This window comes from Frankia torreyi, from assembly GCF_000948395.1.
Lineage (GTDB): Bacteria > Actinomycetota > Actinomycetes > Frankiales > Frankiaceae > Frankia > Frankia torreyi.
Map to the genome: position 1 here is coordinate 57,025 of NZ_JYFN01000010.1, position 57,671 is coordinate 114,695.

A 57,671-nucleotide genomic window follows, 5' to 3' on the forward strand; every position below is an offset into this window, starting at 1 on the left:
GACTACACCGGCAAGGGTCTGTCCGGCGGCAAGATCTTCGTGTTCCCGCCGAAGGAGTCGCCGCTGCGCGCCGAGGAGAACATCGTCGCCGGCAACGTCCTGCTCTACGGGGCGACGGCGGGAGAGGCGTTCTTCCGCGGGATCGTCGGCGAGCGGTTCTGCGTGCGCAACTCCGGGGCGACCGCGGTCGTCGAGGGCGTCGGCGACCATGGCTGCGAGTACATGACCGGTGGAACGGTGCTGGTCCTCGGCTCGATCGGGCGTAACTTCGCCGCCGGCATGAGCGGCGGCGTGGCGTACCTGTTCGACCCGGTCGAGGCCCGGATCAACACCGAGATGGTCGACGTCGAGGATCTGGAGGCCGCCGACGAGGCGGTCGTGCGCGACCTGCTCGTCCGCCATCGCCGGGAGACCGGCTCGACGGTGGCCGCGCGGCTCTACGCCGACTGGGAGAACGTGCGCGGCGCGTTCCGCAAGGTCATGCCGCGGGACTACAAGCGGGTGCTCACCGCGATCCGCCAGGCCGAGGAGCAGGGCCTCGTGGCCGAAGACGTGATCATGGCGGCGAGTCGTGTCTGAGCGGCGCGCGGTGCGCGGCGGCCGGCCGGCCGCGGAGACGCTGATCGCACCGAAGGTGATCTCGCCGAAGATGATCGCGCAGGGGGCCGGGCGGCCCGGACGGATCCGACAGGAGTGTCATGGCTGACCCGACAGGCTTCCTCAAGCACCGCCGGGAGCTGCCGAAGCGCCGGCCGGTCGACCTCCGCCTCCAGGACTGGCGGGAGGTCTACCAGCCCTTTCCCGAGGAGCACCTGCGCGAGCAGGCCAGCCGGTGCATGGACTGCGGCATCCCGTTCTGCCACAACGGCTGCCCGCTGGGGAACATCATCCCCGAGTGGAACGACCTGACCCGGCGCGGGGACTGGCCTGACGCCATCGAGCGGCTGCACGCGACGAACAACTTCCCCGAGTTCACCGGCCGGCTGTGTCCCGCGCCGTGCGAGGCGGCCTGCGTGTTGGGCATCGGGGACGACCCGGTGACCATCAAGCAGGTCGAGGTCAGCATCATCGACCGGGCCTGGGCGGACGGCACCGTCGTGCCGGTGCCGCCGACGGTGCGCACCGGGAAGCGGGTCGCGGTCGTCGGCTCCGGGCCGGCCGGGCTCGCCGCCGCCCAGCAGCTCACCCGCGCCGGGCACGACGTCGTCGTGTACGAGCGGGCGGACCGGGTCGGCGGGCTGCTGCGCTACGGCATTCCCGAGTTCAAGATGGAGAAGAAGGTCGTCGACCAGCGGCTCGCCCAGATGGAGGCCGAGGGCACCTCGTTCGTGACCTCCTGCAACGTCGGGGTCGACATCTCCGCCGACGAGCTGCGTTCCTCCTACGAGGCGGTCGTGCTGGCGGGTGGCTCGACGGTCGGTCGCGACCTGCCGGTCCCCGGCCGGGAGCTCGGCGGCATCCACCTCGCCATGGAGTTCCTGGTGCCGGCGAACCGGGTCGCCCAGGGTGACCTGGCGACCTCGCCGATCTCGGCGAAGGGCAAGCGGGTCGTCATCATCGGCGGCGGCGACACCGGCGCGGACTGCCTGGGCACCTCACATCGCCAGGGCGCGGCGTCGGTGCACCAGCTCGAGATCATGCCGCGACCGCCGGAGCTACGGGCGCCGGCCAACCCGTGGCCGTCCTACCCGATCGTCTACCGGGTCTCCAGCGCGCACGAGGAGGGCGGCGAGCGGGTGTTCGCCGTCAACACCGAGCGGTTCCTCGGCGACGACGAGGGCAACGTGCGGGCGCTGCGCATGCACGAGGTCCGCTTCGTCGCCGGGAAGTTCGAGAAGGTCGAGGGCACTGACGTCGAGCTGCCCTGCGAGCTGGTGCTGCTGGCCATGGGCTTCACCGGCCCGGAGAAGCCCGGCCTGCTGACCGATCTCGGCGTCGAGCTCGACCCCCGGGGCAACGTCGCCCGCGACGCCGGCTGGTCGTCGTCGGTGCCCGGCGTGTTCGTCGCCGGGGACATGGGCCGAGGCCAGTCGCTGATCGTCTGGGCGATCTCGGAGGGGCGCGCGGCGGCCGCCGCGGTCGACCGCTACCTCATGGGCCGCACCGACCTGCCCGAGCCGATCACCCCGACCCGTCGCTGACGGTGACGGCTGCCTCCCGCGGGGGGCGGCCGTCGCGGCCGGTCCCGGCCGACATCATCGGTGCGGCCGCGTAGGCCGGAGGTTCGCAGCGGGTGACATTTCGCTGTGATGTGCCTTGCTCCGTGCCGGATCTGCCCTGATTGACCGAGATCTGCTGGGGGCATCGGCGCTGGTGGCGGTACCGTCCTGTCATATGAGGCTCGTGCTGCTCGGCCCCCCGGGCTCCGGCAAGGGAACGCAGGGCGCGCGCATCAGCGCCCGCCACGGCATCCCCGCGATCTCCACCGGCCAGCTCTTCGACCGGCAGATCGCCGCGGGCACGCAGCTGGGCCGCCGCGCCGAGCGGTATGTCCGCGCCGGCGAGCTCGTGCCTGACGAGATCGTCCTGGACATGGTCGCCGAACGGCTCGACGGCAGCGTGGACTGCGCCGTCGGCTTCCTGCTCGACGGCTTCCCCCGCACCTACCCGCAGGCGGAGGCGCTGGACCGGATGCTCGCCGCGAGCTGCGGCCCCCTCGACGCGGTCGTCGACCTCGACGTCGACATCGACGAGGTGCTCGACCGCATCCGTCGCCGCGCGCACACCGAGGATCGCGTCGACGACGCCGACGACACCGCTCGCCGCCGGCTGAAGGTCTTCGCGGAGGAGACCGCGCCGCTGCGCCGCTACTACGGTCGCAGCGGCCTGCTACGCACCGTCGACGGCGCGGGCACTCCCGACGAGGTTGCCGCCCGCATCGAGCGCGTGCTGGAGGACACCGCCCACCCCGAGCTGCACCACCCCGGCTGACCGCTCCGGCGGGGGAGCTCCGATGAGCCCCCGGTTGCTGCCGCCCGCGATGACCGCGTCGGCGCGCGATATCTTGAACGCGGTGAGCCAGGGCGCGGATGAGCGGGAGCCGTCGGTACGGGCCGGGCGGGGCACGGGCGTCGCCGGGCCCTCGAACACGGGCCGCCGTCGCGCCGCGCACGTCGGTCTCGTCGCCCTCGTCGTGTTCTGCGGGCTGCCGCTGGTGGTCATCCTCACCGCGGCGCGGACCGTGCTGAACCCGGCCTTCTACTCCCAGTCGCTGGCCCGGGCGCACGCCTACGACCGCATCTACACCGAGGTCCTGCCCGACCCGGCGGTCGACACCCTGCTCGCCGGGCTGCCGATCGACAGCTCACTGGTCACCGCGAACCTGCGCACGGTGCTGCCGCCGGCGACGGTGCAGGAGATGACCGACGAGCAGATCACCCGGATCGTCGACTACCTGCGCGCCCGTACCGGCGACGTCGAGCTCGCGGTCGACCTGCGGCCGATCTTCGGGAACATCTCCGGCCTTGCCAACCGCTACATCGCCGGCGAGCTCGGCACCGGCACCAGCTACCGGGCCGCCTCCGTGCAGGACTTCACCCACGGCGTGCTGACCGCGCTGGACGACATCGCGGCGGGCCGCCCCCCGGCATCGCTGCCCAGCATCGAGCTGACCCCGCAGGACACCGACCGGATCCTGCCGCTCGTGCTCGACCGGGTGGACCCGGCGACCCGCGCGCGCGTCGGCCCCGAGCTGCGGGCGATGCTGCGCTCCGGTGACGTCGCCGGAGCGCTGGCGCTGATCGGACCGCAGGTCTTCCAGGGCGACGAGCGGGCCACCGCCCGGCTGCAGGCGTCGCTGCACGGCTCCACCCTCGACCTCGGCCTGCGCCTGTCGGACCTGCGCGACTCCCCGGCGATCACCGCGATCGACCGCCTGCACGACGTCGCCGCCACCCTGACCTGGGCGACCGCGCTACTCAGCCTGATCATGGCGGGCGCGCTGGCCGGCATCGTCGTGCTGGCCGGGCGGCGGGGGGTGTCGCGGGTCCGCGCGGCGGCCGGGGCGATGATCGCGGCCGGGCTCGGCGCGGCCCTGCTCGGGGCGGTGCTGCGCCTGACCCTGCCCAATCCGCTGACCTCGCTCGCCGGGCCGCGCTCGCCGCTGCCCCCCGGGGCGAGCAGGGTGCTCGTCGACTTCTCCCGGTACGCCTACGGGACGGTGGAGGGCGACTACCTGCGGGTCGTGGCCTGGACGCTCGTCGTCGGCCTCGCCGCCGCCGGACTGTCGTTGCTGGTCGCGGTGTCGGCCCGGTGGAGCCGGACCGGTCGCCGCCGCCGGGTCGCCACCGCGTTCGTCCTGGCCGTGCCCGTGATGGTCACCGTGACCTGGACCGCGTTCCCCGGCGCCGCCGCCGAGCCGCGCGAGCTGTGCGAGAGCAGCCCGTCGCTGTGCGACCGGCGTTACGACCAGGTGACCTACCTCGCGACCCACAACGCGATGGCGAACAGCGAGGACCGGTTCCTCGGTCCGTCCCAGGACCCGACGATCGTCCATCAGCTCGACTCCGGGGTGCGGACGTTGCTGCTCGACGTCCATCACTGGACGCCACCCGCGCAGGTCGAGACGTACCTGGCCACCCTGCCGCCGGCGACCCGCGCGGCGCTGGCACCGCTGAGCCGGGGCGCCGTGTCGACGCGGCCCGGCGTCTGGCTGTGCCACAACCTGTGTCAGCTCGGTTCGCTGGACTTCGTCGCGGAGCTCGGCCGGGTGCGGGACTGGATGGCCCGCAACCCGACCGAGGTGGTGACGTTGATCATCCAGGACGACGACGTCCCGGCCAGCGAGATCGCCGGCGGGGTCGCGGCGGCGGGGCTCGCCGGAATGGTCGCGACGCCGCCCGACGATCCCCACGGACGCTGGCCGACCCTGCGCACCATGATCGATTCGGGTCGGCGGCTGGTGGTCTTCACCGAGCGCCAGGACCTGCCGGGCACCTTCCTGCGCGGCTTCTACCGGTACGCCGCCGACACGCCGTTCGACGCGAAGCGGCCCGAGGACCTGCGCGACTGTGTGCGCAACCGGGGCGCGGCCGGCGCGGGGCTGCTGCTGATGAACCACTGGCTCACCGATGCCGCGCCCAGCCGGCGGGCCGCGCTGACCTCCAACGCCGCCGACACCATCGTCGGCAGAGCCGAGCGCTGCCGCGCGCAGCAGGGGCGGACGCCGACGTTCGTCGCGGTCGACTTCTCGACGATCGGCACGGCGCAGACCGCGGTGGACCGCCTCAATCGTCTCCCCGCTTCGGCCGCCTCCGCCGCCGGGGGCTGATACGGCGGCGGCGGTGATGGTGGGAGCATGGATCGGCCATCGTGCGTTGCAACCAGCGAGAAGACGCCTTCGTCGACCCACACCCGCGCAAGGGAGCTCAGGTGCCCATCTGGAACCAGCTTCGGCAGTCCGCCCAGACGATGCAGGGCCAGCTCGCCGCGAAGAAGAACGACCTGAAGAGCGGAGCCTTCCGCGATGCCAGTATGGCGATCTGCGCGCTGGTCGCGGCGGCGGACGGGACGATCGATCCGGCCGAGCGTCAGCGGGTCGCGTCGTTGATCATTTCCAACGACGTGCTCAACAACTTTCCGGCCGACGACCTCCAGCGACGCTTCAACGACTACGTCGGCAAGCTCCAGGCGGACTTCGAGTTCGGCAAGGTGTCCGTCCTGCAGGACATCGGCAAGACGAAGAAGAAGCCCGCCGAGGCGCGCGCCGTCATCCAGATCGGGATCGTCATCGGCGGGGCGGACGGCACGTTCGACAAGAGCGAGCAGGCCGTCGTGCGCGAGGCGTGCTACGCGGTCGGGATCAGCCCCGAGGAGTTCGATCTGTAGATCCGCTCCGGGGTGCGGCGGTCGCCGCGCGCCTATCTCGTCACACTTCCTCCCCTGCTCGCCGGCGGAGTTGGATGCTCGGGCACATCGCCCGAACGCGCTGACCTGCAAGTCAGCGGGTTGCCCGGGGAGCCGGCAGGCGGGCGCGGATGGCGGCGCCCACGTCCGCCCGGGTGCATCCCTGACGTGACGGCGCGTGACGAGGAGGATGCGTGGGTCCAGCCGATGCCCTGCTGGCGGCCGGGGCGGGTCTGCTGGCGGGAGCGGTCAACGCCGTCGCCGGCGGGGGTACGCTGATCGCCTTTCCGGCCCTGCTCACCACCGGGCTGCCGGCGCTGACCGCGAACATCACCTCCTCGGTGGGCCTGCTCACCGGCTATGCCGGCGGTGCGCTGGGCTATCGCCGCGAGCTCGCCGACCAGGTTGACCGGCTGCGGGCGCTCGGACCGCCCGCGATGCTCGGCGGGATCGTCGGCGCGGTCGTGCTGCTGGCCACCCCGTCGGACAGCTTTCGGGCCCTGGTCCCGTACCTCGTTCTGGTGTCCTGTCTGCTGCTGGCGGCGCAGACCCGGCTGGCCGCTGTCGTGGCGCGGCGGCGGGCCGCGGCCGCCCCGGCCACGACCGCCCCGCCGGTCCCGGCTGCCTCGGCGGCGGGAATCGGCGGGTCAGGGAACACGGTCACCTGGCCCACCCGGATCGGGATCTTCGTGGCCGGCGTGTACGGCTCCTATTTCGGCGCCGGGCTCGGGGTGCTGCTGCTCGGCGTGCTGGGGATCCTGCTCGTCGACGACCTCCAACGCACCAACGCGCTCAAGACGCTGCTCGCCTTCGGCGTGAACGCCGTGGGAGTCGCGGTCTTCCTCATCACCGCGAAGGTCGCCTGGGGATTCGCGGGCATCCTCGTCGTCGCCTCGCTGCTTGGCGGCCTGCTCGGCGCCCGGATCGCCCGGCGGCTGCGCCCGGCTCTCCTGCGTGCGGCGGTGATCACGCTGGGGGTCGGCGTGGCGATCGTGCTTATCATCCGGAACTGATCAGCGCCACGCGGGCCATCTCACCGCGGGCCATCTCACGGCCGGCCATCTCATCACGGGGCAACCGGCCGGACAACGTCCCGACCCGCGTCGGATAATCTTGCCGGTCCGCTCCTCGAATGACTCTCACGTCACTGTCACAATGGCAGCCCGACGAGCCGGGCCCGGCGGAGCCGTATTCGGCGCCCCCGCATAATCTGTGTACGCAGTGTTCCCGAGGAACGCTCACGTAACGGCAATCCTGTGCGGATGGCGCAACATTATCGCGCCGCTGAGCGTCTATCAGCGGGGCTGCTGCCAGGCGTGATCCGCGCGGGGTCGGTGGGTCCTGTCGCGCCAGGGGGTGGCGCGGTTTTGCGGTACGCCAGCGCGGTCGGTCTGAGTGCCGACGCGACGCGCGTGGCTGGTCCGCTGGGAGGGGTCTTGTGTTCGACGATGAACCGATTGCAGTCGGGCGGGCCGGCGCGGCGCGGCCGGGGGCGCCACGGGTGAGCGGCCGAGGCCCGAGCGGCCCGTCGGCCGGGGTCGCGCGCTGGTCGGACCGGGCGCTGGCGCTGTGCGCCCTCGCCGGGCTGATCGCCGCGGCTTCCGTGCCGCGCACCTGGGCGCGCGCGACCCTGTCGGACCGCGGCTCGGCGCTGCTCGTGGTCTCCAGATCGGGCTGGCAGTTGCGTCCGGCCGGGCCGCTGGTGGTCGCGTTCGGCCTGCTCACGGCCCTGGTCTGCGTGCTGGCGCACCGCCGCGGCCGGGCCGCGCTCGGTGCGCTGCTGGCCCTGCTCGGCGCCGCCGTCACGGGTCTCGCGCTGAGCCGGCTGCACGCCGCCGACCCGCTCGTGCACACGATCGGCCGACTGCGCATCGGTACGTTCCAGACCGACGAGCCGGTCGCGGCGGGCACCGCCGGCGCGGGTCTGTGGGTCGCGGCCGTCGCTGGCATCGTGGTGGTGCTGGCGGCCGCGGGCTGGCTGCAGCTCACCCGCCGGGCCGCGGCGGCGGCTCAGGCGTCGACGGCCGGCGGATGGGCAGGCTCCGTCGGAGCGACGCAGGCCGGCTTCGCCCCTGTCTCCGGGCCCGCGTCCGCAGAGGTGTCCGCCGAGGTGTCCGGTGTGGGTCCGGCGGCTCCCGGTGGGATCCCGGGCGGCAACGGTGCCGCGGAACGCGGGGTCGACCATGGCCTATGACTATGCGTCGTTCTCGACGCTCGCCGGACCGCTCCTGGAGCCCCCCGCCAGCGGGGAGTACCACGTCGCCTACCGCAAGATCATGGTGGGGCGCGCGCTCTACCAGGTGTTGCCGCAGCTCATCGCTACTGTGGGCCTGTCGTCGCTGTTCTTCGTCTGGCTGATCCAGCCGGAGCACTATCCGCACGCGAAGTACCTGCCGACCGCCGTGCAGGTCGGCAATGCCGTGATGTTCTGGCTGATCGTGGTCACGGAGGGTATTCGACTGCTGAACTCGATCACCCTGTGCTGGTCGGCGTACATCATGCGCAATCCGGTGCCCGTGCGACCGCCGCGGGGTCTGCGCGTCGCCTTCACGACGACGATCGTGCCGGCGAAGGAGCCCCTCGACGTCGTCCGGGACACCCTCATCGCGGCCCGCAACATCCGCCATGACTCGACGATCGACGTCTGGCTGCTCGATGAAGGCGACGACCCGGCCGTGCGCGCGATGTGCGCCGAGATCGGGGTCAACCACTTTTCCCGCAAGGGTGTGGAGCGCTGGAACACCGCTCGCGGCCGGTTCCGGGCGAAGACCAAGCACGGTAACCACAACTCCTGGCTCGACGCGCACGGCGACACCTACGACGTGGTGCTCTCCGTCGACCCGGACCATATTCCGTTGCCGAACTTCGCGGAACGCATGCTCGGCTATTTCCGGGATCCGAACGTCGCGTTCGTCGTCGGCCCGCAGGTCTACGGAAACTTCCGTCATTACCTGACCCGCGGGGCCGAGGCGCAGAACTACATGTTCCATTCCGTCGTCCAGCGGGCGGCAAACCGGTTCGCCGCCGGGATGTTCGTGGGCACGAACCATGCCTACCGGGTCGAGACCTGGCGGCAGATCGGCGGCTTTCAGGACTCGATCACCGAGGATCTCGCGACGTCCTTCGCCGTCCACGGCGCCCGCAACCCGCAGACGAACCACCGCTGGACCTCGGTCTACACCCCGGACGTCATCGCCGTGGGCGAGGGCCCGGCCACCTGGACGGACTTCTTCAGCCAGCAGCTGCGCTGGGCGCGCGGTGCCAACGAGGTCCTCGTCACCGAGGCCGCCGGTCGGATGCGCAAGCTTGCCTGGGGCCCGCGGCTGCACTACGCCACGCTCATGCTGCACTACCCGACGGTCGCTCTGACCTGGATCCTCGGCATGATCCTCACCACGACGTACATGGCGCTCGGCTCCACCGGGGTGGTCCTGCACGTCTCGGCGTGGCTGGCGCTCTACATCGACGTGTTCGCCGCCCGACTGCTGCTCTACTTCTGGCTGCGCCGGTTCAACACCAGCCCGCACGAGGAGGCGGGCAGCGCCGGGATGTCCGGCATCTTCGTGTCGGTGCTGTGCACGCCGTTCTACTCGACCGCGCTGGTCGGGGCCGTCTTCCGGCGCAAGCTCGGCTTCGTCGTGACGCCGAAGGGCGACCAGGCGAGCCCGGACCGGCTGCTGACCTTCCGCAAGCACCTGTTCTGGGCGGCCTGGTCGGCCGGGTCGATCGCGGCCGCCGCCTCGCTCGGCCACCTGTACCCGGCGAACATGGTCTGGGTCTCGCTGTCGCTGGTGATCTGCCTGCTGCCGATCGGGTTGTGGAGCCTCGAACCGATCCTCGCACCGCGCCGTGCGGCGGCGCCGAACCCGCTGCCCGCCGCGCACGTGCCGGCGCCGCGCCGCGCGCCGCAGACCGTCGGGTCGGCCCGGTCCGCGCCCGTCCGCGCGGCCGCGGCCGGGTACCCGTCGGCCCTCGATCCGATCACCGAGGAGGTGCCGGCCGCCGTCGTCGCGGCGTTCGCCGACCCGGCGACGGAGCACGTGCCGATCCCCGCGGGGCTGGCCGGCGCCGGCGCGGCGGGCATCGGCAACGAGACCCTGACGATCGTCGGGTCGAAGGCCGCGGCCGCCGCGCCGGCGAGGGCGGCCGGCCGGGCGGGCGATTCCACGGGCGTGGACGGTCCCACCATCCTGCTGTCCGCCCCCGCGGCGGCCGCCGCCGCGGCCCGGGTGGCGGCCGGTGCCGGTGCCGGTGCCGGTGGCGTCGGCCTGGGCGGCAGCGGCGGCGCCAGCGCTCGCGCCGGCGGCGTCGATCAGGACACCGTCATCACCCGCACGCTGCCCGCTGCTCCCGAGGAGCGGGCGCCGCGGGGCCAAGACCGGCCCGTGGACGGGCGCGAGCGGCGCCGAGAGCGCCGGGCGGCCGAACTGCCCGCCGACCTGCCCGCCTACGCCGACGACGAGCCCGTCTACGCCGAGCAGGAGACCATGCTGACCCCGCGCAAGGAGCTGGCCGGGGTGTCCGCCGCGGGCGAGCTGCCCGCCTACGTCGAGGACGTCACGATGAGGCTCACCCCGCGCCGCCGCCGCGTCACCCTGGACGGCACGCTTGAGGAGCTGGGCTGATGGCCGACCGTCCAAGGCGGTCCGGATCGTCGCCGGATCCCGACCCGCCGACCGTCTCCGACCTGCACGCGCTCGGCGCACCGGCGCCGGCCGACGATCCGCGGATGGCCCCCGTCGTCGCCCGGCCGACGACCTCCCGGCGGCGTCGGCGGCTCCTGCAGGCGACGATCATCGTGCTCGTCGTCCTCGCCGGCAACTTCCCGTACATGGACTCCTGGGCGTCCGACCGATACGACGAGTGGCGCTCCCATCAGCCCGCGTACATGCGGGACAACGGGCGCTGGGACATCGTCGCGGACAGCGGCTCGCGGTCCATCCATGCCGCACTGCTGCGCACCGGCAAGGTTCTGTTGATGGCCGGCTCCGGCAACGACAAGAACAACTTCGACGCCAAGCGGTTCGAGACCATCCTGTGGGATCCGACGGCGAACAGCTTCCAGAAGATCTACACGCCGTGGGACGTCTTCTGCGCCGGTCACGCGTTCCTGCCCAACGGCGACCTGCTCATCGCCGGCGGGACGAAGGCCTACGAGGTGCTGGCCCAGGACGCCCCCGACGGCAAGAAAAAGGAATACGAGGGGCTGAAGGACTCCTACGTGTTCGATCCGATCAGCCAGCGGTACGTCAAGACCGGATTCCTGCAGCATGCCCGCTGGTACCCGACGCTGGTCACGCTCGCCAACGGTGCCGTCGTCGCCGTCTCCGGACTCAACGAGAACGGCGACATCGACCCGGGCAACACCGAGTCCTTCGACATCGCGAGCTCGGCCTGGATCGAGCATCCGGAGCTGGTCAAGGAATTCCCGACCTACCCGTCGCTGCTGCTCACCGCGGACGGGCGGCTGTTCTTCTCCGGCGCCAACGCCGGCTACGGGCCGGCGTCGCTGGAGGCGCGCCAGTCGGGGCTGTGGAACCTGACGAACAACCAGTTCCAGGCCGTTCCCGGGCTGCCGCTGCCTGAGGTCAACGAGACGGCCGGCACCGTGCTGCTCGCCCCGGCGCAGGACCAGAAGGTGATGTTCATCGGCGGTGGGGGCGTCGGCGACACCCAGGTGGCGACCGATCGCACCGCCATCGTCGACCTGTCCGCGCCGCAACCTGCCTGGCAGCGCGGTCCGGACCTCAGCTCGCCGAAGCGGTACCCGGGCGCCGTGCTGCTTCCCGACGACACCGTGCTGGTCTCCGGCGGGTCGCGGCGCTACCGGGCGAAGGACACCCTCACCGCCGAGATCTACGACCCGGCGACGAAGGCGTTCCGCCCGGTGGCCGACCCGCACGTCGGCCGCGACTACCACTCCGAGTACCTGCTGCTGCCCGACGGCCGGGTCGCGGTCTTCGGCTCCAACCCGCTCAGCGACGACAACACGTTCGACACCCGCGTCGAGGTCTACTCGCCGCCCTACCTGTACGCCGGGGAGCGTCCGGTGATCAGTGGTGCCCCGGGCACGATCACCCGGGGCACCACGATCACGCTGCGTGCCTCGCAGAAGATCGGCAAGGTCCGGCTGATGCGGCCCGGCGCCTACACCCACGTGACCGACACCGAGCAACGGTCGGTGGCGTTGCCGATCACGGCACAGGCGGACGGTACGGTCACCGTGAGCGTGCCGGACAATCCGAACGTTCTGCCGGGTGACTGGTACATGCTCTTCGTCGACAACGGTGCGAACGTGCCGTCGGTCGCGACCTGGGTGCACGTGACCCCCTGACGGCCGCCGCCGCGGCCGGTGGCGCCGGTCAGCCGGTCGGTCGGCAGGTCGGCCGGTCGGTCGGCCAGTCGGTCAGCCGGTCGCGGCGCGGTTGCGGCGGGGTCGCGGCCGGCGGGGGAGTGGGCCCCGCGGCGACCGCCCCACGCCGAGGTCGGCGAGGCCACCGTCGAGAGGAGTGCCTTCGTGCCGACGTCCAGGTCCCGGGCCGCCGTTCCCATGCCGCCGGGCGGCGACCGTGTGTGGCCGGGCTGGCCGCGACGGGCCCCTGCCCCGCGCGGCCAGGGAGTGCGGGGGTGGCGCCCGTGCGCCTGCGGCCGTCCCCGCGGGGTCGCGGCCGTCTTCGCACTGGTCGCGGCGCTGGTCGTCACGCTGGTCGGGTGCGGCCCGGGCGGCGGCGGGAAGTCGGCCGGCGGGGCCGGCGGTGCCGTGGGCGTGGGCGCTGTCACGACCGCGGTGCCCGCCCCGGATCCGACCCGCTGCCCCGCGGGCGGCGGCGCCGGGACGGGTCCCTCCCTCGCCGCTTCCTCCCTCCCCGCCGACGGGGCCGTCGCCCGGGGCCGCGCGCCCCGCGGCCCGTTTCTCGTCGACCTGGCCAGCCAGGCGGCGCAGCAGGCGCAGGCCCATCCGGCCGACGCCGCGGCCATCGCCCCGCTGGTCCAGACCTCGTCCGCCTTCTCGGTCGGCGACTGGATCACCGACGTCGTCGGCGAGGTCCACCGCCGGGCCGCCGCGGCTGCGACGGCCGGAGCCACCGCGGTGTTCATGGTTTACGCCATCCCGCACCGGGACGTGGGAGCCGGTTTCTCCGCCGGCGGGCTGCCCGACGCCGTCGCCTACCGCCAGTTCACCCGCCAGGTCGCCGCGGGCATCGGCGGCGCGGCGGCGGTCATCGTGCTCGAACCCGATGCGCTCGGGCAGATCGACCAGCTCGACGCCGCGCAGGCGGCCGAACGCTACGCGCTGCTGCGCGACGCGGTCGACGTGTATGGCACGCTGCCGGCGACCAGCGTCTACCTGGACGGCGCGAACTGCGGCTGGATCGCCCCGGCGGTCATGGCCGGGCGGTTGGCGCAGGCCGGGATCGCGCACGCCCGCGGCTTCGCCGTCAACGTGGCGAACTATTACCGCACCGAGGACGAGGCCGCTCGCGCCGAGGTCCTCTCCCGCTTCGTCGGAGGGGCGCACTACGTCGTCGACACCTCCCGCAACGGCCGCGGCCCGGCGGTCGGGCTGACGAACGCGTGGTGCAATCCGCCCGGACGCGGCCTCGGCGAGAAACCCACGACCAGCACGGGATATCCGCATGCGGACGCGTTCCTCTGGGTGAAGACGCCCGGCGCGAGCGACGGGGAATGCGGCCGTGGCGATCCGGCAGCGGGCACGTGGTGGCCGGAACAGGCCGCGGAGCTCGTGCGCAACGCCGCGGGCTGAACGCCGGCCGGTTATGCGCTCCCCCCGGACGGGGGAGGGAAGTCTCCCGGTACGGAAGATTGCCCGATACCCGCCGGAGTGTCGCCATTGTGGCCGTCGATATGCTCTTTTCCGACATCGGGGCACTGCGCGTCAACACCGCGCGGTCGCGTGCATTCGGAGGTCGCGTGTCGGACGCCTCGGGTCACCGCCGTCATCGTCGTCCCACCCCGTCGGCGGGGCGGGACGCGGCGGCCGCGGGCGCCCCACGGGGCCATCGTGGCCGGTTCTTCGCGCTGCTCTGGCCGTTGGCGGCGCTCATGGTGTGCGCCGGCTTCGGGCTCGAACAGCTCGTCATCGAGCCGGCCTACGGGTCCTCGGGCGGATCGAGCACGGTCGCCGCGCAGCCGGGCGTCGTCACCCTCACCCCTGCCCCGGCGCCGCCGGATCCGACGCCGGCCTCGCCGGGCACGGTCCAGGTGGCGAAGGCCGGCGTGGCACTCGCGCCGGCGGCCCATGCTACCCGGCCGGTGGCGTCGGCCAGCACGGCGGTCGCGGTGGGCGGGCTCACCGCCGCGGGCACCGGGGGTTCCGGCGCGCCGGCCGACGCCGCAGCGTTGCCGGCGGTCGTCGGTGCGACGGCCGGCGACCCGTTCGCCGCCGCGACCCTCTACGTCGATCCCGCCGGCGACGCGGCCCAGGCGGTGCGCACGCTGCGCCAGACCGATCCCGCCGGGGCACAGACGCTGTCCCGGCTGGCCGGCCGCTCCCACGCCGACTGGTTCGGCGACCCGGATCCCGCCACCGTGCGCACCCGCGTCGCCGACCGGGTTCGGGTGGTGCGGGCGGCCGGCGCGCTGCCCGTGCTCGTCGCCTACGCGATCCCGCAGCGCGACTGCGGCGGCGGCCAGTCGGCGGGCGGGGTCGCCGGCGAGTCCGCCTACCGGGCGTGGATCGCCGCCTTCGCCGCCGGCATCGGCTCCGGTCCCGCCGCGGTCATCCTGGAGCCGGACGCCCTGGCCCAGATCGACTGCCTGGCACCGGCCGCCGCCACCGCCCGGTACGCGATGCTCGGCTACGCCGTCGACCAGCTCGCCGCGGTCGGGGCCGAGGTCTACCTCGACGCCGGCAACGCATCCTGGCATTCGGCCGCCGACACCGCCGCCCGGCTGCGGCAGGCCGGCGTCGCCCGCGCCCGGGGCTTCGCCCTCAACGTGTCGAACTTCGACGAGACCGCCGACGAGACGGCCTACGGCGATGCGGTTGTCGCCGCCCTCGGCGGCACCGCCCACTACGTCGTCGACACCTCTCGCAACGGTCGGGGGCCGGCCGCCGACAACGCCTGGTGCAACCCGCCCGGCCGAGGCCTGGGCGTGGCCCCCACCGACCGGACGGGCAATCCGCGAGCCGACGCCTACCTGTGGATCAAGGTGCCCGGGGAGTCGGACGGCGCGTGCAACGGCGGTCCGGCCGCCGGCGGATGGTGGCTCGACTACGCCATGGGCCTGGCGAGCAGGGCCGCGTGACGACGCGCGGCGGGCCGTCGGGGCGGGGCCGCGCGGCGGTGCTGCTCGGCTGCCTCGTCGCGCTGCTCGGCCTGCTCGCCGCCTGCGGGCCCGCAGGCGGCTCGGGGTCGACGGCCGGGGGACCGGTACACCTCGACGACGTCGGCGGGGCCACCGGGGTGCGGGGCGTGCGCCTCGACCCCCCGGTGCGCCTGCCCGGCGTGACCCTCACCGACACCACCGGCCGGCCGTGGACCCTGCCGGCGGCCGCCGATGGCCGGCTCACCCTGCTGTTCTTCGGCTACAGCTCCTGCCCGGACGTCTGCCCCACGACGGTCGCCGACCTCGCCGCCGCGGTGGGTCTGCTCACCCCCGCGCAGCGCGCCCGGGTCCGGGTGGTCGTCGCGACAACCGACCCGGCCCGAGACACGGGTCCGGTCCTGCGCCACTGGCTCGACCAGTTCGACCGATCGTTCGTCGGCCTGACCGGGCCGGCCACGGCGGTGACCCGACTCGCCGACACGGCCGGCGTCACCTTCAGCACGCCGACGCCGGCCGCGGATGGCACGATCGTGGTGCCGCACGGCAGCCAGGTCACGGCGATCGGCCCGGACGGCGTCGCCCGCGTCGGCTACCTCGCCGGCACCGCCGTCGCCGACTACGCCCACGACATCCCGCTGCTGCTCGCGGGAGAGAGCTGAGCGCGGGGCCCGACCGCCCGGCGCCACGCGACGGTGGCGAGGGGAGCGGCCCGGATGCCGGACAGCACGCAGCCGGATACTTCTCGGCGGTCGGGTGCTTCCTGGCGGTCGGGTGCTTCCCGGCGGCGTGTTCTGCCGAGGTCGGGGACGTCGCCGTGGTCACCGGGGCGCCGGCCGCGACTGGCAGGGGCGCTCGTGGTGCTGGTCCTGGTGCCCGCGCTGGTCGGCTGCGGGTCGGGCGGCCGGACGCCGACCGGTGGCCCGGCCGACCGGCCACGCTATTTCGGCCCGGTGGCCCCGCCGGCGGGAGAGGGGTTCTACCGCCCGCCCGTGCCGCTGCCCGCCGGCCGTGCCGGGGATGTTCTGTGGTCGCGTCCCGTGCCGGCGGCGGGGCCGTTCGCCACGGCCGGGGCGCGGGTGGTCCAGGTGCTGTACCTGTCCAGCGGGGCGCTCGGTAGGCCGATCGCGGTCAGCGGCACCGTGCTCGTCCCCGTCCACCCGGCCGGCGACGCGCCGATCCTCGGCTACGCGCCCGGCACCCAGGGGCTCGGCGACGACTGCGCGGCGTCGAAGGGACTCGCCGTGGGCGTCAACCTCGCCGTCGGGGCGATCACTGAGGCGCTGGGCCGGGGGTGGATCGTCGCCGTGCCCGACTACGAGGGGCTCGGCACCCCGGGCGAGCACACCTACGTCGTCGGGCCGGCCGAGGGGCACGCCCTGCTCGACATCGTGCGGGCCACCCCGCGGGTCGCGGGGCTCACCGGCGCGGCGCATCGGCGGGTCGGGCTGACCGGCTACTCGCAGGGCGGGGGAGCCGCGGTGTGGGCGGCGCAGCTCGCCCCCGCCTACGCGCCGGACCTGGACCTACGCGGGGTCGCCGCCGGTGGCGTGCCGGCCGACCTGGGGGCTGTCGGGCGCGCCCTGGACGGAAAGGGGGCCGCCGGGCTCGGTCTGGCGGCCGCGGTCGGCCTCGACGCGGCCTATCCGGACCTGCGGCTGAACGCGCTGCTGACCCCGTCCGGCCGCAGCGTGTTCGCCGCCGTTCGCACCGCCTGCTCGCTGGCCCTGGTCACCGGGTTCGCCGGCAGGCGGATCGCCGACCTGACGACCACCGATCCGATGACGCTGCCGCGCTGGCGGGCGCGGCTGGCCGAGAACACCCTGGGACGGGTGGCGCCCCGCATTCCGCTCTACCTCTACCACGCCACGTCGGACAGTCTGGTCGCCTTCGGCCAGGCGGCGCGCCTGCGGACGGAGTACTGCACCCGGCGGGTCGCGGTGACCTGGGCTCCCTTCCCCGGCGACCACATCGACGGGGTGGGGCGCACGCAGGATGCGCTGCGGTTCCTCGCCGACCGCTTCGCCGGCCTCCCGACGCACGGGAACTGCTGACCCGCACACCGCCGCGCCGCGCCAGTTGCCGGATGCCATTCCCCGACCATTTCTTCGAATAGGGAGGCGGCGAATACGGGAAATGGTTGTCACTGTTCGGGGGATTCGTGATCTGCTCGCCGTCCACCGCCGCGACGGTTATCCACAGCTTTCATGTTGCCTCTGGCTGGCGGGTCGATTCTGTTGGATTCTCGGTTCATGACCTTTTCCCGCTCGGCCTCGACCCCGCCGACCCGACCCGTCGTCCGCCGCTACCCCGGTCTCGACCCCGCCGTCGCGCTGGCCCGCCGGCAGGGCGGGGTGATCACGTTCCGGCAGGCGATGTCCGTCGGCCTGACTCGCGGTCAGCTCCGCCAGCTCGTCCAGTCCGATCAGTGGAGCCACCCCGTCCGCGGTGCCTTCGTCGTCCCGGTCGTCCCCCTGAACGAGGACGTCGCCGGGCCCGGCGACGAGCGGCGGGGCTCGGGCTGGGCGCCGGAGCCGGCGCCGTTCGCCGACGAGCCTCCTGCGGTCGCCGAGGATGGATGGCACTGCGGGCACCTCGCCGCTCGTGGCGGCCCGCTCCTCCCGGTGCTCCCCGGTGGTGCGGTCCCCGCCGCCGCGGTCCCCGGTGGCGCGGCCCCCGCTGGCGTCTGCCCGGGGGTGTTCGCGCCGCCTCCCTTTCCCCTGTCGGCGCGCGTGCGGGCGGCACTCGTCGGCCGTCCGCACGCGGTCGTCTGCAACATCACCGCCGCCCGGCTGCTCGGGTTTCCCGGTGGGGAGCCGGAGAATCCGGCCGAGCCCGTGCACCTGCTGCTGCCGCCCCGGCTCACGCGGGCGCAGCCGCGGGGAATCCGGCTGCATTTCACCGAGCTCGGCGCCGGCGAACAGGTCGACCTGGCCGGGATTCCCGTCACCTCGCCGGCGCGCACCCTCGCCGATCTCGTGCTCGCGGCGCCCAGCCGGGAGGCCGCCGTCACCGAGATGGACGCCGCCCTGCACAGCGGGGTCGTGCCGAACCTGCGTGCGGCCCGCGAGGCGGCGGCCGGGCGGCGGGGCTTCCGGCCGACGCAGGACTGGTGGGATCTGGCCGACGGGCGGGCGGAGTCGGCGCTCGAGACCCGGCTGCGGCTGCTGCTCGCCGACGCGGGGCTCGCGCCGCCCCAGTTGCAGTGGCCGGTCCAGGACAGCGGCGGCCAGGCGATCGCGAAGCTCGACCTCGCCTGGCCGGAGCACCGGCTCGACGTGGAGGCCGACACGTACACCACGGCGAGCTCCGCCGAGGCGTTCCACCTGGAGCGGCTGCGCGGCAACCTGCTCGCCGCCCGGCGGTGGGCGGTGCTGCGGTTCAGCGCGCTGGACGTCGCCTGGTACCCGGAGCGGATCGTCGCCGCCGTCGACCGGTTCCTCGCCTCCCCCACGGCGTGGGACGAGGCGGAACGGCAGGCCTCGTGAGTATTGCCACCATCCGGACAAAGGCGTGCAAGGACTTGTGACAGGAAGTACATTCCAAGCCGCCCGGGCGTCCCACGCCTACGATCCGGAACATGAGCGTTCCATCGGCCGGGCTGTCGCTGGCCGCAGACTTTCCGGAGGCCACCCGCGCCGAGTGGCAGCAGCTCGTCCTGGGCGTCCTGCGCAAGTCCGGCGTGGCGACCGAGTCGAGTGCCGCCGGCGAAGTCGAGGAGCTGCTGGCCACGCGGACCTATGACGGCCCGCTGATCCGACCGCTCTACACCGCCGACGACCTGCCCGCCGGCGGGGTGGGCCTGCCGGGCCTCGCGCCGTTCGTGCGGGGTGGTCGGCCCCAGGGCGCGGGCCCCACTGGCTGGGACGTCCGCGCCCTGCACGCCGGTCCCGACGCGAAGGCCGCCGCCGATGCCGTTCTCACCGACCTGGAGAACGGCGTCACGTCGCTGTGGCTGCGCCTCGGCTCCGGCGGGCTGCCGATCGGCGCCCTGGCCACGGTGCTCGGCGAGGTCTACCTCGACCTCGCCCCCGTCGTTCTCGACGCGGGCGCGCAGACCCGGTCGGCGGCCGAGGAGCTCTTCCGCCTCGCCGCCGCCCGCGGCGTGCCCGGCTCGCAGCTCGCCGGCAGCCTCGGCGCCGATCCGATCGGCCTGGCCGCGCGGGCGGGTCTGCCGGCGGACGGGCCGGCGGGGCTGACCGAGGCGGCGGCCCTCGCGGCGCGCTGCGTGGCCGAGTTTCCCGGCGTGCGGGCCCTCGTCGTCGACGCCCAGCCCTACCACCGCGCCGGCGGCAGCGACGCCGAGGAGCTCGGTGCGTCGCTGGCCACCGGGGTCGCCTACCTGCGCGCGCTCACCGACGCGGGGCTGAGTCTGCCCGAGGCCCTCGGGCAGCTCGAGTTCCGTTACGCGGTCACCGCCGACCAGTTCTCCTCCATCGCGAAGCTGCGGGCCGCGCGCCGGCTGTGGTCCCGGGTCGCACAGGTGTGTGGGGCCGAGCCGGCCGAGCGCGCCCAGCACCAGCACGCGGTCACCTCGGCGGCGATGATGACGCGGCGCGATCCCTGGGTGAACATGCTGCGCACCACCCTGGCCTGCTTCGGCGCCGGCGTCGGCGGTGCGGACGCGGTGACGGTTCTGCCGTTCGACACCCGCCTCGGCGTGCCCGACGACTTCTCCCGGCGGATCGCCCGCAACACCCAGACCCTCCTGCAGGAGGAGTCGAGCCTGATCCGGGTGATCGATCCGGCCGGTGGTTCGTGGTTCGTGGAGTCGCTCACCGCCGAGCTCGCCGAGGCTGCCTGGGCCTGGTTCACCGAGATCGAGCGGGCCGGCGGGATCGTCGCCGCCCTGCGCTCCGGTCTCGTCGCCGAGCGGATCGCGGCCACCTGGGCCAGGCGCGCCGAGGCGATCGCCCACCGGCGCGATCCCCTCACCGGCGTCAGCGAGTTCCCCAACCTGGCCGAGAGCCTGCCCGAGCGCGTTCCGGCCCCGGCCGAGGAGCGTCCCACCATCGACGGGACGCCCGGCCTGCCCGAGATCCACTACGACGCCGACTTCGAGGCGCTGCGGTCGCGTGCCGACACCCACGCCGAGGCGGCCGCCCGCCCGGTGGTGTTCCTGGCCACCCTCGGCAGTGCCGCGGCGTCGACCGCCCGCGCCACGTTCGCCGCGAACCTGTTCCAGGCGGGCGGGTTCGAGACCCCGACGTCCGGCCCGGGTACCGACCCGGCCGCGATCGCGGCGGCCTTCGCCGCCTCCGGCGCCGCGGTGGCCTGCCTCTGCTCGGGCGACAAGGTGTACGCCGAGCACGCCGCCGCAGTGGCCCGGGCGCTGCGCGACGCGGGCGCCCGCCAGGTGTGGCTCGCCGGTCAGCCGGGCTCGCGCGCCCAGGCCGACGCCGAGGCGGGCATCGACGGGTACGTCTTCACAGGATGCAATGCGGTCGCCGTGCTCCAGGCGACGCAGGCCGAGGCGGGAGTGCGCTGATGTCCGTGGACAGCTCGAACCGGCCCTCCGCCGCCATCCCGGACTTCTCCCAGGTGGAGCTCGGCGGCCCGCCGGCCGGCGCGGACACGCCCGAGGCCGCGTGGCGCACCGCGCTGGAGGCGGCGACCGGCAAGGACGTCGACGCCCTGACCTGGGACACCCCCGAGGGCATCGCGGTCAAGCCGCTCTACACTGCCACCGACACCGCCGGGCTCGACTTCCTGCGCACCTACCCGGGGATCGCGCCGTTCCTGCGCGGCCCCTATCCGGCGATGTACGTCACCCAGCCGTGGACGATCCGTCAGTACGCCGGGTTCTCCACCGCCGCGGCGTCCAACGCCTTCTACCGGCGCAACCTCGCCGCCGGCCAGAAGGGCCTGTCGGTCGCCTTCGACCTGCCGACCCACCGCGGCTACGACTCGGACCACCCGCGGGTCACCGGGGACGTCGGGATGGCCGGGGTGGCCATCGACTCCATCCTCGACATGCGCCAGCTCTTCGACGGCATCCCGCTGGACCGGATGAGCGTGTCGATGACCATGAACGGCGCGGTGCTGCCGGTGCTCGCGCTCTACATCGTGGCGGCCGAGGAGCAGGGGGTGGCTCCGGAGCAGCTCGCCGGGACCATCCAGAACGACATCCTCAAAGAATTCATGGTCCGCAACACCTACATCTACCCGCCGCAGCCGTCGATGCAGATCATCTCGGACATCTTCTCGTACACCTCGCAGAAGATGCCGAAGTTTAACTCGATCTCCATCTCCGGCTACCACATGCAGGAGGCCGGCGCGACGGCCGACCTGGAGCTCGCCTACACCCTCGCCGACGGCGTCGAGTACATCCGCGCCGGCCTGGGCGCAGGGTTGGCGATCGACGCATTCGCCCCGCGGCTGTCGTTCTTCTGGGCGATCGGGATGAACTTCTTCATGGAGGTCGCCAAGCTGCGCGCGGCCCGGCTGCTGTGGGCGCGGCTGGTCAACCAGTTCTCGCCGACGAGCTCGAAGTCACTGTCGCTGCGCACCCACTCGCAGACGTCCGGCTGGTCGCTGACCGCCCAGGACGTGTTCAACAACGTGGTGCGGACCTGCGTCGAGGCGATGGCCGCCACCCAGGGTCACACCCAGTCGCTGCACACCAACGCCCTCGACGAGGCGCTGGCGCTGCCCACCGATTTCTCCGCCCGCATCGCCCGCAACACCCAGCTGCTGCTGCAGCAGGAGTCCGGCACCACCCGGGTCATCGACCCGTGGGGTGGCAGCCACTACGTCGAGCGGCTCACCTACGACCTGGCCCGCAAGGCGTGGGGTCACATCAGCGAGGTCGAGGCGTCCGGCGGCATGGCGCAGGCCATCGACGCCGGCATCCCCAAGATGCGCATCGAGGAGGCCGCGGCGCGTACCCAGGCGCGCATCGACGCCGGCCGCCAGCCGCTCATCGGCGTGAACAAGTACCGGGTGGCCGCCGACGAGGCGATCGAGGTCCTCAAGGTTGACAACTCGGCGGTGCGTACCGAACAGATCGACAAGCTGCGCCGCCTGCGCGCCGAGCGTGACCCGGCCGCGGTCGAGGTGGCGCTGCACGCGCTCACCGCGGCCGCGGACGCCGCCCGCGACGGCCGTCGCGGTCCCGGCCTGGAGCAGAACCTGCTGGCGCTGGCCGTCGACGCGGCCCGCGCCAAGGCGACGGTCGGCGAGATCTCGGACGCGTTGGAGAAGGTCTACGGGCGCCATTCCGGCCAGATCCGTACCATCTCCGGGGTGTACCGGGACGAGGCGGGACCCGCCGGGAACGTCGCCGCCGCCCGCGAGGCCGCCGCCGAGTTCGAGCGCCAGGAGGGCCGCCGGCCGCGCATCCTCGTCGCGAAGATGGGCCAGGACGGCCACGACCGCGGCCAGAAGGTCATCGCCAGCGCCTTCGCCGACATCGGCTTCGACGTCGACGTCGGCCCGCTGTTCCAGACGCCCGCCGAGGTCGCCCGTCAGGCGATCGAGGCGGACGTCCAGATCGTCGGAGTGTCCTCGCTGGCCGCCGGGCACCTCACCCTGGTGCCCGCGCTGCGCGAGGAGCTCGCCGCGCTGGACCGGTCCGACATCCTCATCGTGGTCGGCGGGGTCATCCCCCCGGGCGACTTCGACGAGCTGCGGGCCGCCGGGGCGGCGGCGATCTTCCCGCCGGGTACGGTCATCGCCGACGCGGCGCTGGAGCTGCTCGCCACCCTGTCGGCGCAGCTCGGCCACTCCGCCGCCTGAACCGGTCGAGCTGTGGCATCTCTGGCAACGGCACCGCCGGCTATGGCCTGGCCGGCACCGGCGCCGCCGGCTATGGCGTCGCTGACGTCGTGACCCGGCGCATCGATCTGACCGAGTACGCGGACGGCGTGCTGGCCTCGTCGCGGACCTGGATCGCGCGGGCCATCACGCTGGTCGAGTCCAGCCGGCCCGACCACCGGGAGCTCGCCCAGCAGTTGCTGGTGACCCTGCTCCCGCACGCCGGCAAGGCGCGCCGCGTCGGCATCACCGGGGTGCCGGGCGTGGGCAAGTCGACGTTCATCGACGCGCTGGGCACCATCCTGACCGGGCGAGGCCACCAGGTGGCGGTGCTCGCCGTCGACCCGTCGTCGACGCGGACGGGCGGCAGCATCCTCGGCGACAAGACCCGGATGGCCGCGCTGTCGGTGGACCCCGCGGCCTTCATCCGACCGTCGCCGACCGCGGGCACCCTCGGCGGGGTCGCGAAGGCCACCCGGGAGGCGATGGTGGTCATGGAGGCGGCCGGCTACGACGTCGTCATGGTCGAGACGGTCGGCGTCGGCCAGTCGGAGACGACGGTGGCCGACATGGTCGACACCTTCCTGTTCCTGACCCTGGCCCGCACCGGCGACCAGCTTCAGGGGATCAAGAAGGGCGTGCTGGAACTCGCCGACGTCATCGCGGTGAACAAGGCCGACGGCCCGCACGAGCTCGACGCCCGCCGCGCCGCCCGCGAGCTGGCCGGGGCGCTGCGGATGCTGCAGGGCTCCTCGGGGCCGCGCGACTGGAACACCCCGGTGCTCACCTGCAGCGCCGCCGAGCGCACCGGCCTCGACACCGTCTGGGCGCAGGTGGTCAAGCATCAGGACACCCTCGACGCCTCCGGCGAGCTCGCCGCCCGCCGCCGGCGCCAGCAGGTGGACTGGACCTGGGCGATGGTCCACGACCGGCTGCTCGCCGAGCTGCGGGCGCACCCGCGCGTGCGGGAGATCGCCCCCGACCTCGAACGTCGCGTCCGCGACGGCACGCTCACCCCCGCCCTCGCCGCCGACGCGATCCTCGCCGCCTTCGGCGACCCTGCACCACCCTCCGGCACCGGGCGATAACTCCCACGCCGCCCCGCGGTTCGCTTTGGCTCCAGTTCCTCGCTGTCTTGCACCGGACACGAAGATTGCCTGGTCAAGCGTCTACGATGATCGCACCATCTAGAGGGGCGAGAGCTCCGGCGGTCGGGGGCGGTCCAGGAGCCCCGGGGTGCCTCGGTGATCGTGTGGTTTTCGGGAGTCGCGGTGAGTTATCAGCTCGGTATCGATGTCGGATCCGCGAACACGATCGTTGCGGTCACGGACGGCGGCTGGCCCCGCGTGCTCGAACTCGGCGGGCAGCGGCGGCTGCCGTCGGTGGTGTTCGCGCCACCGGGCGGCGGTCTGCAGTTCGCCCGCGCGGCGGCCCGGCGCGCCCAGGCCGATCCGGCCCGGTCGGCGACCGATCTGCTACGCCGGCTCGGCGACGGCGGCCCGATCCTGCTCGGCGGCGCCGCCTACAGCCGCGAGGGTCTGCTTGGCCGGCTGGTCGCCCATCTCGTCGGCCTGGCCGTTGATCAGCTCGGCGGGCTCCCGGACCAGGTGGTGGTGACCTTCCCGACGTTCTGGTCCCCGGGCCGGCGGGAGACCTTCACCGACGCGATCACCCAGCTCTCCGGGCTGGAGCTGCCGGTCGTGGCCCTGCCCGCGGCCGACGCGATGGGGACGCTGCTCGCCCGCAGCTCGGTGACCCAGACGGTCGACCTCGTCGGCTGGTACGACCTCGGCGCGGGCTTCCTTGACGCCGCGGTCCTGTCCTTCTCGCCGTTCGGGTTCCAGCTCGTCGGCGCGCCGGCGGGGCTGCGTCACGGCGCCGGCCTCGATCTCGACGAGCTGCTGGTGGACCGGGTGCTGGCCGTGGCCGGCATCGCGCCCGCGCACCTCGACCGGGCCGACGCCGCCACCCGTGTCGCGCTCGCCCGCCTGCGCCGCGAGGCCGCGCAGGCCAAGGAGGTCCTCGCCGAGGAGGACGAGGTCGACCTGGCGGTGGAGCTGCCCGGCATCGACGCCTCGGTCACGCTGACCCGCGGCGAGCTGGAGACGCTCGCCGGCCCGACCGTCGACGACACCGTCGAGACCTTCCGGCGGGCGTTGCGCTCGGTGCCGGCGGACCCCGCCGACCTTTCTCGCATCCTGATGTCCGGTGGGGTGGCGCATCTGCCGCTGGTGGCGCGCCGGCTGCGTGCCGCCTTCCCGGAAATCGGCCGGATCGAGCACCGCGCGGACGCGGACGTGGCGATGGGCGCGGCACTGATCGCCGCCGACCTCGCCGATCGTTCCGCCCGGGCCGGTGGGGCGGTGTTCGGTGCCGTGGGAGCGGCGGGCGCCGGGGCCATCGAGGAGCCGTACGACGTCACCGCGGTCATCCGCCCGCCGGACGCCTCCAGCCTCACGTCGCTGCCGCCGTTCCTCTCCGGGGGCGGGACGCCGCCGCCGGGGGCCGGTGCCGGCGGGGCAGCCGGCGAGGGCGGGGCGGCGGTCGCCGCCGGATCGTCGGACGGCGGGACTCCGGGCCCCTACGGGGCGGCGGGCGGTTCACCCGGTTTCGGCGAGGCCACCGTGCTCACACCGGACGCCGGTCGCGGTCATGGCGCCGCCGGCCTGCCGGGTGGGGGCGGCGGTGGTGCGCTCGGCCAGCCGGGCGCGGCCCCCGGTGCCTATGCCGCGGCCGCGAGCGCCGACGAGACCGGACTGCTCCCCGCGGACGCAGCGGGTGCGCCCGTGGGCGCCGCCGCGGACGCCGGGGGGTCGCATCGCGCCACGCAGGGAGGCGGCGGCGGGATCTTCGGGTCCCGTCGGGTCATGGTGGCCGCGGCGATCATCGCCGTCCTGTTCGTCGCCATCGGGACGACCGCCGGAGTCGTGCTCACGGGGCGCGACTCGGGTTCGGGCGGGGACTCCGTGGCCGCCGTCGGGGGAGCCTTCCCGACCACGGATCCGATTCCACCGTCGTCCAGTCCCACCTCCGAGCCGCCGGCCGCCACGAACCTCGTGCGGGTCGCGGGCTCCTCCGAGGTCGCCCCCATCACCGAGACCGCCTACAACGAGTTCCGCCAGACCCAGCGCAACGTCACCGTCAACATCGAGGCGACCAGCACCGAGGACGGTTTCGCGGCCCTGTGCAGCGGCAAGGCCGAACTCGCCGACGCCTCCTTCGAGCTCACCCCGGGAATCGTCAAGGATCCCGGATGCGCGAAGCAGGTCGTCGGGTTCGAGGTCGCGCACCACACCCTGCCGATCGTGGTCAATCCACAGAACACCTGGCTGCACTGCCTCAGCCTCAAGCAGGTCAAGCAGATCTGGGGCGCCGACTCGTCGGTGACCCGCTGGAGCCAGATCGACAGCTCGTTCCCGGACGAACCGATCGCGTTCGTCGGCCCGCCCCACGACTCGGTGCAGGCGGAGGTCTTCAACGCGACCATCAGTGACGCCAGTGACCGCTCCCGCGCCTACCGGCAGGTGGACCTGAGCGGGGTCGCCAACGACGTCGCCGGCGACCGGTCGGCCATCGGTTTCCTGGATTACCCCACCTACGAGACGTTCGGCGCCAGGCTGCGCGGAGTGGAGATCAACAACGGCGAGGGGTGCGTCGCGCCGACCGCGGTGGCCGTCGGCACCGGGCTTTACCTGCCGCTGTGCAAGCCGCTGTTCGTCTACGCCCGCACCGACGCGCTGCGTCGGCCGGCGACCGCCGCCTTCCTGCGCTACTTCCTGGAGAATGGTCGCAAGATCGCCTTCGACGCGCACTACGTGCCGCGCAGCGACGACACGGTCGGGGAGAACGTCGCCAGGCTGGAGAAGCTGACGACGGGGGTGGGACCGGTACCCGCCTGACCAGGCGACCGGCCCGCAGCGTGTGCGGGCCGGTTGATCTGCGTGGCAGGGTGGGGGACGCCGGCCGGGCGGTCGCACGGTGCGGCGAGCCTGCCGGCTCTCAGGTCACGGACTCTCAGATCACGGACTCTCAGGCGACGGAGTGGGTGACGGTGCAGGTGTAGGTGCCGACGATCACGTTCGTGGGAACGGCCACGGTGAGTGTCGGTTCCCACGAGACGGTGCTCGTGTCGAGATCCATCGTGGTGGCGGAGAAGGCGGTGCGGGAGGCGGCCAGCGTCACGGCACTCGTCGCGGTGGGCTGGCCGGGGCTGACCAGGGATGGCAGGCCGGTCGTGGCGGTGGCGGGGCCGGACCAGTAGATCAGCGACGCCCGGGGGATCGTCTCGTCGGACGCGCCGGTCCCGGTCGTGCAGTTCGTCGAGGTCACGGTGGCCGTCCAGGCGCCGACCAGAGCGGTGCTGGTGACGGTCGTCGTCGCCAGTTGGACGCTGAGCGGGTCGTCGCCGATCGCGTGCGAACCGAGGTTCGCCGTAGCGGGAGCGGTGATGGTCAGCGTCGCCTGGGCCGGACTGCCGGACCAGGTGACCAGCAGGATCACGAGGACCGTGAATGCCGAAAGCCTGCCTGTAGTCCGCCCGAGGCCGGGGAGGTTGCACCGCATCTCGACGACTCCTGACCGCATCCGCAGCACGATGCTGGCCTTGCTACCACGACGCACGAGGGTGGGTCTGGACCTCGGGGCCGGACGGGACGAGTCCGGCGGGGGCGGGGGCGAGCGGTGGCCGGGGAAGGCCGTCGAGACACGCGACTGTTGCTGTGTGTGTTCGTTCGCTACCCAGGGTGATAGCTTTCGCTGCGTGCCCGGCGGATCACATCTCTCGATACCGCAGCAGGGGCGCTCCGGCCTCACACAGGGGAGTAGTTACGTTGCGTAAGTCATCGCTGTTTCTTCTGAGCGCAGCCGCCGCGGCGGCCGCCCTTCTCGGCTCAGCGCTACCGGCCAATGCCGCGACCGCCGACACCGTGGTGACCCTGACCCTCACCGGAGGGGCCGTGAACATCACGGCTCCGGCCACCGCTACCCTGACCGGCGCGATCGGGACGACGCCCGTGTCGGGTCCCCTCGGGCTCGTCACGGTCACCGACACCGAGGGCACCGAAGCGCCCTCCTGGGTGGCCAGCGTGTCCACCACCAACTTCAACGCGCCGGTGGGTTCCGGCATCGCCCCGATTCCCGTCGCGAACATCCACTACTCGCCGGGCACGGTCACCCGCGTGAACAACACGGGAACCGCAAACGACGCCAACTTCACCGGCGAATTCGTCGCGGTCCCGACGGTGACGGCCACCGGCGGCCCCGGCATCAACTCGGCGTCATGGAACCCGACGCTGACGGTGGACATCCCGCCCACCGCCGTCGCCGGTACCAACTACACCGCCACGATCACCCACTCCACGGTGCCGTGATCGGGGCTACGGGATGAACAGAGGCACCCTCTTCGGTGCCCTCGCGGTGGTGGCCGGGATGCTCATCCCGGCCACCACCGTTCCTGCCGTGTCGGCCGCGCCCCGCAACGGGACCGTCAACTCCGACGGGACGTTCGGGATCAGGCTGGTCGAGGTCACCGCGTCGCTGTGGAAGGATCCCCGGGCCAGGCAGTACATCGTCGATCACCTCAACCCGGGCACCACGATGCGCCGCCAGGTGGAGGTCGTGAACAACACCGACGCCCCGATGCGGATCGAGCTGTACCCGGGGGCCGCGAGCCTCGGTGAAAGCTCGTTCCACTTCGCCGAGGGGCGCAAGCCCAACGAGCTGACCACCTGGGTCAGCCTGGACCGGAGCGCGATCGAGGTCGGCGCGCACTCCCGGGAGAAGGCCGTGGTGACTGTCGCCGTACCCCGGGACGCCTCGCCGGGCGAGCACTACGGCGTGCTCTGGGCGCAGGCGGGCAGCGCGGCGCCGAAGGGCAGCGGCTTCCAGATGGTCAACCGGGTCGGGATCCGGATGTACCTGGACATCGGCCCCGGCGGCCCGCCCGCCGCCGGCTTCACCATCGCCGCACTCACCGCGAGCCGTCTGCTCGACGGGCGACTGGCAGTCGGTACCGAGATCCACAACACCGGTGGTCGGGCGTTGGACATGTCCGGCGAGCTGACGTTGACCAAGGGTCCGGGCGGCCTGCAGGCCGGACCGTTCCGGGCGAACCTCGGAACGACGATCGCCCCTGGGGAGGTCAGCCCGGTCTCGTTCGCACTCGACGGGCAGATGCCGGCGGGCCCGTGGACCGCGACGGTGACACTGCACAGCGGGCTGGTCGAGCGGACCGCCACGGCGGTGATCCGTTTCCCTGACCGTCGCGGCGCCTCCGAACGGGTCCGAGTGAGTGGCGCCTCCACCCGCCGGGTCGCGGTCACGTCCGCGATCGTCACCGGCGGGTCGCTGTTCGGCGTCGGAATGCTGGTCATGCTCGCGCGCCGGTGGCGCCGACGCCGGTCGGCCTCCTGATCCGCGGTCGGCAGGTGATCAGCTCGCGCAGGCGTCGGACCAGGGGACGCCGGGGACGAATCGGCTCCACTCCGCCCGGCTCGGTGCCGCCCCCGGCTTCGCGCAGGCGCCCTGCCGCAGCCGCTGCGGGTCCAGCGTCCCGAGCAGGATCGTGCCCCTGTCGGTGGTCAGCGCGACGCTCCCCGCGGCGGTCGCGCTCATCGCCCGCACCGGCGAGTCCACGGTGCCCATGGGGATGAGCGCGGGCGCGGAAACGGCGAGATTCGAGTACGCGACGCTGCCTGCGCTGTCCGCGCTCAGCAACTGGTCGCCGGCGGCGAAGGCGACGGTGGTCACGGGCGCGGCGTGGCCGGGCAGGCGCTTCGCGACTCGCGGATGGTTCGGGTCGGCGACGTCGGACACCTGCAGGTTCTGGTCGTCGCCCCCGGTGGCCAGCAGCGTGCCGCCCGGGCTGAACGCCACCGTGTTGACGGCGCCGGTGTGGCCCGGCACCGAGCCCATCTGCGTGGGGTGGCGCGGGTCGCGCACGTTCCAGAGCTGGACGGTGCCGCCCACCCCGGCGATGGCGAGCACGGCCCCGTCGGGGCGCAGCGCCACCCCCGTCACCGGTCCGGACCGCCCGATCAGCAGTTGCAGGGAGGTGGGCCGGGCGGGGTCGGTGATGTCCCACAGCCCGACCGACCAGTCGACGCCGGCCGTGGCGAGCAGATGAGCCTTGGCGGACAGGGCCAGGCGGTGCACCGGAGTCGACTGGGTGCCGAGCGCGCCGAGCGGACGCGGCCTCGCCGGGTCGCTGACGTCCCACAGCCGACCGGCGTCGGTGGCCCCGCCGGTCGCCAGCGTCCGGCCGCCGTTGTCGAAGATCACCCCGCTGGCGTGGTCGTCGGCCGAGCCCTGCGCGGCGACGGTCGGCCGGCCGGCGTCGTCGAGGCGCCACAGGTGTAGCCGGCCGGCGTCGTCGGTGCCGGCGAGTGTCGTGCCATCCGGGCTGAGCGCGAGGTCGGAGTACGCCGACGCGCCGGCGGGCACCCGTGTCGCGGTCGACTGCGCGAACGAGGCGATCAGCGCGTCCCGGGCCGCGGTGGTCGGGGCGAGCGTGTAGGCCGCGAGGCTGAGCCGCGCGGCGAGCTGCGGATCCTGGGCGCGACGTGCGGCGGCGTCGGTGGCCAGCCGCGTCGACGCGGCCGCTCGCTCGGCCGGGCTCGCGGCGCCCGGCCCGCCGCCGCCGCCCAGGACGATGACCGGAATCGCCACCGCGGCGGCGAGCAGGACCACCAGGGCGCCGGCGAGCACAAGCGCGCGGGGTCGGCGCCGGCGCCGGGTAGGCGGCGCGCTGTCCGGCGGACCACCCGGCGTCGTGGCTGCGCTGCCCGGTCCCTGTGCCGGCAGCGAGACGGATCCGCCTGGTGGGACGGATCCGCCTGGCGGAAGGGACGGCGTCGCCGGCTCACCCGCACCGGTACGCCCCGCCGGGCCAGGGGAGCCGACCCGAGGTGGTGCCGAGCCCGGCGACCCGCCGGGCGGTGGGGTCCGAGGTGAGACCGGGGGCGGGAAGGCCAGCGGCGCCGGCGACATCTGGGTCGCCGGCATCGCCGCGGCCGGTGGACCACCGCCGGCCGCGTACGGCGGCACCGCCGTGCCGGGGCGGCCGCCCCACGAGGCGGTCGCGGAGACCGTGGCCTCCCCGCCCGGTCCCGTGGCGGGCGGAACCGATCCGCCGGACGCGGGTGCCCCCACCGAGCCGGTGAACCCTGCCCCCGCGATGCGCCCCGTAGCGCCTCCGGGACCCGCTGTGCCGGGTGGTGGCGCTGCCGGGCTCGGGGCTGCGGCGCCACGGCCACGCCGACCCCATCGCCGGGGCTGGGCGGCGGAGTTCTCGGCGGGCTCGTCCGGCGTTGCCTCCGGCGCCGGTCGAGCGGGCAGCGCCCCACCGCCGATCAGTGCCGTGCGCAGCTCCTCCGCGCTCGGGCGCGCCTCGGGGTTCTTCGCCATCGCGACCTCGATGAGGCCACGCAGTTCCCCGCTGACGCCGTCGAGCCGAGGCGGCTCGTTGATGATCCGGTAGAGGATCGCCTCCATCCGGCCGGTGCCGAACGGCGGCTGGCCGGTGGCGGCGAAGACCATGACCGCACCCCAGGAGAAGACGTCGACCGCCGAGGTGATCGGCGCGTCGAGAATCTGCTCGGGCGACATGTAGCCGGGCGTCCCGATGGCCTGGCGCACGTTCCGGCTGAGCTCGGTGTCGGCATTGAACTCGCGGGCCAGCCCGAAGTCGATCACCTTCGGGCCGACCGGGGACAGCAGCACGTTGCCGGGGGTGAGGTCCCGGTGCACGATCCCGGCGGCGTGGATGGCACTCAGCGCGGTGGTGACGCTGACGGCGAGCTGCTCGAGGTCGGCGGGCCGCATCGGCCCCCGGACCGAGACGTGCCGGGACAGCGTCGGGCCCTCGACGAACTCGGTCACGAGATACGGCTGCGGGCCGTGGGGGTCGGCGTCGAGCACGGCCGCTGTGGTGAACCGGCGCACCCGGCGCGCGCTTTCGGCCTCCCGGGCGAACCGGGCACGGAACTCGGGGCGCTGTGCGAGTTCCGGCCGGATCACCTTGATGGCCACCGCGGTGCCGTCGGGGGCCCGGCCGAGGAACACCGTGCCCATCCCACCCTGGCCGAGTCGGCCGATCACCTGGTAGGTGCCGAGGCGGCGGGGATCCTCGGGCTGCAGCGGGCGCGCCGTGTTCCCGGACAACGGTGGTGGTGTCGTCCCCGTCACCGTGCCCCACTCCCGCGGGGCCGCCTCGGCCCCGCATGCCCCGCCCCGCAATCACGGCACGCCGACCTCAGCGTCCGTCTGACTCCATGTTCATACCAGGTGATGATGTAGTGCAGTGTCTCCGGATCAGACCAACATTGACGTGTTCGCGACCGGTGAGCCGCCCTCTGGACGGCTACGCCGGTTTCACGGCCGGAACGCCGGCCGTCAGGTTCTGCACGATGGCGATGTTGTCACGCACCGTGGCGTCGTCGCGGGCGATGTAGTGCGCCTGGGACGTGATCTCCTTCTGGTTCTGCAGGTAGTACCGCAGGAAGGCGGCCACCGCCGGCTTGCGCAGCGATGCCTTGTTCGCGTACAGGTACAGCGGCTTGCACAGCGGCATGTACATGCCGGTGCCGGCGGTGAGCGCGTTCGGCTCGACGCAACCGCGGCCGGAGTCGAGCTTGATGGCGCGCACCGCCCGGTTCGTCGTCAGGAAGTTCGAGTAATCCATGAAGGCGATGGCACCGCGGTCGCCGTCGACCCGGGCTGGGATCTCGTCGAGTTCCCGGGTCTCGTAGGCACGGGTGTTCGTCGAGCTGCCGGTCATGCTGGCGAGGAACACCTTGGCGTGGACGGTCGACGCCGCGGGGCCGATGGGGGACAGCGGAACGTTCGGGAAGCTCGGATCGACCTGGTTCCAGTTGGTCACCGTTGAGTCCCGCGCCCAGATGCGGCCGACCTGGGCCGTGGTCAGGCACTGCGCCCAGGTGTTCTGCCTGCTCACCACGATCGGCAGCAGGTGGTGGGCGATCTCGAAGCCGGCGACCCGGGTCCCGCAGGCCTTGTCGGGCAGCGCGTAGGAGGCCCCGACGATGTCTGCCTGGCCGGCGCAGACCTTCTGGAAGCCGTCGTCCGTGTCGGTGCTGCCGACGCGGACGGTGACGCCCTTCGCCGACTCGCGGAACAGGCTGTACGCCGTTCCGGTGATCGCGGCCACCTCCGCCGAACCCGTCGTGATCACTGCATTGGGATCGACGGCGCCGCCGCCGGCGCCTGCTCCGCCGGCGCCCGCCCCGCCCGCGATCCCGGCCGCCCGTTCGGCCGCGCGCATCGTGTCGGCGGGTAGCTGGGGATGCTGATCAACCGTCGAGCGGGGCGGTGCGGCAGCGGTCACCGAGGTGCCGTCGCCCCCGCCGGTCAGAACCAGGCCGAGAGTGACGCTTCCGGCGATGAACACGACCAGCGCCAGCACGCCCGCCAGGAGCCGGCGCCTCGGCCGACCGCCCGCCGACCAGCGCCGACGTCCGCCGGCCGCGGACGCCTGGGCGCCCTCACCCGACGCCGCGGCCGCGATCCCGCGCGGGCCGGCCGGCGCCGTCGGGGTGCCGGAACCCGCCCGGGCGCCCTGCGCGGCCGGATCCGGCGAACCCGGATCGCCCGCGGCCCCGGCCGCGGCCGCGGCCGCGGCACCCATCAAGGCACCCCCGGCCGCCGACGCACCCCCGGGCATCGACCCGTGGGACGCGCCGCCGGCGGCCCGCCGGTCGGCCGGACCCGACGACTCCGCCCTCGGTGGCGGGGTGTGCCCGACGACGGGCGGCACGCTTGGCGGCGGGGTTGTCGCGAAGGCGGCCGGGCCGAGCAGGACCGTCTCCGAGCTCGCCGGCTCGGCCACGGCGTCGCGCGCGGCGAGCAGCGCCGCCCCGAGGGCGAACTCGCCGTCGTGGCGGATCTCCAGCCGGCCCACGTCCGGAAAGTGCTCGCCGAGCAACCGGCTGACCAGTGGGATTCGTGCACCCGGACCGTAGACCGCGAGCAGGCCGAGCGCGCCGGTGTCGCTCGCCGCGGCGCGCACCGCCCGGGCCAGCACGCGGATCGAGTCATCGAGCAACGGCCGGACGAGCGACTCGTAGTCGTCCCGGCTGACCTGAACGACGGTGGTCGTGTCGCCGGTGGGCACGGCGACGTCGGCGAACGTCTCCTCGGTCAGGACCTCCCGGGCCTCGGCGCAGGCCGCGCCGAGGCGGGCGCCGTCGGCCGACGCCCGCGGGCCGCCGCGCAGACGCTCGCCCGCGTCGCCGACCAGCCCGGCGACGTGGGCGTAGAGCAGGTCGTCAAGCATCGAGGTCGACACGTCGGCGAGCCCGACCGGGGAACCTACGGGCACGTAGCCGCCGGCCGTCGCGGTGAACACCGCCGCCTCGAACCAGTGCGACCCGAGCTGGTAGGTCGCCGCGCCGCGCCCGTCGGCCACGGGAGTGGTCTGCGAGAACAGGGCGGCCATCGCCTCCGTGGAGCTGCGGGCGACGACCGGAGTGGTGGTCTCCAGGCGGGCGATCGCGTCCGCGAGCCCCTCCTGCCGGCGCGCCGGCCAGGTCGCCGGGCTGGTCACGACGACCAGCTCCGGCGGTTCACCGCGCTGGGCGGTGGCTGTGCGGATCATCGCGTCGAGGAAGCGGGCGAGCAGTGCCGAGGCGGTGTAGCCGATCCCGCCGACGAGGATCGGCGTCGAGTCGCCGAGCCAGTGCACGAAGCCGTCGGCGGTCCGCTCCGGCTGGCTGGCTCGCAGCCGGACGGCTGAGCGCCCGACGCGCACCGAGCCGTCGGCGGCGAGATGGAGCACGGTCGGGATCTGCGGTTCGCCCTCGACGGCGATGGCGGACGGCCAGCCGTTCTCCGCGATGGCGGCCGTGGTGACGTCGACGCCGGGACTGATGCCGAGCTGGTATCGCACGCGTTCCCCCGAGGTGCCCGTTCTGCTTACCCCGGCACAATCCCCCGTCTGCGCCGAAGCGTGGCACGATCATAACCGTCCACACTCGGCGGATCGCCGGTAGCGGGGGATTGATCGCTCTACGATACGAATCGGATGCCGGGCCGCACCCGGCGCGCCCTGACCCGGGAGGCCGCGTGCTCCGCCGTGCCGCGAAGTTCGAGGTGACGCTGAACCCGACCGCGCAGTCCCTGCTTGCCCCGATGTCCGCCGAGCCTCGCCAGTTCCTGCTGGACCGGGCCCTGGACGAGTTCGTCGCCGATCTCGGCGCGCTGGACGAGGCGGCCGAAGCCATGGTGCCGGGCGCCGCCCGCCCGCGCATCGACACCGCCATCGACGCGGCCTCGCCCGCGGTGGTCGACGGCACCCTGCTCGTCTCCGGCCAGGAGGTGATGCAGACCTGGGAGGCGCCGCTGATGCGGGCCCTCGCGCAGGCGGTCACGAGGCCGGGGGGAGTGGTGCTGGAGATCGGTTTCGGTCTCGGGCTGTCCGCCGGATTCGTGCAGGAGATCGGGCCCGCCCACCACGTCATCGTGGAGGCGAACCCGCAGACCGCCGCGGTCGCCGAGCAGTGGGCGCGAGCCGACGGCCGGCGTGGCGTGGAGATCGTCATCGGGCGCTGGCAGGACGTGCTCGCCGGGCTCGGCCGGTTCGACGGCATCCTGTTCGACACCTATCCCATGGACGAGACCGAGGTCGACGAGTACGTCATGCGTGACGCGACCTTCGCCGAGCACTTCTTCGCGCCGGCCGCGGCGGCCCTGACCGACGGCGGCGCGTTCACCTACTACTCCAACGAGATCGACTCGGTCTCCCGGCGACACCAGCGCGCGCTGTTGCGCCACTTCCGCACGTTCGCGGTCGAGATCGTCGACGGCCTGCGCCCACCCGCGGACTGCAGCTACTGGTGGGCGCCCTCGATGGCCGTCATCGTGGCCCGTGGCTCACGGCGGTCCTGACCTGCGGCGGGGTCCTGACCTGCGGCGGTCCTGACCCGCCCGCGGAGCCTCCCATCAGGCGGGCTGGTGCTCGGGCCGGTGACCGCCGCGGACCGCGTCGTCGCGGATCTTGCCAACCAGTTCCTCGAGGATGTCCTCCAGCGCGACGAGTCCCAGCACCGAGCCCTGGGCGTCGGTGACCCGGGCGAGATGGGCGCCCGACTGCTGCATCGTCGCGAGGGCCGTGCGCAGGCTGTCCTCGGCGCCGACATGCGCCAGCGGCCGGATCCACTTCGCCGCCACCGGGCTCGACCGCCGTTCCGGGCGGGTCTCCAACACGTCCTTCAGATGCAGGTAGCCGGTCATCTCGTCGCCGCCGTCCTGCACGGGGAAACGGGTGAACCCGGTGCGCGCGGCGAGCCGCTCGACCTGCCGCGGAGTGATCGTCGGCGGGACCGTGACCAGCCCGTCCGGCGCGAGCAGCACGGCGCGCGCCGTGCGCTCCTCGAACGACAGGGCTCCCGTCAGCAGCTCGTGCTCGTCCTCGGCGAGCAGGCCCTCCCGGTGCGACTCCTCGATGAGGCCGGCCACCTCGTCGCGGGTGAAGACGCTGGCCACCTCGTCCTTAGGCTCGACGCCGACGACGCGCAGCGACATGCCCGCCACCGCGTTCAGCAGCATGATCACCGGCTTGCCCAGCCGGACGACGCCGACCAGCAGCGGAGCCAGCAGCAGCACGGCCCGATCCGGCATGGCGAGCGCGATGTTCTTGGGCACCATCTCCCCGACGACCACGTGCAGGAAGGTCACCAGGGCCAGCGCGATCGCGAAGGACACCGGGTGCAGCAGCGCCGAGGGCAGCCCGGCCGCCTCGAAGGGGCCGTGCATCAGGTCCGCGATCGCCGGCTCGCCGAGCGCGCCCAGCCCGAGGGTGCAGACGGTGACGCCGAGCTGCGCGCCGGCGAGCATCAGTGACACGTTCTCCATCGCGCCGAGGGTGATCCTCGCCAGCCGGGAACCGGCCTGCGCCATCGGCTCGATGCTCGTCCGCCGGGCGGAGATCAGCGCGAACTCGGCGCCGACGAACAGCGCGTTGAGCACCAGCAGCAGGATCGTGGCGGCGATCGCCAGCAGGCCGCTCATCGTTGCGCCGCCCGCCCGAGCGCCTCGGGCGCGCCGCCCGCGGCCGGCTGGCGTGATCCGTCGCCGTGCGTCCGGGAGCCGGACCCGCCGCCACGCTCGCGCGGGCCGGTGGACCGCTCGCGGTGCCCCCCTGACCGATCGCGATCCCGCGTCCCCGTGGGCCGGTGCGTCGCAGCCGGGTCGTCCGCCATGGTGACCCCTCGCGGGGCCACCGGCTCCAGCCGGATCCGGTCCACCCGCCGGCCGTCCATCCGCTCGACGGTGTAGCGGACCCCCTCGACGGCCGCCGCGTCCCCCGCCCGGGGGATGCGGCCCAGCGCGCGGGCCACCAGACCGCCGAGCGTCTGGTACGTGTCGTCGGTCGGGATCGCGATCCCGGTGACGTTGCTCGCCTCCTCCGGACGAAGCAGGCCGGACAACAGCCAGCTACCGTCGTGACGGCGCAGGGCCCGGGGGGAGACCCGATCGTGTTCGTCGACGACGTCGCCGACGATCTCCTCGATCAGATCCTCGGCGGTGACCAGACCGTCCGTGCCGCCGAACTCGTCGACGACGATGGCCATCTGCAGCCCGCCGGCCCGCAGCGTCTCCAGCAGCGGCTCCAGCAGGAGTGTGGAGGGGACCGTGACCGGCGCGACCATGACGTCACGCACCGGTGTGTCCTCCCGGTCGTCCTCGGGGACGCCGACCGCGTTCTTGATGTGGATCACTCCCACGACGTCGTCGCTGTCCGCGCCGAGCACCGGGAACCGGGAGTGGCCGGTTCGCCGAGTGAGGGTGATGACCTCACTGATCGGCTCATCGGCGTGCACCGTGCGCATCCGCATCCGTGGGGTCATCACGTCCTCGGCGGTCCGGTCACCGAACAGCAACGAGCGCTGCACCAGCGTCGCCGTCTCCTGCGACAGGGTGCCGTGCTCGGCGGACCGCCCCACCAGCGAGAACAGTTCCTGGGCGGAGCGGGCCGAGGCCAGCTCCTCCTGCGGAGAGATGCCAAGCCGGCGCAGCACGGCGTTCGCGGTCGCGTTCAGGAAGCGGATCAGCAGCCCGGTGGCCCGGGTGAACATCCGCTGCGGCCCCTGCACCGCCTTGGCCGTACCAAGCGGATGAGCCAGCGCCAGGTTCTTGGGGACGAGTTCGCCGAACACCATCGTCACGGCGGTGGCGAGCACCATCGCGACCACCACGGACAAGGCGCCGGCCAGCCCGTCGGAGGCACCGAGCGAGGTCAGCGGCCCGCGCAGCAGCTCGGCGATGGCGGGCTCGGTCAGGAAACCGATCGCCAGGTTCGTGACCGTGATCCCGAGCTGGGCGCCGGACAGTTGGGTGGACAGCCCGCGCAGGGCGGCGAGCACACCCCGGGCACCCCGCTCGCCCCGGTCGGCGGCCCGCTGCACCGACGGCCGGTCGGCGGTGACGAGAGCGAACTCTGCGGCCACGAAGACCCCGCAGATGGCGACGAGCGCCAGGCCCAGCACCAGCAGAAGCGCCTCGATCATCGGTCGACCCCCGCGGGCGCTTCTCCACGCGTGGGCCGGCCGGAACTACATCCGGCGTCGTCGGAGTCCTTCATGATCCCTTCCGGTCGGTCCGGGTCGGCCCGGTGCGCTGGCCTTACCCGCGTCACGCGGGTTCAACGCGCCGGGCAGCCCGTCCGTTTCACGATGACCTGTCGTCGCCGGACGGTCCAGACCTCAGGGGGCGTTCGGTAGTAGATCACTGTGTGGTCCCGGGGACCGCGTGTCGACCAAGACCCCATCGCTCGGCCACGATCCGCCACGACCGTCGCCGGGTCCACGGGCGGTCGGCCACGAACGGCGGACTGGAAAGGCCGGTCGCGGGCCCGGGTGATTGCCAGGATGGGAGGAAGTGGCTCGGGTCCGACACGCACGAATTCCTCGAGTGTCACGGAGGGTGACAGCGGGAAGAAGGTGGGTGTCGTCGCCGGGTGCTGCCACCCAGCCGTCGGACTAGGAGGTCGCCATGCATCGGCTTCAGACACGGTCCGTGCCGATACCCGTCCGGCCCGATCGGGCGCCCGCGCTCCCAGCCGACCGCATGGCATCCCGGCCTCCCCGCCCGGGGGAACCAGGTTCGCGGCCGACGCCGGCGCCCGCGTCGCGGGCGGCGCTCCTCGTGGCGGCGGTGACCCTGCTGCTGGCCGCCGGCTGCGCTGGGAGCTCCGCGGGCGGGAAGGCCCCCGCCACGGTGACCGCGCCTCGCGGTGGTCCGCCAGCCGGATGGTCGCCTGCCCTGACGACGCCTGCCCTGACGACGCCTGCCCCGACGATGCCCGCCCCGACGACGCCGGGCACGCGCGGGCCGGCTGCCCAGACCGCGGCTGAGCTGGGCGCTGCGGGGACGACCGGTGCCGGCGCGGCGGCCTCGGCGTCGAGGACGCCGGCCGGGAGTGTCACCGCGCCGGCTGGCGGGCTGTGCCCCACCGCCCGGCTGGCGGTGCGCTCCGCTGACGGTGAGGGCGCGGCCGGCAGCACGTACGAACACCTGGTGCTGACCAACGCCGGCACCACGTCCTGCGTGCTGCGCGGCTTCCCCGGCGTCTCCTACCTCGACGCCGCGGGCCGTCAGGTCGGCGCGGCCGCGGTTCGGTCGGGTCCGGCGGGCCAGGTCGTCCGGCTGGCCCCCGGCGCCTCGGCCAGAGCGACCCTGCGCACCGTGCATCCCGGCATCCAGGAGGGCTGCGACGAGCCGGCGCAGAGGACACCCGTCGCCGCCTTGCGGATCTTCCCTCCGGCGAACACGACGGCCCTGCGGCTGGCGCTGTCCGATGTCTCGGCGTGCAGCAGTCCGGCCGTGCAGCAGTTGTCGGTGACCGCCTTCACCCGCTGACGCGTCATCGGCTGACCGCCGCCGCACCCACCGAGGGCGGTGGTCAGCCGGCGGCCGGGTCGGCCGCTCCCACGGTGCTCAGGGCGATGTCGACATAACGCCTGCTGATCTCCGTCGGCGTGAGTGGCCCGTCCGGGTGGTACCAGCCGGTGATCGAACGCAGCATGCCGAGCAGCGCTCGGGAGGTGTCCGCGGGGCTGGTCATCCGGAACACCCCACTGCTGTTGCCGTCGACGAGGATGTCGAGCAGCAGGGTCTCGAGCTCCTTGCGCTTGGCAGCGTAACCGCGGCGGTTGGCCGGCTCCAGGTAACGCAGCTCGGAGTCGAGGACGGCCATCCGCACCCGGTGCGCCATGAAGAGCGTCATCGACTCGACGAACGCGACGAAGCGGGCACGGGCGGGCGCGCTCTCGCCCACCTCGGCGAGCGCGGCGCGGGCCCGGCCGAGCGCATCCTCGATCCCCAGGTCCAACAGCGCCACGAGGATGCCCTGCTTGTTGGCGTAGTGGTAGTAGAGCGCGGGCACGGTGACGCCGGCACGGCGCGCGATGTCCCGCACCGTCGTGCCGTGGTAGCCGTGCTCGTAGAGGGCCTCCATCGCGCCCTGCAGGATCGGGGTGAGCTGGGGCGGGGCGAACTCGCGCCAGTTCGCCGCCGCCAGCACGGGTCCTGCCGTCACGATGGGCCTCCCGGGTGTGGCTGGTCCTGACCAGTGTGGACCGGCCGTCCCACACGCGGATCCGGACCGTGCGCAGGGTGACCGAACCGCCGCGAGCCCGCGTCCTCGGGGCGGATCGATCGACGAGCCGGTGCCGTCGACGGGCCAAGCCGCCGACGGCACCGCGTCACCAGGTCGGCCGGAGCCGCTCCGGACGTCCGAGCCGCTCCGGACGTCCGAGCCGCTCCGGACGTTAGAGCCGTTCGGACGCCCGAGCCGTTTCGGACGTCCGAGCCGTTTCGGACGTCAGAGTCGCTCGATGATGGTGGCGTTGGCCATGCCGCCGCCCTCGCACATCGTCTGCAGGCCGTAGCGGCCGCCGGTCGCCTCCAGGTAGTTGACCATGGTGGTGAGCAGGCGGGTACCCGACCCGCCCAGGGCGTGGCCGAGCGCGATCGCCCCGCCGCGCGGGTTGAGCTTGGCCGGGTCGGCCCCGGTGTCGCGGGCCCAGGCCAGGGGCACCGGCGCGAATGCCTCGTTCACCTCGAAGGCGTCGATGTCGTCGATGGACAGCCCGGACCGCTGGAGGGCCTTGCGGGTCGCCGGGATGGGGGCGGTCAGCATGAGCAGCGGGTCGTCGCCGGCCAGGGCGAAGGTGTGGAACCGGGCCCGCGGCCGCAGGCCGAGCTCGTTGGCCTTCGTCTCGCTCATGATCAGCACTGCGGAGGCGCCGTCGGTCAGCGGCGACGAGTTACCCGGCGTGATGCTCCACGTGATCTCCGGGAAGCGGGCCGCCCACTCCTCGGTGTAGAAGGAGGGCTTGAGCTGCTGCAGGCCCTCGAAGGTGGTCGTGGGTCGGACGGTCTGGTCGGCAAGGTGCTGGGTCTTTGTGCCGTCCGGCAGGGTGATCTCCACCGGGACGATCTCGTTCGCGAAGTCGCCGGCCGCCGCCGAGGCCGCGGCGAGCTGGTGCGAGCGGGCGGAGAAGGCGTCCAGGTCCTCGCGGTTGAGCTTCCAGCGCGCGGCGATCAGTTCGGCACCGATGCCCTGGTTGGCCAGGCCCTCCGGGTAGCGGGCGCGGAAACCCGGGCCGTTGGGGTCCTGGCCGATGACCGCGGAACCCATCGGCACCCGGCTCATCGACTCCACCCCACCGGCGATGACGACGTCGTACGCCCCCGCGATGACGCCCTGCGCGGCGAAGTGGGCGGCCTGCTGGCTTGACCCGCACTGGCGGTCGATGGTCGTGGCGGGCACCGACTCGGGGAAGCCCGCGGACAGCAACGCGGTGCGACCGATGTTCAGCGACTGTTCGCCGACCTGGCCGACACAGCCCGCGATCACGTCGTCGACCAGCGCGGGGTCGAGGTCGTTGCGCGTGACCAGCGCCTTGAGCACGGTGGCCAGCAGCTCCACCGGGTGGGTCTCGGACAGCGCCCCCCCGGGCTTGCCGCGACCCGACGCCGTCCGGACCGCATCGACGATGACTGCGTTTTCCATGGGATCTCCCTCGTCACCAGCGAGGCGGACCGATCCGCCGCGCTGCCCGTGTCGCCCACCCGATGTCCAGCGCTCGCTTGGTTGTCTAGCGCTCGCTAAGTAGACCCTGCCATGGTCCGCTCCGAGGTGCGCGGTCCTGCCGCCCTGGCCAGGATCGCACCGGGCGGGTCGTGCCGGGTTCCGCCTGGCGATCGTTCGAGTCGACGCTACGAGCCTGCTCTTGATGGGTCAACAAGCAGATTGGAGTGACAATTCCATATCTGCCGGCGTGGCGCGAGCGACCGGTCCGCCGCCGGGCCGGGCTGGGCGACCGTGAGCACTGCGTGAGCGTTCAGCGGACCAGCCGCGGCGGACGGTCACCGGTGGCGGCGCCGGGGAACACGTCTCCGCCGGCGGGGATGGCGGTCGAGCCGGGTGGGTCGCCCGTGACACAGGGCGGCTGGGGATGCGCGCGTTCCACGGCGGTGAGGCGGTCGGCGATCCACCCGCGCAGGCCGGCGATGTCCACGTCGTGCGGCGGGTGCTCGGCGTAGGGCGCCAGGTTGTCCGACGCGCGAACCAGCACGGCCACGCCACCTCGGACGTTGCCGCGGGCAAGATGAGTCATTCCCACGGCCAGTTGGGTCAGCCCGCGCCACAGACCGCGTTCGTCGTCCGCGGCGGCCTTCCAGGCAGCCTCGAGCGCCTCGTGCGCCTGAAAGGGGCGGCCGGTGTCGAGCAGATGCTGGGCGGCGGCGAGCGCGGCGCCCGGGGGCAGCGGGTTCGGCAGGCTCAGGGGCGCCACGCCCGCCGCTCCGTGCGGTAGGGGCCGGCCGAGAGCGTCGCGGGGGCGCTCGGCGGGTCGGGTCGACGGCGGTTGCGGTTCGGCACCGCCGCGTTCGCCCGCGGCCGCGCCTGGTCCATCCGGGCGGGGCCCCTGGTGCGTGGGCCCGGTGGACTCTGCCTTGGCGGGCACCGGCCCGAGGTCTCGTGGTCTGGTCATCCCCGTCAGTGTGACCAGGCGGTGGGACTCTGTCGCCCGCGATGGTTCCGGGTGGCGCTCACCACTCGTCCGACTGGTGCCGGTGCGGCCGTGGCCCGTCTCGGCGGGAGAGCCGGGACGGGCCACGGGAGGAGTCGTGCTGGTTACGGGTGGGGGTGCGAGGCGCGAAGGATCAGGCGCTCAGCCTCAGCGGCCGGCGGCGGCGCGCAGCGCGTCGGCGCGGTCCGTGCGCTCCCAGGCGAAGTCGGGCAGCGGTCGGCCGAAGTGACCGTAGGCCGCGGTCTGGCGGTAGATCGGCCGCAGCAGGTCGAGGTCGCGGATGATCGCCGCGGGCCGCAGGTCGAAGACCTCGGTGACGGCCCGAGTGATCTCGGCCACCGGCACCGTCTCGGTGCCGAAGGTCTCGACGAACAGGCCCACCGGCTCGGCCTTTCCGATCGCGTAGGCGACCTGCAGCTCCGCCCGGCGGGCCAGGCCCGCCGCGACGACGTTCTTGGCTACCCAGCGCAGCGCGTAGGCGGCCGACCGGTCGACCTTGGACGGGTCCTTGCCGGAGAAGGCGCCGCCGCCGTGGCGGGCGTACCCGCCGTAGGTGTCGATGATGATCTTTCGGCCGGTCAGGCCGGCGTCACCGATCGGCCCGCCGATCTCGAACCGGCCGGTCGGGTTGACGAGCAGCCGGTAGCCGTCCACCTCCAGCCCGAGGTTCTCCTCGGCCAGCCGCTTGAGCTCCGGCGCGATGACCTGATCGCGGATGTCCGGGATGAGGCGGGTCGCGAGGTCGACGTCCGCCGCGTGGTGCGCGGAGACGACGATGGTGTCCAGTCGCACGGGCCGGTCGTCTTCGTCGTACTCGATCGTCACCTGGGTCTTGCCGTCCGGGCGCAGGTAGGGCAGCACGCCCTCGTGACGAACCTGGGACAGCCGCTGAGCGAGCCGGTGGGCCAGGGTGATCGGCAGTGGGAGCAGGTCGGGCGTCTCGTCGCTGGCGTAGCCGAACATGATTCCCTGGTCGCCGGCGCCCTGCTGGGCGAGCGCGTCCTCGCCGCCCTCGACCCGGGCCTCGTAGGCCTGGTCGACGCCCTGGGCGATGTCGGGGGACTGCGCACCGATCGAGACCAGAACGCCGACGGTGGCCCCGTCGAAGCCCGTCGCGGCGTCGTAGCCGATCTCGGTGAGGGTGCGCCGCACCACCGAGGTCACGTCCACGTGGGCAGAGCTGGTGACCTCGCCGGCCACGTGGACGTGCCCCGTGGTCAGCAGCGTCTCGACCGCGACCCGGGAGCTCGGGTCGGCGGCCAGGTAGGCGTCGAGCAGGGCATCGCTGATCTGATCGGCCAGCTTGTCGGGATGACCCTCGGTTACGGACTCCGACGTGAACAGGCGGCGGGACATGCGGGACCTCGTTTCGATGCATCGCGGGAAGAAAGGAGCTGGCCGTGGCTGAGTCGGGCCCGATGGACTGCGGGGCCCGCCACGGGGAGATCGGTGGAGCGTGGCCGGGCCGCTTCGGCCGATCAGCGGCCGGCCCGACCATGTGGATGAACGGACAGCCCGGCGAACCTCGTCCGGGTAGGGCATCCGGCTGGCCCCGGGGACGGTGGGGCGCGGGGGCCGGACGGATCGCGCCCGCGAGAGGACGCTCATGTGAAGCTGGGCTGGCCGAGGGAGTCGCGCGGCGAGGGTGACCGGCCCCGCGCGGCGACGGCGGGGCATCCGGACACCGACGGACCTCAGGAACGCGCTGAGTGCACCGCCCGGGGCGGGGAGACCCCCGCGCGGCTCAGCGCGCGGTACAGATGGCGGAGCTCACGAGGGCGAAGTCGACGTGACCACGCGTGACGAGGACGGCCGAGCACTGCACGCGGTGATCTCATCACGGGCGCCGCAGCGGCGTCAACCGTGCCTGGCCGTGGGCGTGCCTTGTCTCACCGAGGCCGCCATGCCAGAGTGGGATCATGCCGAGCCCGGACGACCCGACGTCCCGGGTCCCGGCCGGCCGGCGGTGACGATGCGCCGCCGGGTCCCGCTCGTGCGCCGGCGGGCGGTCGATCTCATGCGGGTCGCCAGCCGTCTCTGTAACTGACCCGTCGCTGGTTCATGGCGCCGCGCCGCCATCCAGCCGCGATCGGGCGCCCGGCTCTGAGCGGGCCGGCGTCCGTCGCACTCCTACTTACTGTCATGTGGCGTCCCGCCTCGTGGGTCGGTCGTCCCCGTCGGGACCGGGTCGCCGTGCGGAGGTGGCGTGCTCATGTCCCAGGCCGATCGTGTGTCCCAGACCGATCGTGTGCCCTTGTCCGTACTCGATCTGTCGCCCCGGTCGGAGGGCGCGTCCGCGGGTGACGCGTTGCGTAACACCCTCGACCTCGCCCGTCGCACCGAGGAGCTCGGCTTCCACCGATACTGGCTCGCCGAGCATCATCTGGTGCCCGGTGTTGTCTCCTCGGCACCGGCGGTCGTCATCGCGCTCGTGGCCGATGCCACGACCCGGATCCGGGTCGGCTCGGGAGCGGTTCAGATGGGTCATCACACGGCGGTGACCGTCGCCGAGGAGTTCGGGACCCTCGCCCAGATCCATCCGGGCCGGATCGACCTCGGGCTGGGGCGTCCCGCCGTCGACCGGCTGTTCGCCCCGGCGGACGGCGACGGCCCACCATCCGGGTCGGACCAGCCGGCCGCCGTGTCTGGTGGGCCCGTGTCTGGTGGGGCCGTGTCTGGTAGGGCGGTGTCTGGTGGGGCCGCGCCTGGCCGCGCGGCGACCGTCGTCGACGGGCTGTTGGTGCCGGCGCCGCCCCGGATGCGGCTGAACGCCGACCGGCTGCGCCGCCAGTTCGCACTCGTCGGCTACCGGCCGGGCGCGGGGGACGAGTACGGCCAGCAGGTCCGCGACATCCAGGCGTTCCTGCGGGGCGACTACCGGACCGCCGAGGGCGAGCACCTGACGGTGCCGGCTGCTGAGGGTGCCGACCTGCAGATCTGGGTCCTCGGTTCCAGCCCGGGCGCGAGCGCCCGGACGGCCGGCGAGCTGGGACTGCCGTTCGTCGCGAACTACCACGTCTCGCCGTCCTCGGTGCTCGAGGCGGTGCAGGCCTACCGGGACGCCTTCGTCCCGTCGGAGTCGTTCGACCGGCCCTACGTGATGGTCTCGGCGGACGTGGTGGTCGGCCCGGACGAGGACACGGCCGCCGAGCTCGCCTCGCCCTACGGACTGTGGGTGCTGAGCATCCGGTCCGGGCAGGGGGCCCGTCCCTTCCCGAGCCCGGCGCAGGCGGCGGCCTACCCGTGGACCGCGGAGGAACGCACCCTCGTCGCGGACCGGGTCGAGACCCAGTTCGTCGGCGGCCCCGCCACTGTCGCGCGCAAGCTGGAGACGTTGCGGAAGGTGACCGGGGCTGACGAGTTGATTATTACGACGATCGCGCACGATCATGCGGACCGGGTGCGCTCGTATGAGCTCCTCGCCGGCGTGTGGCAGTGATCGTCCGGGGAGCCGCCGGCCGGGGGTCCGGGGTCGGCATCGCTTTGCGTCGTTCCTGACTGCTGGTTAACGTGGACCTCGTCGCGTGGCACCGCTGGCGGTGATCGCAGCCGGTGGATGTCCGGCCCACGCGGGTGACGGAGGAGGCATCGTGTCCGGCGACTGGTCTGGGAGCGTGGTGGCGCCGCGTCCTCGGCCGGGCGGCGGGATGCACGAGCTCACGCACCGTCGGCACATCGACACCTGCCGGGTCAACGCGGCCGCCTGTACCCGCTGACGTCCCCAGCCTCCCTGACCTTCCCGCGCCCCGGGTTCGCCGGCGCCGCCCGCCCCTCGGGCCGCACCGTCGCCGGACCAGAGCCCGGACCCGATCCGTGAACCGGCGGCGGGAGGTCGTCGACACCGGCAGGAACGGCGTTGGTCATGACCGATCCCCTTGCATCATCCGAACACCCGGATCCGCCGGGCCGGCCCGATCCCGCGGGCCAGCCCGAGCCCACGGGACGCCCGGCGGCCGGTCGGGCCGCGGGATCCGTGCGGCTCGCCTCACCGCGGGGGCTCGCGGCGACCAGCTTCACGCTGCGCGAGGCGCACGTCCTCGACGCGACCGGCCGTTTCGGCGAGCCGCTTGACGTGGCGGTGCGCGACGGCGTCGTGCGGGCCCTCGGACCGCGGCTCGCTGTCGACCCGGACGCCGTCGACGTCGACGCCCGCGGGCTGTGGCTGATGCCCGGCGTCGTCGACTGCCACGCGCATGTGACCCAGTCGACCTACGACCAGTTCGAGCTGGTGACGGCCCCGCTCTCCGCGCGATACCTGCAGACGGCCGACGCGCTGCGGGCATCGTTGCAGGCTGGCGTCACCTATCTGCGCGACGCCGGCGGCGCCGATGCCGGTGTCCGCGACGCGCTGGTGGCGGGCAGTGTGCCGGGTCCGCGGCTCGCGGTCTGCATCGTCGCGCTGAGCCGTTCCGGGCGCCATGGGGACGGCGGCATCCTCGGCCCCGGGCTGGAGTCCGCCGACGACGTCCTCGGACCCGACTATCCGGGCCGGCCGCCGCACTCGGTGGTCGGGGCCGGTGGCCTGCCCGCTGCGGTGCGTGGCGTCCTGCGCGCCGGCGCCGACTGGGTGATGATCTACGCCAGCGGCGGGGTGATGTCCGCGCGCCCGGGCAGTCCGGACTTCCAGTTCGGCCGCTCGGAACTGACCGCCGCGGTCGCTGAGGCGGCCCGCTACGGCCGTCCGGTGATGATGCACGCCCTGGGCGAGCGGGCGGTCGAGGCGGCGGTCGCCGCCGGCGCACGTTCCGTCGAGCACGGCCTCGGGCTGAGCGAGCGGGCGGCTGCGGCGATGGCCGCCCGCGGGGTCACGCTGGTGCCGACCCTGACGCCCTACCGTGACCTGGCCGCGCTGGCGACCACCGGCCTGCTGCCGGGCTGGGCGGTGGATCGGGCCGAGGCGACCGCGGCCTCGCTCACCGAGACGATCGCCGTGGCCCGCGCGGCGGGGGTTCCCATCGCGCTGGGCAGCGATGCCCGCCATCGCACCCGCCACGGTGCCAACCTTGCCGAGATCAGCCAGTTGCGACGGGCGGGGCTCACCGCCCCCGAGGCGTTGCTCGCGGCGACCGCCACCGGGGCGAGGCTGTGCGGGGTGGGGGATCGGCTGGGGCGGATCGCCGTCGGCTACACGTTCGACGCGATCCTGCTCGACGAGGATCCGGCGGAGCTGAGGATCTTCGAACGCCCGGACGCGGTCAGCGGCGTGTTCCTCGGTGGCCGCCCGGTACTGGCACATCCGCGGCTGCCCGCCTCGATGACGGCCTCGGCTGCGCCGCCCGTGCGCCCGGTGCCGGACGGCGCAGACCGCGCCGCCGCCGGCCCGCGGGTGCTCCCGTCGGGGCCCGCCACCGGCTGACCGGGGTGCGACGGCGCGCCGGGACCGTGTGTGCCAGTCACCTGCACCGGAAAGCCAACCGGCCTTCTTCGGACGTAGTTCCCTGTCAAGTTTCCGACTATTTCCGAAGTATTCGGCGGAGGCTGTCCGCCGAGATGCGGATCCGCTTTCGAAAGCTATCGTCGGAGGAGCCCGGCCAGGCAGAAACAGCCGTCTGCCACGGGCTTCCCGGTATGGCGGATGAGCCGTCGCCCGCACCTCGGAGGTGTCCGATGCAGCACGCCGAAATGATCAACGAGAACATGCGGAAAGCTATCGAGGAGTGTATGTCATGCTCTGCGCTGTGTGAGGAGACAATCTCCTACTGCATGGACATGCCCGGCACGATGATGGACGCTGCGGACATGCGGCTCATGATGGACTGCGCGGCGGTCACCAGGACCTGCGCCGACTTGATGTGTCGGATGTCGCCGTTCCACGCCGAGATGTGTGCCATGTGTGCACGGGTCTGTCGTGCCTGCGCCGAGATGTGTGAAAAGATGCCGCGCGACGCCCAGCTCGCCCGCCTTGCCCGGGCCTGCCGGTCCTGCCTGGACAGCTGCAACGCGATGGCGGGTGCCGCTGCCTGACCTGCCCGCGGGTCCGTCGCCGGCCTGTGGCGTCCTCGCGCCGCGTCGCCCTCACCGTTCCCGCTGAGCCTGTGTGACTTCCGTGTTCTCGCATGGCTGTGGTGGACGCGCCGCCCCTGCGTCTCGGATGTCCATCTCGGAGGTCGGAGTCCGTCTCGAGCACGCGACGTGGCGGACTCCGGCGACCCGGCGGTGTCGGTCGTGGTCCCCGGGGCACCTGCGCCCATGTGCTCCAGGCCGGTCTCGCCGCCGGCGGGAGCCGTTTTCGAGCATCACCCCGTCGTCCTCCGGGGCCCAGGCGGAAGCGCTGGGCCCCGGAGGCGGCCGACGGAAACATTCCGGTAGTCAGCATTAAGTATGTTGACATCCGATCGGAGCGCCGCCAGAATCCGACCATGCCTCATCCGGCGCGACGGCCGACCGCTCTGGTCATCCGTGGCCACATCGACTTCCTGCGTGTCGCTTCCGCGGTCTGTCCGGTCCGGGTGCCTCGCTAATCCATCCTTGCCGGCGCGCCGTCAGCGTTTCCCGGCGCCTCACCAGTGCTTCGCCGTCGCGCCATCGCCGCTGCCTCCACAGCCGCGCGGCCTGGCTGCGCCGGTCGGGCTTCCGCAGCCTCGCACGCGCTATTTTCGCCGTGCTGGAGCGCGCCGCCATCCGCGTCCGGACGGCTCTGATCGGAGCATGTTGTGTCCATTCCCCTCTCGTCGCCTCCCTCCCATCCGCGTCCGCGTGGCTACGTCGGCGGTCCTGGTTCCCGCTACTGGCCGAGCAGCGATCCGACCCGGCGTGCGGGGGCGAACGTGGTCCTCCTTCCCGGCCGTGGGGAATCCGCCGAAATTTTCGAGCACCTTGCCTTTCGGCTGGCACTCGACGGCTACCAGGTGACGTTTCTCGACCATGGGAGGGACAGCGTCCTCGCCCTGGGAGAGGCGCGCGAACCGGGACTTCCGTTCGTTCTACTCGGCTCGGACAGCGGCGCCCTACGTGCGCTGGTCGGGGCCGCGTCGCCCGCCGTTCGCCCGGACGCGCTCATCCTGGTGGACCTGCCGCTGCTGCACCGCGCGGTCGCCGGAGAGCCGCCGGACCAGCCGATCCCACGGTCGCTTCCGGACCTGCCCATCCTGCTGCTGCATGGCGAGGATGACCGGGTGACTCCGTTTCCGCTTGTTCGTATGGCGACGCGGACCGCCCGCGGGGCCAGGCTCGCGTCCCTGCCCGGTGGCCGGGGCGTGCTGTCCGGCCCGGGCCGCCGCGCCGCCGGCGCGCACATCCTGCTCTTCCTGGAGAACCTGCGGACGCGGCGGCCGGCCCCCGCGCCGCGGTCCGCCTCGCCAGCCTGACCGCACCGCACGCGTCCTGACTCGCCGGGCGGCGCGCCGGTTCCCGCGTCGCCCGGTGGCCCCTCGCCCTCTCGTGGCCCCTCGCCCTCTCGTGGCCCCTCGCCCTCTCGTGGCCCCTTGCCGTCCGGTTCGTCGGGTCGTCTCGCCGCCCGTTCACCGCCGAGGTCGTTCGTTTGTCGCCCCGCCGCCGTGAGTCTTGAATCCGGCGCTGCCGGTCCGGCGTCGGCGTGGGTTCCGGTGCTGCCACCGCGGTGCGTCCCACGCGGCGGGTGGTGCTGCGTGGGGTCCTTCCGGCCCTCGGTCCCGGCCTCCTCCTCCGATCGCGTCCCATCTTGCCCGGGGCAGACCGGGGCGTACCTCCGACATCCGATGATCCTTTTCATCGTCCGAAGGTTCGGTTGATGTCCGAGTGTTGCGGTCTCGCAGCACTATGCACGCACGGTGACGGACGCGCGCCGAAATTCGTGCATAACTAGTACTTGTCACTACGGTACGTAGTTCGCTACGGTTGCCGGGCACTAGTTGCTCCGGGCCGACGCCGAGTTCTGCCCACGGTCCGGGGTCCCTCCAAGACAGCTTGGGCAGAAGCGGGGGAACCAGGTTCCTCCGGGTGGCCCCGTCACGGCCGCCCTCGGGGTTAAGTCGCCTCCACGGAGACGACCGGGCTCCCCGGCCCGAACCCGACAGCTAACCTCGCAGGCGTACGGGAAGGATTCGACGTTGCCTGTGTATCGGGAACGCTCGGCTGCGGTCTCGATGACCGCCCTGGCGACCTGCGCTTTCTATGACGCGCCCTCGCCACGATGGGCGCCGTTCTCGCCCTGACGCAGCCGCGGGAACGTGCCATCGGCCGGTGCTAGCGGGCCGAACATGCGCGCGCATGGCATTACCGGCCCGCCTGACGGACCGCACGGGTCGCCGTCGGCGGTCGGCCGCGATCCCCGGACCGCCCGCATCGGGCGGCCAGGCGTGATGCGGCCGTCGCGCTGATCGGGCTGGAACTCTCACCAATCTCGGAGCTCGCCCCCGCCGTTTCTTTGCGCCGTTTGGCCGGGTGCAGCTTCGAAACCAGATAGTCCGTGCTGCCCTTATCTGGTGAGTGAGAACCGCTCCCCTCCGTTGAGCGGAAGCCATCACCGATTCCACACCTGTGTTCGACGACACCGAAATGAGATGTCAAAGAATGGCTAAGGGAAAGCATCGGAAGCGTTCCACCCGGCACCGTGGCGCCGTCATCGCCGCCGCCGGCGTGATCGGTGCCGGAGCCAGCATGCTCGCCACCGCGAGCCCGGCGAGCGCCGCCACCGGCTCCGTCTCGGACGTGACGATCGCCAGCGCGGCGGCGAATGCGGGCCTCGCCGGCTGCCGCGGCGTCCCGCTGTCCACCTGGGTGGCGGTCGCTCTCGCCGAGTCCGGCGGCAACACCTTCGCCCACGCCACGGTCGGTGAGGACTCCCGCGGACTCTGGCAGATCAACATGCGTGCGCACGCCGGCTGGGTGGGCAGCCGCAACCTCTACGACCCCGCCACCAACGCCTGGGCGGCGAAGCGAGTCTGCGACAGCCAGGGCCCCGCGGCCTGGACCACGTACGCCCGCGGCATGCACAACCGGTTCCTGGGGCGTGGCCAGGCCGCGGCGGCCGCCGTCTCCGGCGGCGTGAGCGTCCGCACCGTCTCCTACGCCGCGCCCGCGGCGCCCGCGCCCGCGGCGCCCGCGCCCGCGTCGGCGTTCCCGACCGGGTATCCGTCGCTCGCCACCGGCATCGGCTACCGGCAGGACGTCCAGCAGGTTCAGCGGAAGCTGGCCAACCTCGGTTACCCGATCCAGGTCGACGGCCAGTTTGGCTACCAGACGAACCACATGGTCAAGGACTACCAGCTCAAGCACGGTCTGCTGGTGGATGGCGTCGTCGGGCCCCAGACCCGCGCCAGCCTCGGCATCTGAGGAATCGCAGGGCGGCCGCGGCGCCGCCGGGTGACGCTCCCGAGCCTCACCCGGCGGCGCTGTCGTGTGTGGCAGCCGGGCGTCGTCGCATCCCGCGGCGAGGACGCATCCCGCCGCGAGGACGCATCTCGCCGGGGGAGAGGACTATCCGCCGGTCGAACGGGGTATTCCCTGCACCGGCCCAGACGGGGCCGCCGGTCCCCGGGCGAGGTGTGGAACGGGGCCCGATCAGCGAGGATCTCCGACCGACGAGGATCATCATGGTCGACGAGCTCGGAACCGTTGCGGGCCCGATCGCCCGTCCCGGCGTCCGGACTCCCGGCGAACCAGGTCACGGCTCCCGGTGGTCCGGCTCCGCGGCGGCGGCGGCGCCCGGGCCCGGGTCCGGTGTCGTGTTTGCCGTGCTGGGCCCGCTTGAGGTCTGGCGTGGGCCGGGGGAGCGCGTCCGCATCGACCAGCGCAAGAAGCGGGCGCTGCTGCTCACGCTGCTTCTGCACGCCGGACGGTGGACCTCGGTGGAAGAGATGTGTCTGGCGCTCTGGCAGGACGATGCGCCCAGGTCTGCCCTCGGCAACATCAAGACCTACCTGTCCGAACTGCGGCACACGCTGCCCACGCCGGTCGGGGATCCGGCCGTGCCGGCGTCGATCAGGGCGGTGGGCCCGCGGGCCGCGGTCCTTCGCCGACCGGCCGGCCCCGGACGCATCGAGAGTCGCCCAGGGGAGTATCGCCTGATCGTCGCCCCCGACGAGATCGACGTCGTCCGCTTCGAGCAGGCAGTCGAACGCGGCCGGGTCGCGGCCCGCGCCGACGCGCCTGCCCAGGCCGCCGAGCTGCTGGAGCAGGCGCTCGGATGGTGGCGCGGAAGCGCGTTCGACGAGTTGCCGGCCGAGGTCGGTGGCGCCGAGAGCCTCCGCTTGGAGGAGGCCCGGTGGTCGGCCCGCGAGGCGCTGATAGACGCGCGCCTCGCACTCGGTGAGCACGACCAGGTGCTTCCGGCGTTGCGCGCGCTCGCCGTGGAGTACCCGACCCGCGAGCGTCTCTGGGCGCAGCTCCTCGTCGCCCTGGAGCGCAGCGGTCGCCGGGCCGAGGCGCTGCGTGAGTACCGCGGCCTGTACCGGCGGATGGTCACCGAGCTCGGGATCGAACCCGGTGCGGAGCTGCGCCGGGTCCATCAGGAGGTTCTGGACCCGGAGCGCGGCTGGCCGCGGTCCTCCTCGGAGCCGACGGGCATGCCGGCACCGCTGAACCGCCACTGAACGTCCCGCGGGAATCCCCTTGGGCGTGGGACCGCTCCGTCCGGTCCGCTGATCTGCGGTAGCGCTCGCAGGAGCGGGGCCGGCCCATCCGCCGGGAGGCGGGACACCTTTTGGATGCCGACCGTCGCGCGGCGGACTTTGCCTTCTGCCCGCCACGCGGAGGAACGCGAACAGGGAGGGCACCCATGACGGCGACCTGTCCCAGCGCCTGGCGGCGGCCGGTTGATCTGCGGCAGCGGCCCCGGGCCGGGAGCGCGATCGCGCCGGTGGCGGATTCGATGCTGGCGGGCTTCTCCACTGAGCCCCTGGGGCTGTGGTGACCACGCCCATCACGGCTCGGCGGCCGGGCCACGACGCCCGGCTCGCGTCACCCCGGCCGAGCTGCTGGTTTGTCGCCCTGTCGGACCGGGATCCGGTGGTGCTGCCTGCCGCGGTCCGTCGGGTGCTGCGATACCCCTCGGGGCGGCCGTGGCTCGTCGGCGACTGGCCGGACGACGCGATGGTCAGCGCGGCGACCCATCGTGCCCGGATAGCACTGGTCGGCCGAGTCGAGGCGAATTCCAGCCAGCTCCTACGCCTGCTGATGGCCGCCCGGGATGTGCATTCCCTCGACGTCGCGCGCGCCGTGGCCGGGGACTACCACGTCATCGCCGAGATCAACGGGCAGTGCAGGCTCCAGGGCAGCCCGACCGGCACGCGGCGGATCTTCACCGCGTTGTCCGGGGGGCAGCACGTCGCCGCGGACCGCGCCGACGTCCTGGCCGAGCTGGCCGGCAGTGAGCTGGACCGCACGGCGCTGGCCCTGTCGCTGCTTGATCCATTCCCGCCATATCCGCTTGACGACCTCGTCCCGTGGGAGTCGGTCGAGACCGTGCCACCCGACCACTACCTGTTCCTGGATCGTGATGGACGGGTCGAGCGGATGCGCTGGTGGCGGCAGCCGGCGTCGGTGCGTTCGCGGGCCGAGGGCGCGCCGATCCTGCGAGCGGCCCTCGCCGAGGCGGTGTCCGTGCGGGTGGCAGCGGGACGCACCGTCAGCGCCGACCTGTCCGGCGGGCTGGCTTCGACCGCCGTGTGCTGCCTGGCGGCCCGCGGCCCCGCCGACATCGTCGCGGTCACCCGGATCGCCCAGGACCCCGATGGCAACGATGCACGCTGGTCAGCCGACGCGGCGGTCTCGCTGCCTGGTGTCGCTCGGGAGATTCTGCCCGCAAGCGAGCTCCCGCTTGTCTTCGACGGCATCGCCTCCGCCGATGAGGCGCTCGACCGTCCCTTCGTCGGCCTCGTGGATCGGGCGAGGATGCGGGCGGGCCTCGACCGCGTCGCTCTCTACGGTCCTCGCCTGCACCTGACCGGCTTCGGCGGTGAGCAGGTCGCGCAGGGGGCGCCGAACTACCTGTCTCGACTGGCTCGCCGACGGCCCTGGACCACGTTGCAGCACCTGCGCGGCTTCCGTGCCCGGGAGGGCTGGCCGTGGGCCGCGAGCCTGCGGATGATGCGCCGTCGGGACTACCGCGACTGCCTGTTCGACCTGGCCCGGGCCCTCGACCAGGCTCCGCTCGGGGGAGGCCCCGCGCGGCCCGAGTCCCCCCATGCGGCGGCGGCCCTGGACTGGACGCTGCCGCCGATCGTCCCGGGCTGGCTGACCCGCGCCGCCCTGAGGCTCATCGCCGAGGCCGTCGCCGACGTGGCTCGCCGAGACGCCCCCCTGGCGCCGACGCGGGACGGACACGCCGACCTGTTCGCGATCCGGGCCGCCGCGTCCGCCTTCCGGCTGTTCGATCAGATGGCCAGCCCGGTCGGCCCGCCGCTGAGCGCGCCGTTTCTCGACGACCGGGTCGTCCGCGCCGCGCTCGCCGTCCGGGCGGAGGAGCGCGCCTCTCCCTGGGAAAACGAGCCGCTGCTCAAGGAGGCGATGCGGCAGGTGGTACCGGCGAACTGCCTGCTTCAAAAGATCTCTGGCGGCGCCGACGCCGAGCAGGGCCGGGGGTTGCCTGCGAATCGTGGCGTTCTGGTCGGGCTGTGCGAGGACTCGCCGCTGGCCGACCTCGGACTCATCGAGCCGGAGGCGCTCCGGGAGGCGTGCCGGCAAGGGGCCGCGACGGACCGCCGGCTCCAGGCCCTCCGACCGACCTTCGCGGCCGACGCGTGGCTACGTACCCTCGCCGGCCGCTGCGGCTGAGCGCAGGCGGGTCGCGGGCGCCCCGGCGCCGGCACGGATGGCCTGGGAGATCTGCCGAAGATCGACGGACCAGCGGGAGTGGACATGGTGATGTTGCGATCCGACGTGGTGCGGGCGCCGACCGAGTACGGTGCCGTGCTTCTGCACACCGAAGACGGGCGGTACTGGACGCTCAACCCCTCGGGTGATCTGGTTCTCCGCGTCCTGTTGGACGGGGGAGACGTCGCCGCCGCCGTGCGGGAGCTGTGCACGACCGTAGAGGTCGATCCGCAGGTCGCGCGCCGCGATGTCGAGGGTCTGCTGGCCCAGCTCGCCGACGTCGGCCTGATCGAGCCGGAGTCCGAGGCTCGCTGGTCGCCCGAGGTCGAGGCGGGATGCCCCGGCAACGATGCGGGCAGGCCGGAGGCACGGCGGTGACGGCGCCGATGGTGGTCGAACGATCGGAGATCGCACTGCGCCCCGGGCGTCGACTGGGGGCGATGGCCGCGGTCGGGGCGGCACGGCTGCTCGCTACTCAGTCGCCGGCACGCATCCGTCGGGTGCTGGGCCGGCTTGGCGAGGGCGCTCGGCCGGCGGACTACGCCAGCGCGCTCGCCGCACGCCAGGCGGTGATGGCCGTGAGCCTCACCTGTCGGGAGGAACGAGGCTGCGTTCCCCGTTCGATCGCCACCACCCTGCTGTGCCGGATGACAGGCAGCGTGCCGACCTGGTGCGTCGGGGTGCGAACCGTCGCGCCGTTCGCCGCGCATGCGTGGGTCGAAGCGGACGGTGTGATCGTCGGTGAGTCGGTGCCGCCCGGATACCTGCGTGCGCTGCTCGCCGTCGGGCCGGGGACCGAACCGTGGTGAGGGGGCTGGCCGAGCTCTGGGCGTTGTTGCGTGGGCACGGACGGCCCGTGGTGATCGCCACGGTGCTGACCGTGATCGGTACCGGCGTCGGAGTGCTCCAACCACTGCTCGTGATGAGGGTGATCGACGCCGCGCAGGCCGGTGGTATCCCGTTGTGGCTGGTCGGGTCGCTTCTGGGTCTGTTCGTCTGCCAGGCGATCATTGACACCGTCGGGCACTACCTGCTGGAACGAGCCGGTCAGGGGATCCTGCTCGGCCTGCGCCGACGGCTGATCGGCCATCTGCTGGCGCTGCGGGTGCAGATCTTCGACACCCGTCGGATCGGGGACCTCATCTCGCGGGCGAACACGGACACCACTGTGGTTCGGGAGGCGGTGGCCTACAGCTTCACCTCGCTCGTCACCAGCCTGATCGGGGTGGCCGGCGCCGTCGCCCTGATGGTGTGGCTTAATCCGTGGCTGTTCCTGCTCGTCCTCGCAGTGGTCGCGGTGGCCGGGGTGGTGGTCCTCGGTGCGCTGTCTCGCATCCGAGCGGTGTCCGAGCGTGGGCAGGCGAGCGTGGGAGGCATGACCGCGGACCTGGAACGGGCCTTGGTCGCGATCCGTACCGTGCGGGCGAACCGGGCCGAGGCCCGCGAGGCCGAGCGAATAGGCGATCACGCCTCCGCCGCTTACCAGGCAGGTATCCGCATGGCAAAGCTGGACTCGATCATTGCGCCCGCCATGCAACTGGCCGTGCAGGGCAGCGTCCTGGCCGTCCTGCTGGCCGGTGGGGTGCTGGTGGCTCGGGGCTCGGTCTCGCTCGGCAGCCTCGTCGCCTTCCTCCTCTACGCGACCTACCTGGTCATGCCGTTGTCTCAGCTCATCGAATCCGCCGCCACGATCCAGCGCGGGCTCGGGGCGCTCGCGCGGGTCAACGCCGTGTTCGCACTGCCGCGGGAGGACGACGACACCGTGTTGCGCGGTCCGCTGCGCACGATCGCGACCGCCTGGCCCGCCGGGTTGACACCGCCCGCCGTGGCCCTGCTCGCGCAGGGGGCGTCGGGGCAGGCTCAGGTCACGTGCTGCCCCTCGCCGGAGCAGGCGGCCGGAGCGGCTGGAGGGTCTGGAACGGCTGGAGGGGCTGGAGGGGAACGGCCCGCGGTGGCCGCAGCGCGGGGGACGGTGGGTGAGGGCGACCGGGCGGCGGCGAT

General features: G+C 73.3%; 41 protein-coding genes, 1 pseudogene and 1 riboswitch (2 of these 43 only partly in view). Of the genes and pseudogenes, 33 read left to right on the forward strand and 9 right to left on the reverse strand.

Annotated elements, in window-relative coordinates:
- From FF36_RS37485 to FF36_RS08760, 18 genes and pseudogenes are all read left to right on the forward strand, one after another.
- Nucleotides 1-579, forward strand: a pseudogene (locus FF36_RS37485) (GltB/FmdC/FwdC-like GXGXG domain-containing protein) (its annotated part extends 389 nt beyond the left edge of the window); the annotation flags it as partial.
- Nucleotides 580-698: 119 nt separating this feature from the next.
- Nucleotides 699-2,141 (forward strand): glutamate synthase subunit beta, encoded by a 1,443-nt coding sequence (locus FF36_RS08680; protein WP_044884477.1) that lies wholly within the window; start codon nucleotides 699-701, stop codon nucleotides 2,139-2,141.
- Nucleotides 2,142-2,334: 193 nt separating this feature from the next.
- Nucleotides 2,335-2,931 carry an adenylate kinase gene (locus FF36_RS08685; protein ID WP_044884478.1) on the forward strand — a complete coding sequence of 199 codons (597 nt, stop codon included), beginning with the start codon at nucleotides 2,335-2,337 and terminating at the stop codon, nucleotides 2,929-2,931.
- A gap of 22 nt (nucleotides 2,932-2,953) precedes the next feature.
- On the forward strand, nucleotides 2,954-5,269 hold the full coding sequence (locus FF36_RS08690) for a phosphoinositide-specific phospholipase C-related protein (RefSeq protein ID WP_236705409.1): 2,316 nt from the start codon (nucleotides 2,954-2,956) through the stop codon (nucleotides 5,267-5,269).
- 101 nt (nucleotides 5,270-5,370) lie between these two features.
- Nucleotides 5,371-5,826, forward strand: coding sequence for a tellurite resistance TerB family protein (locus tag FF36_RS08695; RefSeq protein WP_044884479.1), 456 nt, complete (start codon nucleotides 5,371-5,373; stop codon nucleotides 5,824-5,826).
- Nucleotides 5,827-6,038: 212 nt separating this feature from the next.
- Entirely contained in the window at nucleotides 6,039-6,857 is an 819-nt protein-coding gene (locus FF36_RS08700; RefSeq protein WP_044884480.1) for a sulfite exporter TauE/SafE family protein, read from the forward strand.
- 488 nt (nucleotides 6,858-7,345) lie between these two features.
- Nucleotides 7,346-8,038, forward strand: a complete 693-nt coding sequence (locus tag FF36_RS08705; RefSeq protein ID WP_242418565.1) for a hypothetical protein — start codon at nucleotides 7,346-7,348, stop codon at nucleotides 8,036-8,038.
- Nucleotides 8,028-10,469 (forward strand): glycosyltransferase family 2 protein, encoded by a 2,442-nt coding sequence (locus FF36_RS08710; RefSeq protein WP_044884482.1) that lies wholly within the window; start codon nucleotides 8,028-8,030, stop codon nucleotides 10,467-10,469. Before FF36_RS08705 ends, FF36_RS08710 begins: the two co-directional genes overlap by 11 nt.
- A complete protein-coding gene (locus FF36_RS08715; RefSeq protein ID WP_242422386.1) occupies nucleotides 10,469-12,178 on the forward strand; it encodes a galactose oxidase early set domain-containing protein in 1,710 nt (569 codons plus the stop codon). Before FF36_RS08710 ends, FF36_RS08715 begins: the two co-directional genes overlap by 1 nt.
- Before the next feature lie 183 nt (nucleotides 12,179-12,361).
- The gene (locus FF36_RS08720; RefSeq protein ID WP_044884533.1) at nucleotides 12,362-13,609 is read left to right on the forward strand and encodes a glycoside hydrolase family 6 protein; all 1,248 of its coding nucleotides are present in this window, start codon (nucleotides 12,362-12,364) and stop codon (nucleotides 13,607-13,609) included.
- Between the two features lie 167 nt (nucleotides 13,610-13,776).
- Nucleotides 13,777-15,114, forward strand: a complete 1,338-nt coding sequence (locus FF36_RS08725; protein WP_236705406.1) for a glycoside hydrolase family 6 protein — start codon at nucleotides 13,777-13,779, stop codon at nucleotides 15,112-15,114.
- Nucleotides 15,111-15,794: an SCO family protein gene (locus tag FF36_RS08730; protein WP_044884483.1), complete on the forward strand. Its 684-nt coding sequence runs from the start codon at nucleotides 15,111-15,113 to the stop codon at nucleotides 15,792-15,794. The genes FF36_RS08725 and FF36_RS08730 overlap by 4 nt, the downstream gene beginning before the upstream one ends.
- Nucleotides 15,795-15,989: 195 nt before the next feature.
- Nucleotides 15,990-17,186 (forward strand): lipase family protein, encoded by a 1,197-nt coding sequence (locus FF36_RS08735; RefSeq protein ID WP_242418567.1) that lies wholly within the window; start codon nucleotides 15,990-15,992, stop codon nucleotides 17,184-17,186.
- A gap of 198 nt (nucleotides 17,187-17,384) precedes the next feature.
- Nucleotides 17,385-18,620, forward strand: a complete 1,236-nt coding sequence (locus FF36_RS08740) for a type IV toxin-antitoxin system AbiEi family antitoxin domain-containing protein (RefSeq protein WP_044884484.1) — start codon at nucleotides 17,385-17,387, stop codon at nucleotides 18,618-18,620.
- Between the two features lie 92 nt (nucleotides 18,621-18,712).
- Nucleotides 18,713-20,620, forward strand: a complete 1,908-nt coding sequence (locus FF36_RS08745) for a methylmalonyl-CoA mutase subunit beta (protein WP_044884485.1) — start codon at nucleotides 18,713-18,715, stop codon at nucleotides 20,618-20,620.
- Complete coding sequence (scpA, locus tag FF36_RS08750; RefSeq protein WP_044884486.1) at nucleotides 20,620-22,869, forward strand: methylmalonyl-CoA mutase; 2,250 nt, start codon at nucleotides 20,620-20,622, stop codon at nucleotides 22,867-22,869. Before FF36_RS08745 ends, scpA begins: the two co-directional genes overlap by 1 nt.
- 89 nt (nucleotides 22,870-22,958) lie before the next feature.
- The gene (gene meaB / locus FF36_RS08755; RefSeq protein WP_044884487.1) at nucleotides 22,959-23,975 is read left to right on the forward strand and encodes a methylmalonyl Co-A mutase-associated GTPase MeaB; all 1,017 of its coding nucleotides are present in this window, start codon (nucleotides 22,959-22,961) and stop codon (nucleotides 23,973-23,975) included.
- A 183-nt stretch (nucleotides 23,976-24,158) separates the two neighbouring features.
- Entirely contained in the window at nucleotides 24,159-26,786 is a 2,628-nt protein-coding gene (locus FF36_RS08760) for an Hsp70 family protein (protein ID WP_044884488.1), read from the forward strand.
- Between the two features lie 130 nt (nucleotides 26,787-26,916).
- Here the strand turns inward: FF36_RS08760 and FF36_RS08765 are convergent, their stop codons facing one another.
- Nucleotides 26,917-27,507: a hypothetical protein gene (locus FF36_RS08765; RefSeq protein ID WP_152989787.1), complete on the reverse strand. Its 591-nt coding sequence runs from the start codon at nucleotides 27,505-27,507 to the stop codon at nucleotides 26,917-26,919.
- Between the two features lie 209 nt (nucleotides 27,508-27,716).
- On the opposite strand from FF36_RS08765, the gene FF36_RS08770 reads away from it, so the two are divergent.
- The gene (locus tag FF36_RS08770) at nucleotides 27,717-28,256 is read left to right on the forward strand and encodes a hypothetical protein (RefSeq protein ID WP_055406172.1); all 540 of its coding nucleotides are present in this window, start codon (nucleotides 27,717-27,719) and stop codon (nucleotides 28,254-28,256) included.
- A gap of 13 nt (nucleotides 28,257-28,269) precedes the next feature.
- Nucleotides 28,270-29,298 (forward strand): hypothetical protein, encoded by a 1,029-nt coding sequence (locus tag FF36_RS08775; RefSeq protein WP_044884489.1) that lies wholly within the window; start codon nucleotides 28,270-28,272, stop codon nucleotides 29,296-29,298.
- An 18-nt stretch (nucleotides 29,299-29,316) separates the two neighbouring features.
- Here the strand turns inward: FF36_RS08775 and FF36_RS08780 are convergent, their stop codons facing one another.
- Both FF36_RS08780 and FF36_RS08785 read right to left on the reverse strand, forming a co-directional pair.
- Nucleotides 29,317-32,070 (reverse strand): WD40 repeat domain-containing serine/threonine protein kinase, encoded by a 2,754-nt coding sequence (locus tag FF36_RS08780; RefSeq protein WP_044884490.1) that lies wholly within the window; start codon nucleotides 32,068-32,070, stop codon nucleotides 29,317-29,319.
- 175 nt (nucleotides 32,071-32,245) lie between these two features.
- Nucleotides 32,246-34,789 carry a substrate-binding domain-containing protein gene (locus FF36_RS08785; protein ID WP_044884491.1) on the reverse strand — a complete coding sequence of 848 codons (2,544 nt, stop codon included), beginning with the start codon at nucleotides 34,787-34,789 and terminating at the stop codon, nucleotides 32,246-32,248.
- A gap of 176 nt (nucleotides 34,790-34,965) precedes the next feature.
- Between FF36_RS08785 and FF36_RS08790 the strand changes: the two genes are divergently transcribed.
- On the forward strand, nucleotides 34,966-35,787 hold the full coding sequence (locus FF36_RS08790; protein ID WP_044884492.1) for a class I SAM-dependent methyltransferase: 822 nt from the start codon (nucleotides 34,966-34,968) through the stop codon (nucleotides 35,785-35,787).
- 54 nt (nucleotides 35,788-35,841) lie between these two features.
- Here the strand turns inward: FF36_RS08790 and FF36_RS08795 are convergent, their stop codons facing one another.
- Both FF36_RS08795 and FF36_RS08800 read right to left on the reverse strand, forming a co-directional pair.
- Entirely contained in the window at nucleotides 35,842-36,909 is a 1,068-nt protein-coding gene (locus tag FF36_RS08795; RefSeq protein ID WP_044884493.1) for a hemolysin family protein, read from the reverse strand.
- On the reverse strand, nucleotides 36,906-38,408 hold the full coding sequence (locus FF36_RS08800) for a hemolysin family protein (protein WP_044884494.1): 1,503 nt from the start codon (nucleotides 38,406-38,408) through the stop codon (nucleotides 36,906-36,908). The genes FF36_RS08795 and FF36_RS08800 overlap by 4 nt, the downstream gene beginning before the upstream one ends.
- A 637-nt stretch (nucleotides 38,409-39,045) precedes the next feature.
- Here FF36_RS08800 and FF36_RS08805 point away from each other — a divergent pair.
- The gene (locus FF36_RS08805) at nucleotides 39,046-39,759 is read left to right on the forward strand and encodes a DUF4232 domain-containing protein (RefSeq protein ID WP_044884495.1); all 714 of its coding nucleotides are present in this window, start codon (nucleotides 39,046-39,048) and stop codon (nucleotides 39,757-39,759) included.
- A gap of 43 nt (nucleotides 39,760-39,802) precedes the next feature.
- Here FF36_RS08805 and FF36_RS08810 read toward each other — a convergent pair whose 3' ends face one another.
- From FF36_RS08810 to metK, 4 genes are all read right to left on the reverse strand, one after another.
- Complete coding sequence (locus FF36_RS08810; protein ID WP_044884496.1) at nucleotides 39,803-40,438, reverse strand: TetR/AcrR family transcriptional regulator; 636 nt, start codon at nucleotides 40,436-40,438, stop codon at nucleotides 39,803-39,805.
- Nucleotides 40,439-40,723: 285 nt separating this feature from the next.
- Nucleotides 40,724-41,917, reverse strand: coding sequence for a thiolase family protein (locus FF36_RS08815; RefSeq protein WP_044884497.1), 1,194 nt, complete (start codon nucleotides 41,915-41,917; stop codon nucleotides 40,724-40,726).
- 331 nt (nucleotides 41,918-42,248) lie between these two features.
- Nucleotides 42,249-42,701, reverse strand: a complete 453-nt coding sequence (locus FF36_RS08820) for a DUF309 domain-containing protein (protein ID WP_044884498.1) — start codon at nucleotides 42,699-42,701, stop codon at nucleotides 42,249-42,251.
- Between the two features lie 384 nt (nucleotides 42,702-43,085).
- Nucleotides 43,086-44,294, reverse strand: a complete 1,209-nt coding sequence (gene metK, locus FF36_RS08825; RefSeq protein WP_044884499.1) for a methionine adenosyltransferase — start codon at nucleotides 44,292-44,294, stop codon at nucleotides 43,086-43,088.
- Nucleotides 44,295-45,150: 856 nt separating this feature from the next.
- Between metK and FF36_RS08830 the strand changes: the two genes are divergently transcribed.
- From FF36_RS08830 to FF36_RS08880, 11 genes are all read left to right on the forward strand, one after another.
- Nucleotides 45,151-46,377, forward strand: a complete 1,227-nt coding sequence (locus tag FF36_RS08830) for an LLM class flavin-dependent oxidoreductase (protein ID WP_044884538.1) — start codon at nucleotides 45,151-45,153, stop codon at nucleotides 46,375-46,377.
- A gap of 423 nt (nucleotides 46,378-46,800) precedes the next feature.
- Entirely contained in the window at nucleotides 46,801-48,294 is a 1,494-nt protein-coding gene (locus FF36_RS08840) for an amidohydrolase family protein (protein WP_242422387.1), read from the forward strand.
- Nucleotides 48,295-48,545: 251 nt separating this feature from the next.
- Complete coding sequence (locus FF36_RS08845; RefSeq protein ID WP_044884502.1) at nucleotides 48,546-48,902, forward strand: four-helix bundle copper-binding protein; 357 nt, start codon at nucleotides 48,546-48,548, stop codon at nucleotides 48,900-48,902.
- Between the two features lie 689 nt (nucleotides 48,903-49,591).
- Nucleotides 49,592-50,245: an alpha/beta hydrolase gene (locus tag FF36_RS08850; RefSeq protein WP_044884503.1), complete on the forward strand. Its 654-nt coding sequence runs from the start codon at nucleotides 49,592-49,594 to the stop codon at nucleotides 50,243-50,245.
- A gap of 564 nt (nucleotides 50,246-50,809) precedes the next feature.
- A riboswitch (cyclic di-AMP (ydaO/yuaA leader) is annotated at nucleotides 50,810-50,961 on the forward strand.
- A 467-nt stretch (nucleotides 50,962-51,428) separates the two neighbouring features.
- A complete protein-coding gene (locus FF36_RS08855; RefSeq protein ID WP_044884504.1) occupies nucleotides 51,429-52,190 on the forward strand; it encodes a peptidoglycan-binding protein in 762 nt (253 codons plus the stop codon).
- Nucleotides 52,191-52,450: 260 nt separating this feature from the next.
- The gene (locus FF36_RS08860; RefSeq protein ID WP_242418573.1) at nucleotides 52,451-53,449 is read left to right on the forward strand and encodes an AfsR/SARP family transcriptional regulator; all 999 of its coding nucleotides are present in this window, start codon (nucleotides 52,451-52,453) and stop codon (nucleotides 53,447-53,449) included.
- Nucleotides 53,450-53,634: 185 nt separating this feature from the next.
- On the forward strand, nucleotides 53,635-53,769 hold the full coding sequence (locus FF36_RS39900) for a hypothetical protein (protein ID WP_255355756.1): 135 nt from the start codon (nucleotides 53,635-53,637) through the stop codon (nucleotides 53,767-53,769).
- Entirely contained in the window at nucleotides 53,766-55,631 is a 1,866-nt protein-coding gene (locus tag FF36_RS08865; RefSeq protein WP_044884540.1) for an asparagine synthase-related protein, read from the forward strand. The genes FF36_RS39900 and FF36_RS08865 overlap by 4 nt, the downstream gene beginning before the upstream one ends.
- 84 nt (nucleotides 55,632-55,715) lie before the next feature.
- On the forward strand, nucleotides 55,716-56,048 hold the full coding sequence (locus FF36_RS08870; RefSeq protein ID WP_044884541.1) for a lasso peptide biosynthesis PqqD family chaperone: 333 nt from the start codon (nucleotides 55,716-55,718) through the stop codon (nucleotides 56,046-56,048).
- An 8-nt stretch (nucleotides 56,049-56,056) separates the two neighbouring features.
- Nucleotides 56,057-56,479, forward strand: a complete 423-nt coding sequence (locus FF36_RS08875; RefSeq protein ID WP_082121783.1) for a lasso peptide biosynthesis B2 protein — start codon at nucleotides 56,057-56,059, stop codon at nucleotides 56,477-56,479.
- Nucleotides 56,473-57,671: the 5' portion of an ABC transporter ATP-binding protein gene (locus FF36_RS08880; protein ID WP_044884506.1), read on the forward strand. 871 nt of this gene lie beyond the right edge of the window; 1,199 of the gene's 2,070 nt are visible here — the first part of the coding sequence; the start codon lies at nucleotides 56,473-56,475; the stop codon falls past the right edge of the window. Before FF36_RS08875 ends, FF36_RS08880 begins: the two co-directional genes overlap by 7 nt.

Bases quoted from the DNA above. Each gene is read 5' to 3' on its own strand.
- FF36_RS08680 (WP_044884477.1), top strand. From the start codon at position 699: ATGGCTGACCCGACAGGCTTCCTCAAGCACCGCCGGGAGCTGCCGAAG.
- FF36_RS08685 (WP_044884478.1), top strand. From the start codon at position 2,335: ATGAGGCTCGTGCTGCTCGGCCCCCCGGGCTCCGGCAAGGGAACGCAG.
- FF36_RS08690 (WP_236705409.1), top strand. From the start codon at position 2,954: ATGAGCCCCCGGTTGCTGCCGCCCGCGATGACCGCGTCGGCGCGCGAT.
- FF36_RS08710 (WP_044884482.1), top strand. From the start codon at position 8,028: ATGGCCTATGACTATGCGTCGTTCTCGACGCTCGCCGGACCGCTCCTG.
- FF36_RS08715 (WP_242422386.1), top strand. From the start codon at position 10,469: ATGGCCGACCGTCCAAGGCGGTCCGGATCGTCGCCGGATCCCGACCCG.
- FF36_RS08740 (WP_044884484.1), top strand. From the start codon at position 17,385: ATGACCTTTTCCCGCTCGGCCTCGACCCCGCCGACCCGACCCGTCGTC.
- FF36_RS08745 (WP_044884485.1), top strand. From the start codon at position 18,713: ATGAGCGTTCCATCGGCCGGGCTGTCGCTGGCCGCAGACTTTCCGGAG.
- scpA (WP_044884486.1), top strand. From the start codon at position 20,620: ATGTCCGTGGACAGCTCGAACCGGCCCTCCGCCGCCATCCCGGACTTC.
- FF36_RS08775 (WP_044884489.1), top strand. From the start codon at position 28,270: ATGAACAGAGGCACCCTCTTCGGTGCCCTCGCGGTGGTGGCCGGGATG.
- FF36_RS08795 (WP_044884493.1), bottom strand. From the start codon at position 36,909: ATGAGCGGCCTGCTGGCGATCGCCGCCACGATCCTGCTGCTGGTGCTC.
- FF36_RS08800 (WP_044884494.1), bottom strand. From the start codon at position 38,408: ATGATCGAGGCGCTTCTGCTGGTGCTGGGCCTGGCGCTCGTCGCCATC.
- FF36_RS08815 (WP_044884497.1), bottom strand. From the start codon at position 41,917: ATGGAAAACGCAGTCATCGTCGATGCGGTCCGGACGGCGTCGGGTCGC.
- metK (WP_044884499.1), bottom strand. From the start codon at position 44,294: ATGTCCCGCCGCCTGTTCACGTCGGAGTCCGTAACCGAGGGTCATCCC.
- FF36_RS08830 (WP_044884538.1), top strand. From the start codon at position 45,151: ATGTCCCAGGCCGATCGTGTGTCCCAGACCGATCGTGTGCCCTTGTCC.
- FF36_RS08840 (WP_242422387.1), top strand. From the start codon at position 46,801: ATGACCGATCCCCTTGCATCATCCGAACACCCGGATCCGCCGGGCCGG.
- FF36_RS08845 (WP_044884502.1), top strand. From the start codon at position 48,546: ATGCAGCACGCCGAAATGATCAACGAGAACATGCGGAAAGCTATCGAG.
- FF36_RS08855 (WP_044884504.1), top strand. From the start codon at position 51,429: ATGGCTAAGGGAAAGCATCGGAAGCGTTCCACCCGGCACCGTGGCGCC.
- FF36_RS08860 (WP_242418573.1), top strand. From the start codon at position 52,451: ATGGTCGACGAGCTCGGAACCGTTGCGGGCCCGATCGCCCGTCCCGGC.
- FF36_RS39900 (WP_255355756.1), top strand. From the start codon at position 53,635: ATGACGGCGACCTGTCCCAGCGCCTGGCGGCGGCCGGTTGATCTGCGG.
- FF36_RS08870 (WP_044884541.1), top strand. From the start codon at position 55,716: ATGGTGATGTTGCGATCCGACGTGGTGCGGGCGCCGACCGAGTACGGT.
- FF36_RS08875 (WP_082121783.1), top strand. From the start codon at position 56,057: ATGGTGGTCGAACGATCGGAGATCGCACTGCGCCCCGGGCGTCGACTG.